This window comes from Sulfitobacter undariae (assembly GCF_014196805.1).
Lineage (GTDB): Bacteria > Pseudomonadota > Alphaproteobacteria > Rhodobacterales > Rhodobacteraceae > Sulfitobacter > Sulfitobacter undariae.
Genome location: NZ_JACIEI010000005.1, coordinates 1 through 57,671 on the forward strand (window position 1 = coordinate 1; position 57,671 = coordinate 57,671).

Sequence of the window (57,671 nt, forward strand, 5' to 3'; positions counted from 1 at the left end):
CGCCACTCAGCACTGGGCTGGAAAAGCCCTGTCGCCTTCGAACGAAAGGTGGCTTAAACGAGCACTTGGGGCGGCACTAAAGCGTGACAGGTCCAGGGGGGGCTTCCGATGTGGTCCGCCCTATCGCAGGCAAATGTCAGCCCAAGCAAACACAGAATGCCAAATTTGAATGATACTCGCATGTGTCAGTTACTCACTTTTATTGTGCCGTTATCTGCAATGACACCGAATAGAGTTGCGCGTGACCCCAAGTTCATCACACGAACGCGGTCGCCAATGGCACCACGCTCTAATGCACGCCCTTCTGTGCTGATACTGATCCCGTTAGTATCGTAGAGAAGGAGGACGATCTGGTTGCGTGAAATCACAGAGGGCGGTGCAAGGTCCGTTAAAAAAATTGGCCTCCCTGCGTAAAGCACTACACGTGCCTCTTGGCCCAAGACCTGGGACAGGTTGGCATACCCCTTGTTAGATTTGCCTGTTGCGATCGTCACATCCTCGTTTGTGATTGTTTGCGCGGGGCGTATTGTACGCACGGGTACAACGGTCTCAGCCAAAACAGGTTGGACAAGCATGAATGTAAGGATCGTTGCAATGAGTTTCATCAGCGCACCTGTGTCGTGGCGCTCATCATCTGGTCGACAGCCGAGATGACTTTGGCATTCATTTCGTAGCCGCGTTGGGCCTCGATCAACTCAGTGATCTCACGCACAGCATCTACAGAGCTATCCTCCAGATACCCTTGGCGAAGTGTACCTAGTCCGTCCTCGCCAGGGGAGGATACAAGTGCCGGACCGGATGCTTCTGTTTCCAAAAACATGTTGCTACCTATTGCCTCCAAGCCCTTGGAGTTGGTGAAACCGGTCAACGTAAACTGTCCTAAAAGCTGGCCGGCTGCAGCCTCGTCAAAATAGGCATACACTTCGCCATCCGCGTTGATCGAAATACTGCGCGCGTCGTCTGGTATCGTTATTTCGGGGCCAACCGCAAACCCGTCAGACGTGACGATCAATCCCTCACCTGTACGCTTCAATCCCCCGTCGCGGGTATAGGCAGTTTGCCCGTTCGGTAGGGTCACCTCTAGATATCCCAAGCCTTCGATGGCGACGTCTAGGTCACCGTTTGTGGCTGACAGCGCCCCTTGTTGGAGATGGATACTCACCGCGGCGGGGCGTACACCTAGGCCCAATTGGACACCTGTAGGTAAGACAGTTCCATCGGATGCGTTAATCGTCCCGGCACGTGCCATTTGTTGATAGTGCAAATCCGCAAACTCGGCACGACGGGCATTATATCCTGTTGTGCTCATATTCGCGAGGTTGTTGGAAATCGTCTCAACCCGCATTTGCTGAGCGCTCATTCCGGTAGCGGCAATCTTGAGGGCACGCATAATTTCTGTCCTTTAATTGGAAACTGTAAGGGTTTTGACGGCAGCCCGAATGCGCTCGTCTTCTGTTTTGAGGAAGCTCTGACCCATCTCATAGGCGCGCTGCACTTCGATCATCCTCGACACTTCGAGAAGCGGATTGACGTTAGAGCTTTCTACGAACCCTTGAATAACCCGCGCGGTCTCAGAGGGCTCGTCGCCTTCATCAGCGCGAAACATGACCCCATCCTCACGGACCATTTTGAGCGGCTCAATCGGCTGAACAATGGCCATTTGTCCAAGAGGGGCACCATTCATACTTAGTGTGCCATCAGAAGAAACTGCCAGTGTTCCCTCGCCAGCGGGTACAAACAACGGCACGCGCCCCGCATCTAAGACAGGGAAACCGTCTGGTGTGACGAGTTGTCCCTCAGCGCTGGGAATGAAAACACCAGCTCGGGTGAGCCTTTCTCCCATCGGGGTTTGCACAACGAAATATCCGTCACCTTCTATAGCGAAATCAAAAGTGCCATTTGTTTGCGTTAACCCGCCTTGTTCGAACGACGTCCTGTTAACATTACCTTGCCCCATAGAGAGAGAGGGGGCGCCTTCCAGAGCCTTGACGTATTCTGAAAAAATCACGCCTTCTGCACGAAACCCCGTGGTCGAAGAGTTGGCAATATTGTTGGCAACCACCTGCATTTCGCGTTGTAGGCCCAACTGGCGCGTTAAAGTGGTGTATCCGGTACTTTCCATCTTTATCCTCCGATGATGAGCGGGATGATCTGGTCGTGGAAGAACGAGACAAGCGTGTTGGTCATGAAGTGCATCGACATCCAGAAAACGACAGCGATCGCGGCCAATTTTGGCACAAATGTTAGCGTCATTTCCTGAACTGATGTCAGCGCTTGAACCAACCCGATGGAAACGCCTGTCACAAGGGCAGCGACAAGGATTGGCAGGGAGATGACAAAGGCAATCCATAACCCCTGTCGCATGGTGTCAAAAAACACCAATTCATCCATCATCAGACAGGCATCCGCAAAATTTCCTGATACGCTTCTACCACTTTGTTTCGCACGCTTACCGCCGTTTCGACAGCCAGTTCTGTTTGTGCCAGAGCCTGGACCAACGCATGTGGGTCTGCATTTCCCATCATCGTTGATTGTGCGATTTGTTCTGATTTTGCCAAAGTAGCGGCAAAATCCTCTCCAATGTTTTTGAGCAGCGAGGGACCGCTGTCTGGTCCTTCGCTTGGCGTGGTTGCAGGCTTGGCTGATGTGTAGTTTTGGATTGCGGAAAGTGATTTCAATTCCATTCTGGAACTCCTTTTGGTTGTGTGGCTTATGGACGGGTTTCAAAATTAGCGGCGTAGCAGCTGCATTAGGCTGCTCGACATATTTCGTGCCTGATCGAACATTTTAAGGTTCGCCTCATAGCTTCTCTGGGCTTCCCGTGCGTCCGCCAACTCGATTAAAAGGTTCACGTTGGAACCTGAGTAGTTTCCTTCTTGATCTGCCATTGGATGCGCGGGGTCGTAAACTTTGGGAAGTTCTGACTGATCCAGACGCACACGTCCTACTTCAACATTTGACACACGATCGCCGTGAGCCAAGGCTGTTTGAAACGAGACCAACTTTCGCCGGTATCCGGGTGTATCTGCATTTGAGATATTTTCAGATAAATGCCGCAAACGCTGTGCTTGTGCTTGCATCCCACTGGCTGAAACGGAACGGGCTGACGAAAAATCAGTCATTTCATATTCTCCTAGTTTGTACGCACTGCCATGCGAATGATATCCAGAGCCGATTTATAGATGGCCAATGCGCGCTCATGATCGCTTTTGGCCTCAGCGGCTTTGAGCAGTTCTGTTTCCAGAGAAACGGTATTTCCGTTTGGGTTATCGTCCCCCCGCTGCTCGGTTACAGGTATTTGTGATCCCTCGATGCTGCCATGCAAGTGTTCGGCACGGGTCGCGCGTTGTGCGCCTGCTGTTCCGGTCGTCGCGTAATGCGATGCGAAAGGGGCAAGTTCCTTGCCCGCATATCCAGGAGTGTCGGCATTGGCGACATTCTGTGAGGCAAGCGCCTGCTGTTGCCCTGCATGACGCGCCATAGCGGCGGAGGTTTGGAACACTTGTAAATTTTCGAACATCGGGAATCTCCCTGCTGCGGTTTCATGAAGGCTTAAGGGTGATTCCTTTAGAAACAATGAGCAGCAGACAAAGGAACGCCATGATTGATGCATTACTTCTCGATGGGCTAACGGCTCACATCGCTGATCTACGCACTGTGCGTGCTGTTGGACGCGTCAGCCGCGCTGATAGCACCGCCCTGCACGTGACCGGGCTGACAAACGACGCTTCAATCGGGGACGGTTTGAAAGTCTATCGTAAACGCGGGGCGCCATTGACGGGGGAGGTGGTCCAGATCATCGGCTCCTCGCTGGTGATGCTCACGGATGCGCCCCCCGAAGGGGTGAGTCTGAATGATCGCGTCACGCTTATGTCGGCTGCTGCAATTGCGCCGTCAAACGAATGGTTGGGCAGGATTATCGACCCCGCTGGTAAACCGTTGGACGGAAAACCGCTTTTGCGTGGCGCGATCGCTCGTCGCCTCTTATGCCCGCCGCCCAAAGCCGCTGATCGGCGGCCGTTTGGTGAACGATTAAATACCGGACTGGCAGTGACAAACACCATGCTACCTTTGGTAAAAGGGCAACGCGTGGGGCTTTTTGCTGGTTCGGGTGTGGGTAAATCCAGCCTTTTGGGGCAGTTTGCACGCGGGATGAGTGCGGATGTTGTTGTCATCGCAATGATTGGCGAACGTGGGCGCGAACTTCGACACTTTGTTGATGAAGTCCTTGGGGCAGAAGGTTTGGCGCGCGCTGTTGTTGTCGCCGCCACCTCAGATCAATCCCCCCTCATGCGGCGCCGTTGTGCATGGTCTGCAATGGCCGTAGCCGAGCATTTTCGTGATGCAGGTCAGTCGGTACTATTTTTGGCCGATTCGATCACGCGCTTTGCCGAAGCGCACCGTGAAATTGCCATTGCCGCAGGAGAGGCACCTGTCCTGCGTGGTTACCCGCCTTCTACCACCCACCTCATCACCTCACTTTGTGAAAGGGCAGGCCCGGGAACCACCACGCAGGGGGACATCACGGCGGTATTTAGTGTGCTGGTCGCAGGATCTGATATGGACGAGCCGATTGCCGATATTTTGCGCGGAGTGCTGGACGGCCACATTGTGCTGGATCGTAGGATCGCGGAGCGGGGGCGATTCCCGGCTATTGATTTACTGCGCTCTGTATCGCGAAGTTTACCTAAAGCCGCGAGTGAGCATGAAAACGCTCTGCTGTCCGTAACGCGTAAAATGCTAGGGTTATACGATGAAAATGCAATGATGATCCGCGCTGGCCTCTATACTCACGGCAATGATCCAGAGGTAGATAAAGCGATCATTTTGTACCCCGAGATTGAGGAATTTCTGGCAAAGGTAGAACCGGGAGATTCTCAACGTAGTTTTAATCAACTTGAACTTATATTGCGGCGCGCTGGGTTGTCCTGAGCAGGAATTTCTGGCGATCGATTCTGAACAAATGTTGCCGCGACCATCACCAGTTACCCAGTATCGGTGATGGTCTCAATGCGCGAACTAGGTCGAGAAAAGGCTATGCCTGCACAGCAGTTGCGCGTCTCAACGGGAAAGTACGATTGTAAACAAGCGTGAAAACATAGGTATATGTGACGCAAAAGTAATCACTACAAAATCGTCCGGCACGGTCAAACGCCCAGTGTATGCCAAATTCAATACCTTTGCCTTTGACGTTAAAATTACCCCAAGGACGCTGATTTTCGAAAACGATACATCAAAATCCCGTCTGCGCCCCAGAGTATCCGCTCGCGGCCTATCCCAACCCCGGCTATATTGCATCGACAGATTGTATTGCGCAGTCGTTATCGCACCCCTGCGGACCAGACCGATGAAATGAAAAGCTCCACGATTTGGAATGCTGAAAACCCTGATTTGATCCTTGCTTTGGTGTTGCGCGGACTTGGCTGGGCCGAACTCCCCATGCTATCGATCCACCACCATATTGCCGATGGCACTTTGTTACGCCTGGCATGTAGCTTTCAGCAAAGTGATGAACTTGAGGGCATAGATGTTGTCTGGACTGAGCAACGCGCACTAGGCCGTGAGGGTCAATGGAGACGCGACCAACTTCTTAACGTGTCGCAAGACGGATAGGGGGCACATGATAGGTATTGCTATTTCGGTTTCTTTTCAGGCCCAATACCGGTGAAAATGCCGCGGGAATATGACATTTTGGAACGCAAAAGCACACCTTTTAATTTTTGCGGACTACCCCGTTTGACGGGCTTTGTTACACAAATCGGGCTGAGGTTGGACTTCCCCTTACCCCAGACGGAATTAGCCTACGGGCACGGTGCGCGGTATGTCGAGAGCTGTGAAGCTGTTTAGGATCGCGGCACGGATTTGGACCTCCGCAACTTGCCGGTCGAAGTCACGTGCCGAGAGGCGCTGACCGAGCAACTTCACACAATGCATCTTTGTTTCGACGCGGCTCCGGCGGTGGTACCCGGTCACCTGTCGCCACAATGCGCGACCCAGATACTTTGAGGATTGGACGGCTTCGTTGCGTGCTCTGGCCCCGGGCGTATCGGGCTTCCACAGTTTGGCATTCTTACGCGGCGGTATGACGCCATGGGCATTTCGCGCTGCAATCGCATCATGGTATTTGCGCGTGTCGTAGGCTCCGTCAGCACTGACGCTCCCGAGGTCTTGATCCGGGGATCTGATTGAGTAGGTCAGGCAGCATTGGAGCATCGCCGACACTGCTGCTTGTTACCTCAATGGCCCGTATCTCCAGCGTTTCCTCATCAATCCCTATATGGATCTTGCGCCATAGGCAGCGTTTGGAACCACCGTGCTTACGGGCATTCCATTCACCTTCGCCTTCCGCCTTGATGTTTGTGCTGTCTATTAGCAGGTGCAGAGGACCTGCTGATCCTTTGTGCGGGATAGCGACTGACAATGTTTTTTGACGGCGACACAATGTGCTGAAGTCCGGCACCGCCCAATCCAGCCCAACCAATTTCAGTAGGCTTTCCACAAACCCGGTCGTTTGCCTCAAGGGCAGGCCGAACACGACTTTGAGGGTCAGACAGGCTTGAATAGCAGCATCGCTGTAGGTTTGCTGACGCCCCCTTCGACCAAACCCGACCACTTCCCACGTCATCCCTGGATCAAACCAGATGGATAGCGATCCTCGTTGTTTGATTGAAAAATTGTACTCGGCCCAGTTCCGGGTCTTGTACTTCGTCGGTATCCAGCTGCTCATGGCAGCCTGCTACTATACTGGATTCATACAGTGAATCCTACAGGACGTGATTTGTGCAACAAAGCCACGTACACCTCTCGGCTAATAGTTTCGGAGGCGCAAAATGTACTTTTTGTTTGCGTATAACTGCTTAAGTATTTTGAATTCAACATCGTGGCCACAGACTACATCTGTCAGGAGTGGCTGAAGTACGACGCCGTGTCAGGCTGAGTAGTACATGGTGTTTATGGTGGGTCATCTAACAAGAAATTCCGCGTGCAATGCGCCTGCTGCTTTGATGCTTTTGAGAATATCGATCATGTCGCGCGGTGATACGCCAAGTGCGTTTAGCCCAGCGATGACTTGGGATAATGATGCGCCAGAAGGGATTTCAGCCAAACCGATACCGGGCTCTTCTTCAATGGCTGCACGGGTACGGGGGACAACTACGGTTTGACCTTGTGCAAAGGGATTGGGCTGAATCACCAATGGCTCCTCTTGAATACGAAGAGTTAAGTTTCCCTGACTCACTGCGACGCGAGAAATACGTACATCTTCGCCCATGACGATTGTTCCAGATCTCTGATCCACAACGACACGCGCCTTGCGTTCTGGTTCAACCTCGATGTTTTCAATTCGGCCCAGAGCATGCGCAACAGAACGCATTTTTGTTGCAGGTATATCCAGAACAACGGTGCCACTGTCTAGCATGATGGCTACATTTCGACCGAAATTTCGGTTGATAGCCTGCTCTATTCTTCCGGCTGTCGTAAAATCGGCTTCGCGTAGCGCTAAACGCAAATCTTGTAACTTACTTAGTTGAAAGTCGATTTCACGCTCTACGCGCCCGCCAGAGGGAATCGTGCCTGATGTTGGGACGCCCTGCGTCACCTTGCCACCATCGCCTGCAGCAGTGGCTCCGCCTGCAATGATTGTCCCCTGAGCCACAACATAAATCTCTCCATCTGCTGCATTTAGCGGGGTCATAATCAGAGTGCCTCCCAAGAGGCTTTTGGCATCTCCAATTGCAGAAACAGTTACGTCTATCTGTCCGCCCGCCCGTGCAAACGGAGGTAAGGCTGCGGTGATGAGAACTGCGGCAACGTTCTTGGGGCGGAATTCCTCTCCGGTAACATTCACTCCGAGCCGCTCGAGTATGTTCGTCATTATGTCTTCTGTGAATGGCGCGTTGCGTAACCCGTCTCCTGAGCCATCAAGCCCGACAACCAGACCATAGCCCACAAGATCATTCCCACGGACACCATCAAAATCGACTAAATCTTTGATCCGTACTGGACTAGCATGCGTGTCACCCGCTGACAGAAACAGGATGGCCAAACATAGGGCTAATTGCACCAAAATATTCATAGGTAATTTACAAGTGAAAGCTGGGACATACGTGATGTTATGGCGTAAAGGCTTTGTAATTGAAATTGGACTTGCTCCAGTTCTGTCGCGGCCTGGTAGGGATCAATTGATAGAAGTTCACTGCGGGCCAACTCTATTGTGGTTCTCTGGGTACTTTGCTGAACACTCAACGCTTCGATTTGGTGTTCGGAGTAACCGACCATTGATTGTAAATCGATTATAGCAGCGTTGGAGTTTAGGGTGTTGACGGCAGTTTTTTGAAAGAGCTCGCCTTGTTGCGCCCGCGTTAGGCCAAGGGCGGGATCATCCGCCAATGCTGCTACAGTGAGGTTGAGCAATGTGTCACGCAACGCCGGATTATCTGCACGTAATTCAAATTGCGCAGCCTCTTCATCAGATAGGGAAACAGGCGCAAGTGACTTATCTGAACCGAGATAACCAAGTGTGGAAAAACCTGCTGGGTCGGCGAACCATGCTTGGGCTGCCGCTAACATGTCGTCGACGCTGCCTGCTCCTGCCATAGCTCCTCTCAGGGCTGATAGAAGCTCTTCGGACGAAGCAACTGGACTCGTGCCCGTCGCGGTGCCTGAAAATATTGTGCGGCCACCAAGGCTGGTGTTCAATGCGCCAATAACTTGGCCGAGTGCAGTCTTAGCTTCTTGGATGATAATGGTGGAAGTATCGCCGTACCCAGTGTTGCTTGCTGTCAGCAGGGTCGCCTGAAAGGAAGAGTTCACGGCACTGATGTGGGTCAATGCGGTTTGCACACCTCCTGCAAATTGCCCGGCTTCAAGTGTTGCAAGGCTGTAGCTTTCCAACTTGCCTAAGCTTCGCTCTAGATCATTCAGGTATTCAGTGTTGCCTGCTGCAATATCTCGAATGTCAGCGATTTGTCCGGTAGATATCTCAAGTGTAAGTCTTTGGAGCTGTTGTTTGAGAGATGTATTTTGCGATTGCATGACGTATGAACGAGCACCATCGCCCATTGAATTGATTTTCATTTCACAACCTCGTCACTGTTTCAAGCATAGCATCGGCTGCCTGTATTACGCGGGCATTTGCTGCATAAGATTGTTCCAGTATCAGCAAATTTTGTAGTTCTTGATCCGTATCCACCCCCTCGGATAATTGTAGTTGTGTGAGTTCAGCCAAGCGGGCGGAGCTAAAGCTGAGATTTTGCTCAGCACCACTGCGGCTAACAGCGAGCAAGCCACTGAAACTTGAAAACAAGTCTGCTGCCGCTAAAGTGCCGGTTCCAAAACTTCCCGAAGCTGGCATGCGGGATTCTTCAAGCGCGCCACGTAAATCGTTCAAAAGTGTTGCATCGCCAACTGCGCCGGGCGTTGTTGCCCCCAAACCATCCCTTAACTTCCAAACGTCTCCTCCAGTTGCGGTGTCAACCGCACTGTTTAGGGTTAAACGTGAACTCAGGCCGACTTCGTTGATTGGGTCAAAACTTGCGTTCGCATCTGTGAAAAGACCCGGATCACCTGCGGCACGTGTTGTATCCAAGGCAGGGTCGGAAAAGCGCTCAATTAAGTCCCTGCTAAGTGCATCAAGCTGCGCTTGTGCTTGTACGCCATAGACATCTCGAACCTCAAAATATCCCCCGAGGCTACCGCCTCCAAGTGCTGTGGAGCGCAATACATCCTGACCATTTAGTGTCAGGCCTGACAGTGTATTTGCCTCCAGCGTTTGGTACGCAGTAACTGTATTCTGTTTCTCAAATCCGATGGTAACAGCGGAAATGTCCAGCAGGCTGGCGCCACCTTCGGTATAAATTGCAACGGCGCCGTTATCGCGTGGCACCACATTGATCGGGACGATGGAGCCGATTTCATCGAGAATGGCTTGTCTTTGATCTAAAGAGGCAAGGCTGCTCCCGCCTTTTGCCTGTGCCGTTGCGATTTGTATGTTAAGTTGTTCGACCTGCTCCAACGCCATGTTAAGATATGAGACTTCCAGTGCGATTTGCGTGTCCGCATTACTGCGCATGCCTTGCACTTGGGCCGAAGCCTGGCTCAAGCTGCTTGCCAATTGCTGGGCGTCCGTTACGACTTGAGCCAATCTTTCCACTGCGTCGGGCCTGCTGGCGGCGGCGATAAGGCTTTCTTCAAATGCGCCAAGGTGCCCACTTAATCCGTCAGCATCGCCCGCGATACCTGTTACGGATTCAAAGTCGCGCAAGAAGTCGACAATGACTTGGCTGTTTTGCTGGGCTGCATTAGCGATCCGGCGATCCGACACAATGCTATCGTTCATTTGCCTGTTTATGCCGTCTATATTCACACCCGAAGCACCGTACCCAAGTGTAGAAAGCTCTAAACTACGCTTCCCGTAACTTGGGGTGAGTGCATTGGAGATATTGGTAGAAACAATTTCTGTACCGCGTGCTGCGGCACGCAATCCGGAAATCGCGGCGTTCATGGCTCCTGTGATCGACATGTGCTTCCCCTTGGATCAAGCTTTTAGGAGGACACTGCCTCCCCTATTATGCACCAAATCAACGTTTGATGTTGGTGGTTTCCTGCAACATCTCATCCACTGTTTGGATGACTTTGGCGTTTGATGAATACGCGCGTTGTGTCTGGATCATCGATGTTAATTCGCTAGCAACATCAGTGGTCGATTCTTCACGTCGATAAGCAAGGACTTCACCTGTTGGCCCGTCACCGGCATCCCACATAAAGAAAGACCCACTGTCGATCGAAGGTCGATAGGTTTGCGAGTCTAGTGCAATCATGCCGTTTGGATTGGGTACATCTACCAATGGGATTTGGTAGATCGTGCGTGTGACACCAGTGTCAAAAGTGGCGTGAACATAGCCATTAGCATCCACGTTGACGCCGGTCATGTTGCCTACAGGTGTTCCGTCTCTCGTGATGGCTACTGGGGCAAATGAATCTGACAGTTGGGTGAGGCCGTCACTTTGGCCTATAACGCCGATTTCAATCTCGATTGGCCCACCATCAACGTTGACAATAAATGTACCTGTCGTGCCGTCATATGCGCCGCCCGACACTGTTGTCACCGATGCCAGTGTACCACCTGCCGTTCGATCGTCTGAAAACGTCAGCACATATTCCCCGATGGTCACGTTTGGATCATTCGAGTCGGTGAGGGTCATCGTCCATTGGTTTGAAGCGCCTGTTGCTGGTACTGTGGGCGTGAACAGGACATTCACATTTTCGGAGGTGCCTAGATTGCCATAGTATTCCACGGTCAGCGGTTGTTCCTCAACGGGGGCACCTGCCACGGTGGCAGTCGCTGGTAGGTTAACACCAAGTGTCATCCGTGTAGTCGGTTGGCCTGTCAGCTGGTTGATTTTGATCTGCACTGGCTCCAGCCCATCGTCCGTATCGCGAGAGGGGGCAGCGAAAGTGCCATCCGCTTGTGCAGGCCAGCCCAGCAAAACCAAACCGGAAGATGTGGTAAGGTACCCTTCCGCATCGGTTGAGAATGATCCTGTCGAAGTGAGCAGCATGTTGGTTTCGCCATTGCCAACATTCAAATCCGATACTTTGGCTACAGGTAACATACCGCGCCCGCGGACTGCCAAATCTGTTGCGTTTGCAGTTGATATCAACGACCCGCCCAAATCAATCTGTCGGCTGGTTTCTGCCCGTACACCGCCTGCTGAATAGGTGCCGCCACTTTGCGAAATCACCATTGACTGAAAATCAGTTTCGACCCGTTTGTAGCCGTAGGTAGATGAGTTTGCGATATTGTCCGAGATTCCGGCCAATCGCGTTGCATTGGACTTTAGCCCTGCTACCCCTGCGTTTAGGGACGATGAAATTGTCATAGACACGCCTTTCTGATCTGCCATTTCTTGTTCTGAAGCAAAGCATATCCGGACAGGTTTAATGCGGCGCTAACAGATAAAATGCGCTCTATTTTCCTGGTTCAGGGACATCGCGTAGCAGAACAATCTCGATTCGGTCGTTGCGCAGTGACATTGGGTTTCTGACCAGAATTTCACGATCAGCATGGCCCGTTACGCGCTGAATGCGCATGGGGTCGATGCTTTGCGCCTCCAATAAAAGACGCATCTGCGTCGCGCGGTTCTGGGATAGGCCCCAAACGGTGTTTTCTTTCAGAGTAATGGGTTGCGCGCGCGTGTGTGCTTCTACTGCGATTTCATTCGTTACAGTTTTACTGACTTGCGCAATCACGCTGATAAGAGCGGTCAACAAGGGCGTCGGCTCACTGCTATTCGTCTCGAAAATAGGTCTCTCAGCTGTGGAAAAGGCTTCGATTACCAAGCCTTCATCCGTAATACGCGTTGTGATGTGTTCCAGCGGGTTTTCCATTACCGATGATTCGCCGCCATGCCCTTTGAGCAGTTCAACAAGAGTTTCGAAGAGTTCGGTTTGTGCGTCTGCTGTATCGGTGGAAGGTGCGCTGTCTATTGCGCCACGCGCCTTGTCTTCACTGGTGGCGCGATTGGCGGAAGCACCAGTGCCCTCCTGCGAAAGGGTCATCTCTGAAAAGATGCTGTCCCCTGAAAATACGCCCTCTCCACCGCCGGATATCCGCGCAATTGGAATGGTTGGCGAAAAGTAATCGGCAAGCCCTTTTCGTTGCTGTTCAGTTGTTGCGTTCAGCAACCACATCAGCATAAAAAATGCCATCATTGCGGTCACAAAGTCCGCATATGCAACTTTCCATGCACCACCATGGTGCCCGCCGCCTTTAATGATCTTTTTACGCTTAATGATAACCGGCGCGAGATTTGCATTCGCACTCATATTCACCCGATCCCATCAATACAGATGCAAGCGTTATTAAAGCCCTAAGAGCGGTATTGGTGGTTAGCAGCGGGTTAAGCTTGCTCTTATGAAGCAATCACGATTAGGTCGTTAAATGGATACTTTGGCCACTGATACCCGCTACTCTTGGACGCGCCTTGTGTTGACGCTTTTGGTCGGGACCGTGATCAACGCTGGGATGTGGGCGATCATTGTGATCATGCCTGCGGTTGAAGCCGAATTTGGCGGCAGTCGCGCGATGGCGTCTTTGCCCTATACGCTGACAATGATCGGGTTTGCGATTGGGAATTACGCGATTGGGCGTGCTGTCGATCGCTTCGGAATAACACTGACTTTGACCGTTGCCGCAATCGCGACCGCAGCGGGTTATGCTCTGGCGACGTTATCTAGCTCTTTGCTCATGCTGTCTCTGGTGCAATTATTGGTTGGCTTTGCTTCGGCGGCAGGGTTCGGGCCGCTGATCGCGGATATCTCACATTGGTTTGTGCGCCGTCGCGGCATTGCCGTTGCGATTGCTGCGTCGGGAAATTACCTATCTGGCGCGATTTGGCCCATTCTGTTGGCTAATGTCTTGCAGGAAAGTGGCTGGCGCTCGGTCTATCTTGTCATGGCGATTGTGACGGTTGTTTTAGTGCCGCCGTTGGCTCTTACCTTGCGCCGCCGCGTGTCCGAAGAAACACAGGCCGCAGCCGAAACAGCTTCGGTGTTGAATGCAAAGTCATCGGGTCTTTCGCCGCGTGCGTTGCAGTATCTACTGGGGTTGGCTGGGATTGGGTGTTGCGTGGCTATGTCCATGCCGCAGGTCCATATCGTGGCGCTTTGTGTGGGGTTGGGATTTGGCCCTGCTGTTGGGGCGCAGATGTTGGCGCTGATGCTGCTGGGGGGCGTTGCTTCGCGTATCGTGTCGGGATTACTTGCTGATCGGCTGGGTGGAGTGCGCACGCTTCTTGTCGGGTCTTTTCTGCAATGCCTCGCATTATTTTTGTATCTGCCTGCAGGGGGCATGGTTTCTCTCTATTTGGTGAGCATGGTCTTCGGCCTGAGCCAAGGGGGTATTGTGCCCAGCTATGCGCTGATTGTACGTGAATACATGCCTGCGAAAGAAGCAGGAGCACGCGTGGGCTTTGTCATGATGGCGACAATTTTGGGCATGGCGCTGGGCGGTTGGATGTCGGGCTGGATTTATGACGTCAGTGGTTCGTACACGCTCGCGTTTGTAAACGGGATCATATGGAACGGCGGGAACATTGCGATCATGCTTTGGTTGTTGTCGCGTAGCCGCCCCCGCACGCCCAAGGGCATACCAGCCTAACCTACCATTTGCGTCGTTTGCTCAGAGCGATTTGCTTTTGACGTTCGCGAAAGCGGTTTTTGTCGTCTTCCGACGTTTCAGTCACGCAGTTGTGGCAACTCACGCCCTCTTCGTATTCGCTCCGTTTGGTGTCTGCGGGCAGGATCGGGCGGCGACACCCAAAGCACAACATATGCGGCCCGGGTTTCAATCCGTGTTCAACGCTGACGCGGTTATCAAAGACAAAACATGACCCGTCCCATGTGCTCTGTTCGGCAGGGACTTCTTCCAGATATTTCAGAATGCCACCTTTGAGGTGAAACACGTCTTCGACGCCTTGACCAAGCAGATAGTTGGTGGATTTTTCGCAACGGATACCGCCCGTGCAGAACATGGCGATTTTCTTGTTATGGAAACGCTGTTTGTTCGCCTCCCACCACGCGGGGAATTCGCCAAAGCTGGCTGTTTGCGGGTCAATCGCGCCTTGAAACGTACCGATGGCCACTTCGTAGTCATTACGCGTATCAATCACGGCGACATCATCGCGGTTGATCAGGTCATTCCAATCCTCCGGCGCCACGTAATGTCCGACGCTGGCGGTTGGGTCCACGTCGGGTTGACCCATGGTGACGATCTCACGCTTGAGACGGACTTTCATCCGGCCAAAGGGCGGCACATCGGATTCTGCATATTTATGCTCAAGATCGGTACAGCCGGGTAGGGCGCGCAGATGGGCAAGCACGGTATTCACCGCCGCCATAGATGGCCCTGCGATCGTGCCATTTACCCCTTCTCGGGCCAGCAACAAGGTGCCTGTTATCTCTTGCTCCAAGCACAGCTTGAGCAGGGCGGGCTTGATTGCTTCGGGGTTTTCGAAGCGGGCGAAATGATAGAGTGCGGCAATGGTATACATGGGAAATCAAATAGGCTGCACAGGGGCTGTTGTGCAAGTGGTACCTAGGCTAAAATGACTGCGACATAAATATCCAAGCAGTGAGGTCTTCCATGCATGCGCTTCTCGTCATCGACGTTCAGAATGATTTTTGCCCCAGTGGTGCGCTGGCAGTTGCAGGGGGAGATGAGATTGTCACAGGCATTAACGCGCTGATGGCGGATTTCGATGCAGTGGTGCTTACGCAAGACTGGCATCCGGCTGGCCACTCCTCATTTGCATCCAGTCATGACGGTAAGGCACCCTATGACATGATGAAAATGCCTTATGGCGACCAAGTGCTTTGGCCCGATCATTGTGTTCAGGGCACGGATGGTGCGGCGTTTCATCCTATGTTAGAGACTGATCGCGCCGATTTGATTATCCGTAAAGGATACAATCCCGCTATCGACAGCTACAGCGCCTTTTTTGAAAATGACCATAAAACCCCGACGGGGTTAGAGGGATATTTACGCACACGTGGCATTACAGAAGTGACAGTGGTGGGGCTCGCACTGGATTTTTGCGTTAACTTTTCCGCCGTCGATGCGGCAAAGCTGGGCTTCAAGGTGGCGGTGCGCCGTGACCTGTGCCGCGCCATTGATCTTAACGGTTCATTGGCCGAGGCGACTGCCGGAATGACAGCCGCAGGCGTCGCGCTAGACTAACCGCTTGCCCCTTTTTACAGCATAGGCCACAAATCAACGGCCTAACGGAGCCTTTATTCATGGTAGATATCGCCACACGCGTCTGGAATCACAAATGGAAGATTGACCCAATCGTGCGGTCTCTCATTGATACAGATTTCTATAAGCTTTTGATGTGCCAGTCTATTTTTAGAAATAAGCCTGATACGCAGGTGACATTCAGCCTGATCAACCGCTCTAAAGATATACCGCTGGCCGATCTGATCGATGAAGGCGAATTACGCGAACAATTGGATCATATCCGCTCGCTCAGCCTCAGCCGTGGGGAATCTACGTGGCTGCGTGGCAATACTTTCTACGGCAAGCGCCAGATGTTCCGCCCTGATTTTATGGAGTGGTTTGAAAACATGACGTTGCCGCCCTATCACCTAGAGCGGAAAGGCGATCAGTATGAGTTGACGTTCGAGGGCAAGTGGCACGAGGTCATGCTGTGGGAAATTCCCGCCCTTGCGGTGTTGATGGAATTGCGTGGCCGTGCCGTTTTGAATGGCATGGAAAAATTCGAGCTTCAGGTTCTTTATGCACGTGCAATGACACGGGTTTGGGAAAAGGTTGAGGCACTGCGCGATGTACCTGACCTGTCCATCGCTGATTTCGGTACGCGCCGCCGCCATAGCTTTTTGTGGCAAGATTGGTGTGTGCAGGCGATGAATGAGGGGCTAGGGACCAAGTTCACTGGCACCTCCAACTGCAAAATTGCGATGAAGCGCGAGCTGGAAGCAATCGGCACCAACGCACATGAGCTGCCAATGGTCTACGCCGCCTTGGCCGAGGACGACGCAGCACTGTTTCAGTCGCCCTATAAGGTGCTTGAGGATTGGCACGAAGAGCACGAAGGCAATCTACGTATCATCCTGCCCGATACATACGGCTCGCAAGGGTTCTTGGATCACGCGCCAGATTGGCTGGCTGGTTGGACAGGGATTCGCATCGACAGCGGTGATCCCGCAACAGCCGCGCAGCAAGCGATTGATTGGTGGAAGTCCCGTGGCGAAGATCCGCGTGATAAACGTGTCATCTTTAGTGATGGTTTGGACGTGGCTAAGATTAAGGAACTGCATGCCCAATTTGCGGGTAAAACGGCAATTTCCTTTGGTTGGGGTACGCTGCTGACCAATGATTTCCGAGGGCTGGTGCCGGATGATGCCCTGTCTCCGTTCAGCCTTGTCTGTAAGGCCGTGAAGGCCAATGGCAAACCGACTGTGAAGCTGTCTGACAACCCGAACAAGGCAATGGGTCCGGCGGATGAGATCGAGCGGTACAAACGTGTATTCGATCTGGGCGACCAGACTGCGCAAAAGGTGATTGTATGACCACCACCCATGAGGCCGATGAAGACGCCCGCAATCAGGACATTCTCATTTATGTGAATGGAGAGCTAAAGCCGCGCGCCGAGGCGACTGTGTCCGTCTATGACAGCGGCTTTTTGCTGGGCGATGGCATGTGGGAGGGAATGCGGCTCTATAACGGCGTTTGGGCGTTTTTTGACGAACACATGGACAGGTTTTTCAACTCCTGCAATGCTGTGTCACTTGATGTCGGGATGGACAAAGCAGGTATTGCCGAGGCGCTGCGCATCACTGCCGAGGCCAACGGTATGACAGATGATGTGCATTGTCGGCTGATGCTGACACGGGGCGTTAAAGTGAAACCGTTCCAACACCCGTCTCTATCCCGCTCTGGTCCCACGCTGGTGATTATTATGGAACATTCCAAGCCGGTGGAAACCTTGCACTCCAGCGGTATCCGTTTGGCCACAGTGCCTCAGGTGCGCGGCCTGCCCATGTCGCAAGATGCGAAATACAATAGCCATTCAAAGCTGAATTGTGTGATCGCCTGCCTTCAGGCAGAACAGGCGGGCGCAGAAGAAGCCCTGATGTTGGACCCGCATGGTTTTGTGAACACCACAAACGCCTGTAACTTTTTCATCGTAAGGCGCGGCGAGGTTTGGACCTCGACGGGCGATTACTGCATGAACGGCGTCACGCGGCAGAAAGTGATTGATCTGTGTCGCGCAGATGGCATCCCTGTCTTTGAGAAGAACTTCTCTCTGTACGAAGCATATGGCGCTGACGAAGCGTTTTTGACGGGCACTTTTGGGGCGCAAACACTTGTCTCACAGATTGATGGCAAGCCTATTGGTAACGGCTCGCATGATGTGACCGAACGGATCAGGCGGCTTTATAAACAAGCGATTGCAGAAGATATCAGCGCGCACCTCTAGGTATTGCGCGCTGATCTGCGGCGGTTCAGTCTATTTGATCGGATAAGGGCAGCGATGAAGATGGCCGTCAGGATCAAGATGATCGTTGGTGCAGGTGCGCTGTCCAGATAGAAGCTGCCATAGATGCCAAGAACGCTGGACAAAATGGTGACCGTCACTGCAATCGGTAACATGCGGGCGAACTCTCGGGTGAGCAGAAATGCGATTGCACCGGGTGCGATCAGCAGGCCGATGGATAGAATAATCCCCACAGCTGAAAGCGTCGCCACAATGGTGAGCGAGATCAGCGCAAGTAAACCGTAGTGCAGCCAACCCAAGTGCAGCCCCACGGCCTGTGCCTGAATAGGGTCAAATGCATGCAGCAAGAAATCCCGCTGCTTGGCGATGATAATGACCGAGACAAACAAAGCGATCAAACCCGCTGTCCATAAATCGGTGCTGCCCACGCCCAGCATGTTGCCGAACAGGATGTGATCCAGATGAACGTTTGTTGAGATTTTAGTGTACATCACGATACCCAGACCAAACATACCAGAGAAAACGATCCCCATGACGGTGTCCTGTTTGACGCGGCTGTTGTCAGATAAAAATCCGGTGGCAAGTGCACAGAACATGCCTGCGATGAAGGCGCCGATGATCAGGGGAATGCCCAGTATATACGCCGCAACCACCCCCGGTAGAACGGCATGGCTGATCGCATCGCCCATTAAGGACCACCCCTTGAGGACAAGATAGCAAGACAGCAGGCTGGTCGGAACCGCAATCATGATCATGATGATAAAGGCGTTCTGCATAAACCCGAATTGGAAAGGCTGGAGCAATGTCTCGATCATGTGCGAAGCGCCTCCCGCGCTTTGCGCCGTGCGGCCAGATAGCCGTGTTTGGGCGCAAGGAAAAAAGCCACAAGGAAGATCAGTGTTTGCAAGACAACAATGATACCACCCGTTGCACCATCCAGAAAAAAGCTGAGATATGCGCCAAAAAACGATGTACCCGCCCCGATGGTAACGCTGACGATCAACAGGCGGGGGAAACGATCGGTGAGCAAATAGGCCGTGGCACCGGGCGTCACAACCATGGCGATCACCAAAAACGCACCCACGGTCTGCAACGCGGCAACGCATGATGCAGACAGCAGCATAAAGAAGATTGCTTTGAGTAGATCAGGCTTTAGCCCAATGGAACGTGCATGATTTTCATCAAAAAACGTCACCATCAAATCTTTCCATTTCGCCAGCAATATTGCCAATGTCACAAACCCGATGATCGCCAGTTGAAGTGTGTCGGAGGGCGTAATGGCAAGGATATTGCCCATGGTAATCGTTTGTACGCTGACCGAAGTGGGAGAGAGCGAGACCATGAACAGCCCAAGCCCGAAGAACGAAGTGAAGATCAGCCCGATGATTGTATCTTCCTTCAATCCCGAACGCTGGTTGAGAAACAACATCGCACCCGCCGCCAAACCCCCAGCAGCAAAAGCGCCCAAAGCAAAGGGCAAGCCCACCATATATGCCCCCGCCACACCCGGCACGATAGAGTGGCTTAATGCGTCGCCAATTAAGGACCACCCTTTGAGCATTAGATAGGCAGACAGGAAGGCGCAAACGCCACCTACCAGCGCACTCACCCACATGGCGTTAAACATATAGCCATAGGAAAACGGGAGCAGGAGCGTTTCCATCACTGCCCTGCCTTTTTGGCGGGCTCTTTGCCGTAAACGACAAATGGTTTTTCATCATCCGTTATAACGCGGACAGAACGCGCATCGTCATCATCGTGCAAATCCGTGCCGCCTAATACAAAGTGCCGCAGCACGCCGCCAAAAGCCAACTCAAGGTTGTCATGGGTAAAGGTTTTATCGGTCGTTCCATACGCGATTACCGTCTCTTTAACCAAAACAGTCCTGTCGCAGAACTCGGGTACAGAGCCAAGGTTGTGGGTCGAGACCAGCATCACGCGCCCCTCGTCGCGCATTTCGCGCAGCAGATCGATGATTTGATCTTCGGTTTGAACGTCCACGCCGGTGAACGGCTCATCCAGCAAGATCACTTTGCCATCCTGCGCCAGCGCGCGGGCTAGAAAAACGCGTTTGCGCTGACCGCCTGACAATTCGCCAATCTGGCGGTGGCGGAAATCGGTCATATTTACCCGCTCTAATGCCTCGGTGACAGCAGCATGATCCGAGCTTTTGGGGCGGCGAAGAAACCCCATATGTCCGTAACGGCCCATCATCACCACGTCTTCCACCAACACAGGAAAGGACCAATCGACCTCTTCGGATTGCGGGACATAGGCAACGATGTTGCGTTTTAGGGCCTCCTTTACTGGCATTCCCAGAACGGTGATGGTGCCTTTGGCCGCAGGTATAAACCCCATAATTGCTTTGAATAGGGTCGATTTACCTGCGCCGTTAACGCCAACCAAGGCTGTGATCGTGCCAGTTGGGATTTCGAATGTGGCATCACGCAAGGCGGTATGACCATTGCGGTAAGTGACCGTTACGTCATGTGCGGCTATACCTGTGGTCACTCTGTCAGACCCTTCACAATGGTTTCGGAAGTGACACGCAATAGATCCAGATAAGTAGGCACGACGCCATCCGCCTCTGTCAAACTATCGACATACAATGTGCCGCCATAGCTTGCACCAGTCTCACGCGCGACCTGTTGAGCAGGCGCCTGACTCACGGTGGATTCGCAAAACACAGCGGGAATGTCCTGTTGTCGGACCGTATCAATCACCTTGCGCACCTGTTGTGGTGTGCCCTGCTGGTCCGCATTCATGGGCCACAAATACAGCTCCTTCATCCCGAAATCACGGATCAGATAGCTGAACGCCCCTTCGCATGTCGCCAGCCATCGCTTTTGCTCGGGGACCGCACGGATGGCATTGCGCAAAGGCGCAATTGTCGCGGTGATCTCGGCCTTGTAGCTGGCTGCGTTATCACGGTAAATTTCCGCGTTGTCAGGATCATGTGTGACAAACGCATCTCGGATATTGTCCACGTAAATCAGGGCGTTGTCCAACCCCATCCAAGCGTGTGGGTTAGGCTTCCCGTCATAGGAACCTTCTGTAATGCTCATCGTTTCAATGCCTTCCGTGAGGGTGGCAGAGGGTACATCGTTGAGGTTTGACAGGAATTGTTCGAACCATAGTTCAAGGTTTAACCCGTTCCATAGAACCAGATCCGCATCCTGTGCGCGGATGATGTCGCGGGGCGTGGGCGAATACCCGTGTATTTCTGCGCCGGGTTTTGTGATGCTTTCGACGATCGCTGCATCTCCGGCCACATTTCGTGCCATATCAGCAAGCACTGTAAAAGTAGTGACCGCTTTAAATTTCTCTTGTGCAAAGGCTGACACGGGGGCGACAGAGAGGACGCCTATGGCCGCAAGTGTTTTAAAAGAATTGGCAAGTGTTGGCATGATGTGATCCTAATCTTGGCATTTCACAAATGGTTATGAGAACCATTCACATCTGTAAACAAGAATGATAATGATTCTCAAAGATAGTAAGTATATGAGAACGAAGGCGTAAATAATGGGCGAAGATATCGAGAAGACAGAAAAGATGACTGCTGCCCTGAAAAAGGCAGGCATACGCGTCACGCGCCAACGGATCGCATTACTGGCGGTTTTGGCTGACGCGGATGATCATCCCGATGCGGAAGAGCTTCACCAGCGGGCCAAGGTGCTAGAACCGTCCGTGTCTTTGGCCACTGTCTATCGAACGCTTTCGGTGCTGGAACATGAAGGTGTGGTGCACCGCCACGCATTTGAGGGCGGGGGCGCACGTTTTGAAACCACGCATGAAGCGCATCATGATCACATTCTTGATGTAGACACAGGCGAGGTGGTCGAGTTTCAATCCGATAAAATCGAGCAGCTACAAGAAGAGATTGCGCGCGAGTTGGGGTATGAGGTGGTCCATCATCGGTTGGAACTTTATTGCCGCAAGAAAACCAAAAAACTATGAGTCAGATGGTGACCGCAAAAGTGTCTCATCCCAACCGGCAAATTCAATGTTAATCTGGGTCAACCTTGCCACGCATGGCTTTAACTTCCCCACGCACTTTCTTGGCTTTCAAACGGCGCTTTTTCGACCCTAATGTGGGCCTTGTCGCAATCCGCCGCTTGGGGGGAGTGATCGCTTTTTCAATCAATTCCTTCAGCCGCTCTCGTATGATATCACGGTTCCGGGCCTGGCTGCGGGTCTCGTCGCACTGCAATACCAACGCACCCTCACTGGTCCAGCGCCGTCCTGCCAGCCGCCGCAAGCGGTTTTTGACCGGCAGCGGCAAGGACGGCGAACTGGCTGCCTCAAACCGCAACTCGACGGCGGATGAAACTTTGTTCACATTTTGCCCGCCCGGACCAGAGGCACGCATGAAGCTTTCGGTCAGCTCCCAATCTTGAAGGGTTATGGTATCGGTGATGTATAACATGGGTCATATCATAGCGCGCATCGCCGCAAGGTGAAGGGCAGAACCGCTAGACACAAAAAAGGGCCACCCTGAAAAGAGCGGCCCAATCGAAGTGTATAGGAAGTGGGGTCGGTTAGAGCATTGTCCACTTTAGAGTTCAGGTTGTCAGGGGCTGCCCTAACAAATGCCCTCCAAAGCTGTTCCGACACGCCGTTCCAGTACCGCTCTTGACACTAGATCACCTCCTTCACATTTGTTGAACCTAAAGACAGCGTCCCATAGGTTTGCCAAATCACAAAGCGTTTTTTGCAGAGATTTTGATCAATGCCTAAAAACTACGTTATTAAGAGGTCCGAAGACGTGCTGTGATGATGCGAAAAGGCACCAGCGCCAGCAGTGCTAGCGTTAGCTTCACAGTCCAATCGGCCACTGCCAAAGATACCCAAAGCGGCGCTTCGGGGCCCACGCCCAACAGCGGCAAGACCTCAGCCGCCCAAGACACATCCGTTGGGGGGTGGATGAAAGACAGGCTGCTGGAGAAGGCGATAGAGAAGAAAATCGCTGTGTCGATGCTACCGCCGATCAAGGTAGAGACAAGAGGCGCTGTCCACCATTTACCATTTCGTAAGACCGTAAAGATGCCAATGTCGAGCATCTGGGCAATCAGGAAAGCAAGACCTGAGCCGATCGCGATGCGAAGGGTCACCAGCGGGCCGAATTCACCCATGATCTGTGTGCCAATCAGCGAGCAGAAGATGCCTACAACAAAGCCCACCAACACAACGCGTCGCGCAGCGGCGGTGCCATAGACGCGGTTCATCACGTCAGTCACAAGGAAGGCCAATGGATAAGTGAAGGCCCCCCAAGTCAGCCAGTTTCCATAGAGGAATTGAACAAGGATATTTGAGGCCACGACGATGGCGGCCATGGCAATAATGCCAGGAAGATAAGTGCGTTTCATAATAATAACCGTTTTTTGCAAGGGTGCGGCGACTTGGCCTGCGGGTATCGCAGACAGGGGCCATCTAGGTGGTTTTACCTATTTGTACAAGCTTATTCCCTAACGCTGAATTCTACAATCTGTGTGCGCAGGATCTGTAAAAAGTTGTCATCCGAGATAAGCGTCACACGAAGTTGCCCTTGGGGGTTTTGCCAAACGCTAAGGCCTTCAAGGTTATCGTATTGCAAAGGTAAAGTGGTCAACAATGTATATTCGCGCGGCGCACGGGGATCGATGACAAACATCCGAATGCGACTGCGAAAGCCCACGGCGGTCACCGCACGCTCCAAAAGCCACAGACGGCCTTTGTGATCGAAATCAGCACCGACTGGCAAAAAAGGACCGCGTTGCGGAATACGTGCTGCAAGACGCCATTGCCCGTCTGAATAGGCCATAAGTGGAAAGGGCGCACCATTCGGCTGCGCTTGCTCAGGTACAGCGTAAAGTGTGCCATCTGGAGAAACGGCTAAGGCTTCGATGCCTGAGTTGCTGCCCAAAATGTTTTGAAAGGATATGCCAATGCGGTTTGTCAGGCGCCCGTTGGCCAGATCGACTTGCATAATCCGGTGGCGATGTTCGAACGAGATAAAGGCTCTGCCATCATCTGCTATAGCTAACCCTTCGGAATCAGTATCTCTTTTTTGTAGCCGACTGCCGTTAGAGTTGCCTAGGGTTACCAACTTTTGGACAGCAATGCCCGTGATGTTCCCGTTAGCACGCTGTAGGGATGCGGTTACCAGTTGTCCGCGATCGCTGATCACGGTCATCTGGCTGCCCTGCGCGCCTATTTCAATCCCTGACCAGCCGCCAAACCACGGCGCGTCAAGCTGCCAGCGTGTTGATCCTTCGGGATGAAGCGTAGGTTGTGCCTGCACACTGCTGCACAGGCACAATAACGCCAGCGCAAAGCGGATCACTTTGCGTCCAGCACTGCTTTGCATTGTGCGGGCAAGTCAGCCAGCACCAATTCGCGGCGCGGTTTTGCGGGTGTCGTGGGCTTTGTGCTTGGCTTGGGTTTAGGTGGGTTGATGATGTTTGCCTGCCATTGACGGGCATCTGCACATCCATCACCAGCTGGCGGCGGGGTCTGGTTTACACAGCCTTGCGCGCCTTTTGGGCAAGCCAGACGCACGTGGAAATGATAGTGGTGGCCGTACCATGGGCGAATTTTACGCAAGTAGCTGCGGTCCCCTTTTTCATCGTCACACATCTGAACCTTGGCACCAGGGAAAACGAAAATACGTTCAACACGTGGGTCTTTGGCGGCTGCTTTAATGATTTCGTGATGTGACCGCGTCCAAGAATCGTTCACATATGCACCTGCCGCACGGCGCATTGAGATGGACGAGATGTTTTCACGCTGTTTGGCTGAAAGGTTCAGTGACGTTGGCGGCAACATCCAGATATCAGCATCCAGCCCCATTTGGTGACTGCGGTGACCCGTCAACATGGGGCCGCCACGCGGCTGGCTCATGTCGCCTACATAAATGCCATTCCAACCGGGTTGCTGAGCTGCAAACCTGCTAAGATTCTGAAGCATATCGATCAGCTCTGGGTGACCCCAGTTGCGATTCCGAGACAGGCGCATCGCCTGCCACGTTGGGCCTGTTTCAGCCAGTTGCTGACCGCCTGCCAAACACCCTTTGGCGTAGCTGCCATATGCGGCAGAACTTTGCGATGTGCCCGAAGACTTGGTGCCAAACAGCTTTTTTGCCTGCACATTGGCCAGTGGTCCCGCTAATTCTCCGATTGTAGGGAGTTCCGCTTGTTTCTCTTTTGATCCGCTGATGTCACGGGCGCCGCCACAACTGGCAACTGTCGCCCCCAATATAGCGACTGTCAGAAGCTTTCTGAAATTCATTTGGAAAAATCCCCTCGTGGTTTCACCCAGATTAGCAGAACCAGCCCTATGATGAATAGCCCCACAACGGGACTAACGCCCAATCTTTGGCTGCCTGTCAGTTGACTGGTCAAAGCGATCAATGCAGGGGCCACGAATGAAGTGGCTTTTCCAGAAAGGGCATACAGACCAAAGGCTTCGGTCATACGTTCAGGGTTTGCCTGCCGCGTCATCATGTTGCGCGATGACGCCTGAAGCGCGCCACCTGCGCCGCCGATAACGGCACCAACAATGAAAAACATGATGTCTGGCATGTTGGAGCCGTCAGCAATCGGGATACCAAGAATCGATGTGGGTGTGATCATCACAACCAGCAGGGCGACAAAGGTTAATGCAATCACGCAAAACACAATCACAGGCATCGGGCCAACCCGGCGGTCAACGCGGCCAGCGACCCAGCAGAAAAATGCACCAGAAATCAAGGCGAGAATGCCGAAAATACCGATCTGCGTGATCGACCATCCCAATACACCAGCGGCATAGACCCCGCCAAAGGCGTACATCCCGTTTAAGGCATCGCGGTAGAACATTGATGATCCCAAATAGGCCAACAACGACGGGTGGCGCGGTAATCCCTTAAGGGTGTTGATTAAGTCACGAATGCTTTGTGTGATCAACAATCGGGGCGCGCCCGTTACGGCACTATCGCGTGTGTACAAAAAGAAGGGGATCATAAAGACCGCAAACCAAATTGCGCCCAAGGGGCCAACAATGCGTGTGTCTGCTTTGGTCGCGGGGTCGAGTCCGAAAAGGGGGCTAAAACCTACCATGGTCAGACCGCTGGCTGTGGCCTGAAACAAGCCCAACATGATCACCAGCGCGACCAACCCGCCGATATATCCGAACGCCCATCCAGACCCAGATATCCGGCCCAATTCATCAGGGTTATCATGTAAATCAGGTAGATATGAGTTGGTAAAGATCGTTGCGAACTCCATCCCGATCAGGCCAGTCCCGAAAAAGAACAGCGCCCAGACTGCCGAAAAATCCTGCGGTGCAGTCCACCACAACGCGCCAGAGCCGATAAAATACATGGCCGAGAACAGCCATATCCATGGCAGTTTACGACCGGAGTTATCGGCAATCGCTCCCAGAATTGGGGCCAGTACAGCTATCAAAACCCCTGCAATCGCCAACCCCCATCCCCAAGACGCCTGCGCTTGCGCCTGTGCTGCCTGCTGGGCCATGCCGTCCGCCATCAGGTTGCTGGCGAGTGTTGTGGTAAAATAGGGACCGAAGATAAATGTCAGCAGCAATGTGTTGTAAGGCTGGGTGGCCCAATCAAAAAAATACCAACCCCAAATCCGCTTACGCTGCGAGATCATCTTCATTACATCGTCCCTTCCCATTTACTCCTTTCATAGAGCAGGGTGAACAGCTTGGTGCAAGAAATCGTTTGGCAATCCGCTGTGAACGTTGGTCAGTCCTGCATCGGTGGCCAGGGCCGCGTGGCTTCGGCGGCGATCCAGTTTGCAATCCAGTCAGGGCAAGGGGGCGAAACCAAATCCTGCCCCAGCGCAGTTTGAATGCGATCAGGATTAACGATACCATTTTTATCGGTAATGGCCGAGCGGTATAAAACATGGCTTGCGCATTCACCGTTACGCTTTTGCATGGACTGTTCAATATAGATAAATTTATCGTCCCAGCAAACAACCCGACTGTGAATCGAAAATCGCTCAAACCCGCGAATACGGCGGCGATACCGCACATGAGAGCCGGCCATCGTCATGCCCCAACCCTCACGCCGCAAAACGGTGATCAGGCCGATGCGCTGGGCTGTGGCCATGCGTCCCAGATCATACAGGGTTAATGAGCGCCCGTTGTTTAGCTCAAGAAACATATCCAGGTCATGGGGCCAGCAGATATGATGCGTGACATGGGTGTCCGTCAGATTTGACAGCTTTGGCTGACGGCTGGCTAGAAAGATTTCTTTGGCAAGGCGAATGAACGGGAACATGAGGGGTCTCCTTTGGAGGCCTTCAATTGACGTCTTGCGCACCCGCGTCAATCTGGAACCTCGCGGCACCCTTGTCCTTTTTGTGTATGACGCTTAACTGACATGCAGAATTGTAGAAAAAGGACCGCCAACTGTGACATCAATTTACATGATCCTGATGCTTTTGCTAAACATCGTATGGTTCTTCATTATCGCGCACGTCGTGATGTCTTGGCTGATCAATTTTCAGGTGCTTAACACACGCCAGCCGCTGGTTGCGCAAATCTGGTACGGGATTAACCGTTTGCTAGAACCACTTTATGCGCCGATCCGCCGTGTGTTGCCTAACATGGGCGGCATTGATCTGGCCCCGCTGGCCGTTCTGATCGCCGTGGCCATAGCGCGGATTGTCCTGACCAATAACGCGGCTTTATTCTATTAAATCCGCTTTTAACGCGGGGCATGGGTCTCACCAGACCTTGCCCCGCGACACATGATATGTGAGTCTCTCAGGGCTGCATTTCCCAATTTCAGGTCCTGTCCATGTCCGGCGCCGCTCCGCTGTTAAAAGATGTATTTGGTTTTGACGGCTTTAGGCCGGGGCAAGAGGAAATCGTCGAGGCGGTGATCGCAGGGGAAAACGTGCTGGCCATCATGCCCACGGGTGGCGGTAAATCCCTGTGTTTCCAACTGCCTGCTTTGATGCGCGACGGCGTGACGGTCGTTATTTCACCTCTGATCGCCCTGATGCGCGATCAGGTGCGCAGCCTGCAAGAAGTGGGTGTGGGCGCGGGTGCGTTGACCTCTGGCAATACCCCCGAGGAAACAGATGCGGTTTGGGAGGGGCTTGAGGCGGGTACGCTCAAACTGCTTTATATGGCACCCGAACGGCTGGCGGCGGGGTCTGTCATCGGCATGCTTAAACGCGTCGGCGTGCGCATGATTGCAGTGGACGAGGCGCATTGCGTCAGCCAATGGGGCCACGATTTCCGCCCCGATTATCTGCGTATAGGTGAGCTAAGGCGCACGCTGGGTGTGCCCTTGGCGGCATTCACGGCAACCGCAGATGCGGAAACGCAGCTCGAAATTGTTGAAAAACTGTTTGATGGAACACCCCCCCGCGCGTTTCTGCGAGGTTTTGACAGGCCCAACATCCATCTTGCCTTTGCGGCCAAAAACTCTCCGCGCACCCAAATCCTGAACTTTGCCGCCGCACGGCGCGGTCAGTCAGGGATTGTTTATTGCGGGACGCGTGCAAAAACCGAAGGCATTGCGCGGGCGTTGAATGAGGCGGGCCAAACCGCCATCCATTATCACGGCGGGATGGAGGCCGAAGACCGCCGCATCGCTGAGCGGCGCTTTCAGCAAGAAGACGGGCTGATCGTTGCTGCCACTGTGGCCTTCGGCATGGGGGTGGATAAGCCGGATATCCGATGGGTTGCCCATGCGGATCTGCCCAAAAGCATCGAGTCCTATTATCAGGAAATTGGTCGTGCGGGCCGTGACGGAGAGCCGGCAGAGACGCTCACATTGTTCGGCCCTGAGGATATTCGCCTGCGCCGGACCCAAATCGACGAAGGTCTTGCACCTCCCGAACGCCGCAGCGCAGACCACGCCCGCCTGAATGCGTTATTGGGACTGGCCGAAGCGCTGGAGTGTCGCCGTAAAACACTGTTGGGGTATTTCGACGAAAGCGAAGTTACCTGTGGCCATTGTGATTTATGTGATACGCCTGTTGATACGTTTGATGGCACCACGGCCGTGCGCAAAGCACTATCTGCGATGCTGCGTACAGAGGAGTGGTTTGGCGCCGGGCATCTGATTGATATCCTGCTCGGAAACGAGACAGATAAGGTCAAACAGCGCGGCCACCAATCGTTGCCAACGTACGGAGTTGGAAAAGAATATTCCAAATATGAATGGCAGGCGGTGTTTCGTCAGATGATGGGCCGCGATTTGGTGCGCCCTGATCCGACGCGTCATGGTGCCCTGCGTATGACGGATGCGGCGTTACCCATTTTGCGCGATGAGGCCAAGATCACGCTGCGACGGGATAGCATCAAGGCGGCAGGGTCAGCAGCGCGGCGTCCTGCGGTCAAAGAGATGGTGAGCGAGGAAGACGCGCCGTTGCTGTCAGCCCTCAAGGCAAAGCGCCGCGGTCTTGCCGAAGCTGCCAGAGTCCCAGCCTATATTATTTTTACCGACCGCACCTTGATCGAAATGGCCGAAACGCGGCCCGTTAATCTGGATCAGATGGCTGGGATCAGCGGCATTGGTGCTAAAAAGCTAGAAAGTTACGGCGCGGCGTTTCTTGAGGTGATCAATGGCGAAGCTGAGATGATGCATCCGCAACGTCGCAAGCTAGCAGGGAGGGGGGCAGGTAATGTGTATGACCAACTGCTGGAAGTGCAGGCCCAACTGTCACGCGGTACGCTGGGAACAGAAAAACCGCTGAGCTGTTCTGCGTCATTGCTGGCCAAGGTTGCGCAAATGCACAACGCCAACCAAGATGGATTGATCCGAATTCTGGGTGATAAACGCGCCGAGAGATTTGGCGCTGCGTTCCTCGAGGTTCTACAGGGCGATAATTAGAGACTGATTTTGAAGAAAGTGGAGCAGATATGCTTGTTGTGATTTCCCCGGCGAAACGGCTGGATTGGGCGACGCGTGATGTGGCGACAACGGCGCCTGATTTTCAAGAAGACGCAATGCGTCTGGTGAAAACCGCACGTAATCTGAGCTTGGCTGATTTGAAATCCCTCATGTCGCTGAGCGATGATCTGGCCAAGTTGAACCGTGATCGTTTCCAAGCCTTTGAGGAAGCCCCCGAAGCGGATGTAACCCGTCCCGCCGCGCTGGCCTTTGCGGGGGATACCTATCAGGGGTTGGAAGCTAGCAGCCTTGATGCGGATGAAATGACCTTTGCGCAGGACCATCTGCGTATCCTTTCCGGCCTATATGGTTTGCTACGCCCGCTTGATGCGATGCAAGCATATCGTTTGGAAATGGGCAGCAGGCTCAAGACGCGGCGCGGCAAAAACCTGTATGAGTATTGGGGAAGCACGATTTCTGAAGGGCTGAATGCACAAGCCGAGTCGACTGGCAGCGACATACTAATCAATTGTGCCAGTCAGGAATATTTTGGTGCAGTGGATATCAAGGCACTCAAGATGCAAGTGATCACGCCGCAATTCATGGAAGACAAAGGCGATGGCAAAGGGCCCAAGATTGTCAGCTTTTTCGCCAAAAAGGCGCGCGGTGCAATGGCGCGGTTTGTGGTGCAAAAGCGGATTGATACCGCGGATGGTATCCTGGATTTCGATAGTGGGGGTTATGCCTATACGCCAGAGCTGTCCAAACCCGAAGCACCTGTTTTCTTGCGGCCTTACCCCACCTCTTAGGAGGGAGGGAGTTTCAGGGGCTGAGTGCCTTTCGGATGGGCGCGTAAAATATGATCCTCTAACGCAGCGCGGCGCAATGGTTTGGTCAGGTAGTGATCCCAACCTGCTTGGGTAATAGATTGGTCATCTTCGGGTTTTGCGTGGGCGGTCATAGCAACAATTTCTACATGCCTGCCCTTGCTTGCCTGAATTTGGCGGATGTTTTGCGTTGCTTGTTTCCCGTCCATGCGGGGCATGGAAATATCCATGAACACAAGATCGGGTTCAAACCGATCATATAGCTGCACGGCCTCTTCGCCATTGGCGGCAAACCTAAGGTCAATGTTGAGAGATTTTACCATCTTTTCAAACACCAACTGATTGGTTTTGTTGTCTTCTGCTGCCAGTATGCGCATTTTTCGGTATCCGACAGCGGGGGGGATTTGTACCGGCGGTAAGGCCGCGCTTTTCAGTGGATTTGGCGGAGGGGTGTTCCGCTGTAGGGCCGTGAACAGGGCATGGCGTGACAGCGGCTTTTGTAGCATTTCTGCAAAACCTACAGAGCGCGGATCATTGCGAATTCCGCCCATGTTCGAACTTTTCAAAACAACCGGCACGTTATGACCGCGTTCGTTCAGCAATGCACAAAGCGCCAAGGCATCCACTTGCGGCGGTTTGTGATCTGTAATGATCATATCGATATTGCCATCTAACGCGGCAAGCGCGTCAGCATTCGAAGCAACCCCAACCACGCTGAGTTGTAGTTGTTCTAGCTGGCGCTCCATTATTGTGCGGTTTGTCACCATGTTATCAACAATCATGACCTGCTTAATATCCGTTCTCAGGGACGGGTATTTTAGGTCAATCGCACCATCGGATAACATTTCAATCCGGAAGCCAAAGCAGGCGCCGCTGCCTTCTTCGGAAGTGACCCAAATCTCACCTTTCATGAGTTCGACCAATCTCTTGGTGATCGTAAGGCCAAGTCCTGTGCCATCAAACTGGCGGTTGCGTTCGTTTTCGACCTGATTAAATTCACCAAAAATATGTGCGACCATGTTCTTTGGTATGCCGATGCCAGTGTCTTGTACTGCGATATGAACAGAGACGCTGTTTTGTTCAGCATCCGCCACGCCGGTCACACGCACCAGTACATGCCCTTCACTGGTGAATTTGACAGCATTTCCAATCAGGTTGGTTAACACTTGCCGCAGGCGTCCTGCATCCCCGATCAGCCTTGTAGGCAGGAATAAATCGTAATCCAGCACCAATTCCAGCCCTTTGGAACGGGCAATGGGCTGCAACAACATGATCACTTCTTGGCAAGCCCGCTCCAGATCGAAAGGGGCTGTATAAAGCACCAATTTATTGGCTTCGATTTTAGAATAATCGAGCACGTCATTGATGATCACCAACAAAGCCTCGCCCGAGTTCTTTATCGTTTGTACGTAAAGGCGCTGTTCTTCGCTCAATATCGTGTCGTTCAGCAGTTCGGCCATGCCGATGACGCCATTCATCGGGGTGCGGATTTCATGGCTCATGTTTGCAAGAAAAGCAGATTTGGCGCGGTTGGCGGCTTCTGCCAACTCGCGCGCTTCTTTCAGCTCTCTTTCGGTTTCGACGCTTGCCGTGATGTTTAGCCCAATCGAGACAACATCCCCATTTGGGCCGCGTTGATCCACCATTTTGAAATAGCTGCCATTCCATAGGCGGATCACCTCAGGTTCGGGCATGGGCGCTTGAAATCTTGCCAGCATGCGGTGACGCCACGCGGTTGGCTCTTCGCCGTTCAGGTCAACGATCCCTTCATCTGTCAGGGCCTGTAAAATAGTAACGAAATTGACGCCGGGTTTGATTTCTTCTTGCCCTTCAAACACGGCCATATAGGCTTCATTAGCCATGATTAGGCGGTTTTCGCAGTCAAAAAATGCGAACCCGTCTTTGATCGTGTCCATGGTGTGCCAAAGCCGTCGCTCAACAAGAGCGATCTGTTCCTGCGCGGCGTTCAAATCGGATTTAACCTTTCTATTCTCCTCTCCCATGCTCTCCATCAGGGCGCGGGTATCAACGATTTCGTCGGTCAATTCGCGTGCGTGGCGGCCCAGCTTGCGGTTTGCGGCGAAAAGCACGGCTTTTTTGAGCTCTAACATCCGTTCTGCCGCCAAACGACTGCGCCGTTCTTCGGTGAATTTTTGCTCTAAGCTCATCCATTCCTCGTCAACCGCTGGGTAGAAACATGAATGTGCGCTGTGTTGGGTAAATATCTGCTTAAGTTCATCGGCCTTGCTGGAACAGGCTGTGGCGTGGCATACTGTCCCTATTGTCAAAAGGGATTCTGTTATGCGTATTTTGCAGTGTTTTGCGGGAGCATTGATGTGGTCGATTGTCAGCATATCCGCTGCTCTGGCCCAAACCGCCTTGCCTGAGCACCGCTATGTTTATGCGCCTGATACGGATTTCTACGGAGCAGATCTGGGGCAACTTTTCTATACGACTCAAAAATCATGTATGCGGGCCTGTAGCGCGCAGACGGATTGCATCGGCTTTACCTATAACACCAAGTCCAAAGCATGTTTTCCTAAATCCGAAGTATCGCGGACCGAGTATTTTGACGGCGCGCAATCTGCCCGTAAAATACAAACATCCAAGGTCGCACAAACGCTTGGGGCGCAACGGCAGGCAGAACTGGTGTTTTTGAAAGCGGGCGATTTTGCCGCTGCCCGTGCGTTGGTGCAAGAGAATGCGGATCGGTTTCCCGACAATGGCTTCGGATTGGACGATGTATCCGCCTCTATTCAGTCGGCCATCGCACGCAGTGATACTTTCACCGCTGCGCGTATGATCGGCACTGCGCTTGCAATGACAGATCGCGGGGAGCTTTGGACACAGTTTGCGTGGTTGGCGCAGCGCCCCAAGTCTGACATCCCTCGTGATCTTGCCAATCGTTTAAAGCGAGAAGCAGTGCCAGCGGCGATCAACGGATACGTTCGGGCGCGGAGTGCGGAACAGCAGGTGACGGCATTGGAGCTGATGGCACGTGCACTAGAAGACAATCGACGCGGACGTGACATGATAGGTGCCTTGCGCCTCGCCAATCAACTAGAGCCGCGTGCGGAGCTTCAAGCCGCCCTTGATGCGGCCATTGCCAAATATGGTTTCCGGATCACTGGCACGCGCGTTGATAACAACAGCGCCCGCCCGCGTATTTGTGCCGAATTCTCCGAGTCTTTGGTGAAGGCGGGAACAGATTATGCACCTTTTGTGCGTCTGCAAGACCCGACGCTGGTGGTCGAAGCGGATGACCGCACACTGTGTATCGAAGGTGTCACCCATGGCACACGGTATACGGCAACTTTCCGAAGCGGCCTGCCCTCGGCAAGTGGTGAAGTTTTGCATAAGGATGTGCCCATCACGCTTTATGTGCGTGACCGCGATCCATCTGTCCGTTTTACCAGCCGTGCCTATGTCCTGCCGCGCAGCCCAGAGGCGGCATTGCCGATTGAAACCGTGAACACCGACACAGTCGAGATGAAGCTGCGCCGCGTGAGTGACCGGAATTTGCTACGGGCGATGCAAGACAGCTATTTCGGCAAGCCGTTGAACAAATACGAAGAAGACCGTTTCTCAAGTGAGATCGGGCAGGATGTTTGGGCCGGTACAGGTGTGGTGCAAAACACACTTAATGCGGCGATGACCACGCGTTTGCCCCTTACAGAGGCGCTCAAGGATCAACCGGCAGGGATTTATGCGTTAACTGCTGGCATCAAAGGAGCTGACCCCTATGACAACCCCGCCGCAACGCAGTGGTTTATTCTGACGGATCTGGGCCTGAGCACCATGTCTGGCACAGATGGTTTGCACGCCTCGGTGCGCAATCTGGGGGATGCAACTGCGCGCGAAGGTGTGACGCTGACCTTGATTTCGCGTGCCAATGCGGTGCTGGGCGAAGCGGTGACCGATGCTGAGGGCCGTGCACATTTTCCTGCAGGTCTGACGCGTGGCAGTGGTGCCGCGGCACCTGCCTTGCTGACCGCTATGGATGACGGGGGCGATGCCGCGTTTCTGTCTCTCACTGATCCTGCCTTTGATCTGTCTGATCGCGGCGTAGAAGGCCGCCCTCCCGCGCCGCCGATTGATACTTTCCTGACCACGGATCGCGGTGCCTACCGTGTAGGTGAAACCATTTTTGCCACTGTTCTCACGCGTGATACTTTGGGCCGCGCCGTTAATGGCTTGCCGTTGGTTGCCGTGCTCAGCCGTCCTGACGGGGCAGAATACAGCCGCACGCTGACGTCTAATGCAGTGTCTGGCGGGCATGTCTTTGCCTTGCCAGTTGGTGCGCAAGCACCACGCGGTGCATGGCGTCTGGATGTGGTTGCCGATCCGGCGGATGGTCCATTGGCCTCTCAAACTGTGCTGGTAGAGGACTTTCTGCCAGACCGTATCGAATTTGACATTGCCTTGGCGGACACGCCCATCGCCTTGGGGGATATGCCTACGGCGCGGGTTGATGCACGCTATCTCTTTGGCGCTCCTGCCGCCGATCTGGAGGTAGAGGGAGAGTTGCGCCTGCGTGCGACCCGCCGTCTTGAGGCACATAAGGGCTATCTGTTTGGCCGTTACGACGAAGGCTTTAACACGCGCACGACCTATCTTGATCCAGCGCGCAGTGATGCGCAGGGCATTGCCCGTCTGGCCCTGAAAATGCCAGAGCTAAGCGAAACGCCCAGTCAGCCGCTCGAACTTGCCCTGACCACACGTATGAGCGAAGGCTCAGGCCGTCCAGTTGAACGGCAGTTGCAACGCGCCTTGACGCCGCAAACCCCGTTGATTGGTGTGAAATCCAATTTTGACGGGGTTTTGTCCGAAGGGGCTGACGCAAAATTTGATCTGATTGTGACCAAAGGCGAGATGCCTGTGCAATGGACCTTCAACAAAGTTGAGACCCGCTATCAGTGGTATCAAAGCGGGGGCGGTTGGGAGTGGGAGCCGATCACGCGCCGTATTCGTGTGGACAGTGGCGAAATGACTTTGGGCACAATGCCCAAGCCGCTCGCGCTGCCAACACAATGGGGGCAGTATGAACTGCTGGTTGAACAAACTGCCGCGCCTTTTGCGGTGACGTCTGTGTCGCTTGCTTCGGGCTGGTACGGCGGTGATGACGCCTCAGCCACGCCAGATTTCCTTGCTGTGTCGCTGGACCGTGAAGCCTATGCTGTGGGTGATACCGCCACGTTACGCATTGTTGCGCCAGAGGCGGGCGTTGCGATGATATCGGTTCTGTCGAACCGTGTGATCGAACAGCAAAGCCTTGATGTAAAAGCCGGTGAAACCACTGTGTCGCTGACCGTAACAGAGGATTGGGGCAATAGCGCCTATGTCTCGGCTGCCGTGATCCGTCCGATGGATGTACAAGCGGCGATGAGCCCTGCACGCAGTTTGGGGCTGGCCCACGCCACAATCGAACCAGATGAAAAGCAGTTGGTTGTCAGGCTGGACGCCGCTGCCGAAGTGGACGGGCAGGCGGGTATTCTGCAAGTGCCGGTTAAGATTGAGGGCATCAAAGCGGGCGAGACTGCCTATGTCACGCTGGCGGCGGTTGATGTCGGCATCTTGAACCTCACGGACTTCAAAGCACCTGATCCCTCGGATCACTATTTCGGCCAACGCCGTTTGGGTGTGGAAATGCGCGATGTCTATGGGCGTTTGATTGATGGGCTAAGCGGGGCAATGGGCTCTGTCCGGTCGGGCGGCGATGCCGTGGCCTCGGCGCAGTTGCAATCGCCACCGCCCACCGAAGAGCTGATGGCATTTTTCAGCGGTCCGGTGACTGTTGGCGCAGATGGAAGTGCCATGGTCGAGGTCACGCGCCCAGCCTTCAACGGCACCATTCGCCTGATGGCTGTGGCGTGGTCTGAAACGGCTGTTGGCAATGCCACACAAGATGTTATCGCCCGCGATCCGGTTGTGATCACCGCCAGCCTGCCGCGCCTTCTGGCTCCTCAGGATCAAAGCCATCTTTTGCTTGAGCTGATCCACACCAGCGGCCCAAGTGGCGTTATGAAACTTGAGGTTTTTGCCGATGCAGGCATTGCTATGGGCGCTGTCCCGTCAGAGGTGAACATCAGTGAGAGCGGCACATTACGTCTGCCGCTGGATATCTCGGCGCGGGAAATCGGCGATCACGATATTACTGTGCAATTGACCACACCCCAAGGTGTGGCGTTGCGCCGTGTGTTGCGGATGCCAGTGCGAAATAATGATCCAGAAACAGCTACAACTCGTCGTTTCACCCTCAATCCGGGTGAGGAATTCACTTTTGATAACGCTGCTTTGACGGGTCTTCGAGCCGGCACTGCAAACGCGACGCTGGCGGCTGGCCCAATGGCGCGGTTTGACGTACCGGGTTTGTTGCGCCAGCTTGACCGTTACCCCTACGGGTGCACCGAACAAGTCACCTCTGCCGCCCTGCCGTTGCTCTATTTAAGCAGCTTGGCGCAGGACGCGGGTCTTGGCACGCCTGAGGACATCAATGCCAAAATTGCGGATGGTATCAGCCGCGTGATGGCGCGGCAGGCGTCGAACGGGGGCTTTGGCCTCTGGCGGGCTGAATCCGGTGCCTTCTGGCTGGACGCCTACGTGAGCGATTTCTTATGGCGCGCACAGGCGCAAGGCCATGCAGTACCGCCACGCGCATTAGCCACAGCGCTGGACAACCTGCGCAACAGGGTCAATTTCGCCCCCGACTTTGACGAGGGGGGCGAAGCTATCGCCTATGCGTTACTGGTGCTAGCGCGTGCTGGCGCCGCCCAAATGGGTGATTTGCGCTATTATGCGGATACCAAAGCAGCGGCATTCACAACGCCAATGGCAGCGGCGCAACTGGGTGCAGCACTTGCCGCTTACGGTGACCCAACCCGCGCTGATCGAATGTTTGCCCGCGCTGGGACGTTGCTGTTGCAAGCGACAGATCGCTCTGCATGGCGCGATGATTTCGGTAGCAATCTACGTGACAAGGCGGCTGTTCTGACCCTTGCCGCAGAAGCAGGCAGCAATGCCTTGGCGTTGGGGCCTTTATCACAGTCTCTACGTGCCGATGGTCGCAACCTGTCTACGCAAGAAGCAGCCCAAGTGGTTATGGCGGCTCACGCGTTGGGCACATCCGTGACCAACAGCGGCATCGAGGTAGACGGCAAACTGGTGACAGGACCAGTCGTCAAACGGCTCAGCGATGCAGATTCTACAGCGGTGTTGGTCAAGAATACGTCTGACGCAGCGACAGATATCACCCTCACCAGCTACGGTGTGCCAGAGGTTGCTCCTCCGGCCGGCGGTTATGGATACACGCTGAACCGCCGCTACTTCACGTTGGAAGGTGTGGCCGTTGAGGGCCCAGTTGCCGCTGGCACGCGGATCGTTGCTGTCCTCAGCGTGCAACCGTTTGAAAAAATCGGCGCGCGCTTGCTGATCGATGATCCGCTGCCTGGCGGGTTTGAGATCGACAATCCAAATCTGTTGGCAAGTGGTGCTGTGGATGCATTGGATTGGTTGAAAACCGTCGATCCGCAAAACGTCGAATTCCGCGCTGATCGCTTCATTGCAGCGGTGGATTATACAGGAACAGATGCATTCCAACTGGCCTATGTTGTACGGGCCATCACACCGGGTGAATACCACCACCCAGCTGCGTTGGTCACGGATATGTACCGCCCAGAGTACCGCGCTGTTACTGATACCACCCGCCTGACCGTCACTCCGTGAGCCGCAGTGCCGGCCTTTTGGTGGCGCTTGTCGTCACATTGGGGCTGGCCGCGCATGGGCGTGACAGGCTGGACGCTTGGGTGGATAGCACCGTCTTACCGCCCGTCCTGTCCGAAGTTGGCGTGGAGGTACGGGGGCGGGATGGCACGCTGCTGAGGGCCTTTCCGGTGGAGGATGGGCGCGTGCGGTTGGCCACCCGTCTGGATCAGGTCGATCCACGGTTCATTGCCATGTTGATCGCCTATGAGGACAAACGCTTCTACCGCCACGGTGGCGTTGATCTGCGCGCCACGTTGCGGGCTTCTGTTCAGGCGGTGCGATATGGGCGGGTTGTGTCTGGTGGATCAACGCTCAGCATGCAGGTGGCGCGGCTGCTGGAGAATTCTGGCACGGGAAATGTATCGGGTAAACTGCGCCAGATGCGCCTTGCCATGGCGCTGGAACGGCGGCTAAGCAAAGATGAAATCCTGACGCTATATTTGCACCATGCGCCTTATGGTGGTGCTATTGAGGGGCTGCGTGCGGCCAGCCTGATGTGGTTTGGCAAAGAACCCAAACGCCTAACGCAGGCAGAAGCCGCACTGCTGATTGCTTTGCCACAATCTCCTGAATCTCGCAGGCCGGATCGCCATCCCGATGCCGCACGCAAGGCGCGTGCGCGCGTGCTTGCACGGTTGGATTTAGCACCGGATCTACGCCAGCCCGACGTCCCATTGAAAATGCGCAACATGCCCCAAGACGCGCCCCATCTGGCGGCGACCCTGCGGCGGGACGCGCCTTTGGTTCTGCGCCACGGTACAACAATTGACCCCCAGTTGCAGCGCCAGATGCAGGCCCTCGCAGGCCGTGCCGTTGCGGGGCAGGCGGCGGGTGTTTCTGCGGCCATTCTAGTAGCGGATCATCAAAGCGGTGATGTTCTGGCCTATGTGGGTTCCCCTGCCTTCAACGCTGAAAATGGCGCGTTAGGCTTTGTGGATATGACCACAGCCAGCCGTTCACCGGGATCGACGCTTAAGCCGCTGATCTACGCACTGGCCTTTGATGAAGGTCTGGTGCATCCGGATACGCTGATCAACGATGCGCCCGTGGCTTTTGGCCGCTATGCGCCACAGAATTTCGACGGGCAGTTTCGTGGTATGTTGACTGTGCGTGACGCCCTGACGCTCTCTTTGAACATCCCGCCTGTTTTGCTGACCAATGAGTTGGGGCCCGCGCGCCTTATGGCGGGCCTGAGACGCGCTGGGACGCAGCCGCAACTGCCTGCGGGGCAGGCGGGGTTGGCCGTGGCTTTGGGCGGTGTCGGGATGAGCTTGCGTGATCTGGTTCAGCTTTATGCGGGTATCGCACAGGGGGGGCAATCGTTGCCGCTGCGCACCGACCCGAACAGGGCCGAGGCCGCGTTACAGCGGTTTGTGTCGCCCGTCGCGGCGTGGCAAGTTGCCCATATTCTGGCGGGTATCGCACCGCCTAAAGGTGCTGCTGCCCGTGCAGGCGAAATCGCGTATAAAACCGGCACCTCTTATGGGTATCGCGATGCGTGGTCTGTGGGGTTTGACGGACGTCATGTGGTGGGCGTTTGGCTGGGCCGCCCTGATGGCACCCCTGTGCCGGGGGCGTTTGGCGGGGCATTGGCCGCGCCCGTCTTGTTTGAAGCGTTTGACCGCATCAGCACCCGCCGCACACCTTTGCCGCGCCCGCCCAATGATGCGTTGATCCTTGGCACCGCCAATCTGCCCGAACCATTGCGCGAATTTCGCAGCCGTGATGCGGTGTTCGCCGCTGCGCCCGACAGCCCTGTGGTGACATTTCCCCCTGATGGTGCAGTCCTCAGGCGTAGCGGTTTTGGTGTGCCGTTGAAATTGCGTGCAGGGACATTGCCGCTGACGGTTCTGGTGAACGGTGCGCCGATGATTACACAATTAAATGCGCGTGACGCTGTGCTTCCGTTAGAAGACGCTGGATTTACGCGCATCTCGGTTGTGGATGCGCAGGGGCGCAGCACCAGTGTGGAAATCCGTCTGGACTAATCGCGGTGACGGTGCCAAAGCACTGGCATGTCACTTGCCCTTTCAGTTCTGCCGTTGCTGTTGATCATCGCCATTGGCTATGGTCTGGCCAAATCCGCAATCATTCCCCGTGGCAGTTGGGCTGCGATTGAAACGCTGTCATTTCGCGGGCTGATCCCTGCGACTTTGGTCCTTGCCATCGGGCAATCAGATCTGTCGCTGGACCGTGTCGGGGGCTTTGGCTTGGCGCTGGTGGTGACGATTGTTATTTTGACGGGCTTTGCGCTGGCCTTGCGGCTTCTTGCGCAGAAAACGTTGAATAATCCCTCCTTCACCTCATTGTTTCAGGGGATCATCCGCTGGAACGCCTTTGTTGCGCTGGCTGCGGCTGAGCAGTTTTTGGACGATGGGGTTGCGGTGCTGGCCGTTGCGATTGCGGTATTGATCCCTGTGATCAACGTGATTTGCATTGTTGTGCTGGCCGCCTATGGTCCGTCCAAGGCGAGCGTGGGCAAAGTGCTGCGCACTTTGTCTCGCAATCCACTGGTCCAAGCGTGCATTGTGGGATTGTTGATCAACATGAGCGGTCTGACCCTTCCTGAACCCGTGAGCGACACGTTAGAAATGATCGGGCGTGGCGCATTGGGCGTTGGCCTGCTGGCTGTTGGCGCAGGGATCAGCCTGCGGCGGTTGGCGCGGGTTGATTGGCGGGTCTGTTTGGGGGCGTTCATGCGGCCTTTTGTGGCGTCCAGCCTGTTTGTGGGTGTGGGGATGTTGTTGGGCCTGCCCTCGGCGCAGCTTTTTGCAGGGGTGCTGGTTTTCGCAGCCCCTGCGGCGGCCAATGGCTATATCGTCGCCAAACAGATGGGCGGCGATGCCGAGCTTTATGTGGATATCATGACATGGCAGGTCGTTTTGTCCCTGCTTGTGTTGCCTTTCTGGGCGTATATCCTGCTTTAACGGCGTCCTTCGCGTAGCCATGCGGCAGTGATAAAGCCCGCAGCCAACAGCAAAACCAACCATGTAGGCAGGATCGGTGTTTGGCGTACATCGCGGGTTTCATAGGCCTCACGCGGGGTGAAGCCGATCCAGCCACGGCCCGCAGCAGGGCGGCCTGCACGTACGTTACGGATGCGGGGCAGGCCATCTTCTATACGAACAATGCCACCACGCATGGCATCAATAACAGGCTCTAACACAGCGGCATTTGCGATGGTTTCCACAAACTCACGGGGGGCCGCAGGGCCAAGGCCGATGACGCTGATCTGGTCACCGTTCTCAAGGCGATAGAGACCAATCTCGGGGCCGGTGAATTTTGTCACAAAACGGCCATGGCTGGTGGGCGCAAGCGGCAATTCGGTCACGGTCCCATCAGGTCCGGTTATGGTGAGTGGTGGCACGGTTTCACTAAGCGTGCGGCGTTCAATCCGCATGGTCTGGCCTTCTGCTGTTGCGGTTAGCGCTTCTTCCTCTAACTCGGGCTCGCCCATCATCCAGTGGGCAAGGCGGCGCAGCAGCTCCAGTTGCGGACCGCCACCTTCATAACCACGGTTCCACAACCACGCTTGGTCAGAGGCCAGCAGCGCCACGCGCCCCTCGTCAACGCGGTCAAGGATTAACAGCGGGCGGTCGTCAATTCCTGTCATCACAACGTTGCCTGAGGTGGCGGTCACATCAATCTGGCGCAGCCAGCGGCCCCACTCCCCGTTTTGGGGCAGATCGGTTGTGACGGGGTGACGGTTGCCCAGATCGGACACAACGGGCAGATAAGGTTCCTCCAACACCCGTGCCGAGGGGGTTGCGGGCAGAACGCTGCCCAAAGGGGTGCGGAACAGGCTGTCGGCGCTGGCAAAATCAGGCCCCGCCGAGACCAGAACCGCGCCACCCTTGCGTACATAATTGGCGATGTTTTCAAGATAAAGAGACGGCAGAATGCCGCGCCGTTTGTAGCGGTCAAAGATGATAAGATCGAAATCGTCGATCTTTTCCATAAACAATTCACGAGTCGGGAAGGCGATCAACGACAATTCGGACACAGGCACGCCGTCTTGCTTTTCTGGGGGGCGCAGGATTGTGAAATGAACCAGATCAACCGAACTGTCCGACTTGAGCAGGTTACGCCATGTGCGCCCGCCTGCGTGCGGTTCACCACTCACCAGAAGCACGCGCAAGCGGTCGCGCACGCCGTTCATCTGGATCAGGGCGGAATTGTTGCGATCCGTCAACTCGCCCTCGGCGGTGGGAAGGGCAAAGCGGATCACGTTGCGGCCCCCATGGGGCAGAGTCACAGGCAGCTCTAAGTCTTGGCCAATCGGGACTCGAAACCGCTGTGGTTCTTCTGCGTCGATCGAGATGTCAATTTCCGTAAAACCGTCGCTGGCAGGGGCGGCACCTAGATCATCAACCCGTAGGGTCAAGACCACAGGCTCTCCGATGATCGCAAAGGCTGGTGCGCCGATGACACTCAGGCGGCGGTCCCAATCGGATTCCTCGCCGCTTAGCAGGACGTGAAACGGGGCAGGTAGATCAACGGGCAGGTCTGCATCATGCACACGTCCGTCGGTTAGCGCGACAATGCCAGCCACCCGCGCACGGGGTTCCTCGGCCAGTGCATCCGACAGGGCGCTCATCATTTGTGTGCCTGCGTCGCCTTCGCCATCAGGCACTGTAATGCGGCGCAATTCAGTGTTGGGGCGGGCTTTGATCTGTGCGGCCAATGTGTTTGCTGCATCGGTGGTTTGGGTGGCGCGGTCGCCCAGACGTTGGCTGGCGCTTTCGTCCTCCAGCATCAGCACAATATCGGTCAGGGGCGCACGGTCTTCTTGTTGAAAGGACGGGCCTGATAGCGCAGCCAGCACAACCAGCCCCGCCAGCCCCCGCAGTGCCCATCCGTGCAAGCCGCGCACAATCGCCAGCAAGATGCCAAGCGCGGCAATAACTGCGACCATGGTAAACATGGCCCAAGGAATAAGCGGGTCAAATACGAGTGTGGAAGTCATTGGCCCAACCTGTCCAGAAGCGCAGGCACATGGACCTGATCCGATTTGTAATTGCCCGTCAGCACATGCATCACCAGATTGACGCCAAAGCGGTAGGCGATTTCACGTTGACGGTCGCCGCTATAGCCGCGCCCGATAGGGAGCATGGGGCCACCGCTTGCGTTCACAGCCCATGCCGCCGCCCAGTCGTTGCCACCAATCACCACAGGCGTCACGCCGTCATTCAGATCCCGAAAGGGCATGCCCTCAACCTGTTCAGCATTCGGCGGAGCGGCTTCAACCCAGACATCGCGGCTGTTATAACGGCCGGGGAAGTCTTGGAGCAAATAGAAGGTCCGCGTGATGACGTGGTCTTCTGGAATAGGCTCTAATGCGGGGATATCCAGCGGTGCGGCCAGTTCTTGCAGTTTACGGCCATTCGGGCTGGAGGCACCAAAACTGGCGGTGTCCGCATCGCGGGTATCAAACAGGATCATGCCGCCAGAGCGCAGATAGTGGTTCAGCTTGGCATAGGCGCCTGCCGATGGGGTCGGCTGCTCGGGGGTGATCGGCCAGTACAACATCGGGAAAAACGCCAACTCATCTGTTTCCAGATTCACGCTCATTGGTTGTGAGGGTTCAACGGAGGTGCGAAAGAACAAGGTGTCGCCCAATCCCCTTAACCCCGCCAGCGCGATATCGTCTACTTGCGCGTTGCCCGTGACAACATGGGCCAGCGTCAGTTCCGAGGTGGCGGCAAGGGCAAAATCATCTGCGGCGGTCTGCGCGTCGGCGGGCGCCCCCAACAACAGCAGCACCCCAAGCACAGCCGCTGCGGCATTGCTACGGCCAAGCAAGCGACCAGAGAGCGCCAGTGTCACAACCACATCCGCCAGCAGCAGCAGGATCGAGAGGCTTAGCAACCAACCCGCCACAGGCTGTTCAGGTGCCACAGCCAATCCGCGTACCGTGACATCCGAAGGCCAAGTGGCGCGGGTGATCGTGGCATCTTGGGTCAGTACATTGCGCGCCATCGTGCGGTCTCCTGATGTATAAAGACCGGGCGGCAGCATCGGACCTGTTGGTTCCTCAATCAACGCTGGGCCATGAACGCCGGGTAAACTGCCTGCATCTGATAGTGTGCCGAAACCATCCAATACACGGCGCGGACTCCACGTCGTGCCTTCCAGCGCAGCAATCGTGCTGCCAGCGGTAGAGGAGGAGACAGCCAGCCGTTCCAACATCTCAACAAACAATCCTGACAGCGGTAGGGTGGACCATTCCGCCGTGGCGGTGACATGGAACAGCACAATTTGCCCCTGACCTAAGGTCTTGCGCGTGACCAGCGGCGTGCCGTCGCTCAGCGATGCAATCACCCGTTCGGCCAATGTAGGGTCTGGTTGCGCCATAACTTGTGCGCTGACAGTCACATCAGCGGGGACGTTCAACCCAAAAAACGGCGAACCGTTGGTAAAGGGCGACAGCGCCTTGGGCTCGCCCCAGCTCATCGCGCCGCCAACACTACGGCCACCCGAACGCAGGCGCACAGGCATCAGCGGGTCTTCGTCGACACGGGAAATGTCACTGGCGGCGACACGCGGTCCTGCAAAACGGACCAACATGCCCCCGCCCTCAATCCAGTCGGTCAGCGGGCGGGCCTCGGCATCCGTCAGGGTCGCTACATCGGCCAATACAATCACATCGGGATTGGCAGGTAGCGTATCGGCAAGGGACCCCTCAATTAGGTCGGCGGTGGGGGACAGTGCTTGTTCGATGTAATGGAAGGGCGATAGGAGTTCCAAACCTTCGCGGTTTTCACGGGCCGAGATCAGCGCAACTTCGCGGCGGCGCAGCCCGTCATCGCTCAGCGTGGATGCTCCGGCTGAACGTTGGCCTGCGATGTTAAACCGTGTGATACGCGCCCGCAGCTCTGACGGTAGCACCAGCGCGGTTTGCGCATCGGTGGCGCCTTCGGCGAATGTGGCGGTGGCTACGCCAAGGATACGCGCATTGCCAGCAGGGTCACGGCCCTGCGCCTGAATGGTCACGTCGCGTTCTTCTCCTGCGGCGGCACGGATCACGCGCAGTTGCACGGCGCCGTCCTCATAAGTAGCGGGCAAGATGGCCAGCACGTTAGTGGCGGTTTGATAAGCCTCAACGGTGCCGCGTTGTTGCAAGGTTTCTAACAGATCGTTGCGGCCCGCATAGTCAAGCGTATCGCTGAACCAAAGCGTGTCAAAATCACCGACACCAGACAGCGCGTCTTTGGCAGCGTCAATCATCGCCGTGCTAGGCTGCCAAGGGGCGGGCGCGATGCCCGCAAGTCTGCTTTTCCAAGCATCGGCAGATTGAAAAACGGGCGGATTCGGTTGTGTTAGGGTCAAAAAGCCAACAGTGCGGCCAAGACGGCTGGCGCGGGTCAATTGCGCATCAATCGCTTCTTGTTGCTGGGGCCAGCGGCTGGCACCTGCCCATGATCCATCAATGACAAACAGCAGCGGCCCGTCGCCTTCGGCCTGTTCGGTTTCGGGGTTCAACACGGGGCCAGCAAGGCCCAAGATAATCGCTGCAACGGCAAGCATGCGCAGCAGGAGCAACCACCACGGCGTGCGGTCTGATACGCTTTCGTCATCTTTCAGACCCAGCAGCAGCGCTACACCTGGGAAGCGACGTTTGACAGGGGCAGGCGGCACGGCCCGCAACAGCAGCCATAAGATCGGCAATGCAGCCAGCGCCAGTAATACCCACGGAGCGGTAAACCCAATGCTACCCAAAACCATCATGCTGCCACCGCCTTGGCGTCTAGCGCCGCATAGAGCCACAAAAGCCCCGCCTGTGGCGTGCTGCTGGTGTGGTGAACACCGTAGTGCCAGCCCGTCAGCGCACAAAGCGATTGCAGTTCGTCTTTCCGTTCTGCCAACCGTGCCAGATAGCGGGTTTTTAGGTCACTGGCCTTCAGGGTCTCATGGCTCATCGAGCCGCCCATGGATTGGAAAACCGTGCGCCCGGTAAAGGGAAATGCTTCTTCTGAGGGGTCCAGAACATGGCACAAGACACCGCGCACACCGCGATCGGCGGCTTTGGTCAGGGCGGTGCGAACGCTGTCGATATCGCCCATAAAATCCGAAATAAACACAGCGCGGGCATGCGGGATCATGCCGCGATGTTCGGGCGGCGCATAATCAGCCATATCATCACGGCAGAACATTTCCGCCATTGCCATGATTTGCGGACGCCCCGCACGGGGCGGCAAGGCGGTTCCCGTCAGGCCCACACGTTCACCGCCACGGTTCAGTAGGATCGTTACAGCAAGCGCCAGCACACGCGCGCGGTCAATTTTCTGCGGGATCGCATCATCTGACGAAAACCGCATCGATGCGCCTTGGTCGACCCAGAGCATCACAGATTGCGCAATCTGCCATTCGCGTTCGCGGACAAATTCAGTATCGCCCATGGCCGAGCGACGGTGATCAATCGCACGGCGGCTGTCACCGATTTGTGAGGGGCGGTATTGCCAAAAATCATCCCCCGCACCTGCACGCCTACGGCCATGTGCGCCCAACAGGACAGCACCAGCCAGATGCTCGGCCCGCGCGAGTAGGGCAGGCAAAGCGGCGGCTTCGGCCTCGGATAAGGCGCGCAGAGCAAGGGGATCACTCATGCAACGGCGGCTTTCGGCGCGGCAATCGCAGCGGCGGTTTCGTCGATCAGCGCGGTCAGGCTATCGCCCCGCGCCCGTGCTGCAAAGTTCAGGGCCATACGGTGCGTTAGCACAGGCCTCGCCATATCAATCACGTCTTCGGCTGAGGGGGCCAAGCGCCCTTGCAGCAATGCACGCGCCCGAACGGCCAGCATCAGAGCCTGCGCTGCACGTGGGCCTGGCCCCCATGCAACGGAGTCTTGAACACGTTTGCTTACGCCGTCTTCATTGGGACGGAAAGCGCGGACCAGATCAAGGATCATTTCCACCACTGAATCGCCCACAGGCATCCGACGCAGCAGACGTTGGGCATCCAGCAACTCGTCCGTGGTAAAGACAGCAACGGATTGTGCCTCTTGCTCACCTGTGGTGGCGATCAGGATGTCACGCTCGGTGGCGCGGTCGGGGTATTCGATGTCGATTTGCACCAAGAAGCGGTCCAGCTGCGCTTCGGGCAGCGGATAGGTGCCTTCTTGTTCAATCGGGTTTTGGGTGGCCAGCACATGAAACGGTTTCCCTAAAGGTCGGTTCTGCCCGGCTACGGTGACTTCTTTTTCCTGCATCGCTTGCAGCAGCGCAGATTGCGTGCGCGGCGAGGCACGGTTGATTTCATCTGCCATCAGCAATTGGCAAAATATTGGCCCCTCGATAAAGCGGAAATTGCGGGTGCCGTTTGCATCGGTCTCCAACACTTCTGACCCTAAAATATCGGCAGGCATTAGATCGGGCGTAAATTGCACCCGCTTGCCATCCAGCCCCATCACGGTGCTAAGGGTTTCAACCAGACGCGTTTTGCCAAGGCCCGGCAGACCGACCAACAGGCCGTGGCCGCCACACAGCAATGCGGTCAGGGTCAGCTCTACCACGCGCTCTTGTCCGATGAAGCGCGCTGTGATGGATTTACGCGCCTCGCCCAGCTTCTCGCCCAAGGTTTCGATCTGTTCGATCATATCTGTTGCCGCTTCTTGTTCCGCTTGGGTCATGACTTCTCCGCTGTGCAGGTTATATTGCATACATGTAAGTGTATCTCGAACTGATGGAATGGCAAAAGCAATGAGCGGACAAAAAACTGTTACACCGTCGGCAGAAAGCCTCGCTGCGACGATAAAAGCAACGAAATCGCGCGGTTTACCGCCTGTTGAGCAGTGGAACCCACCGTTTTGCGGTGACATTGATATGGAAATCCGCCGAGACGGGACGTGGTTTTATGAAGGCACGCCCATCGGCAGGCAGGGTTTGGTCAAACTTTTTGCCTCCATTCTGATCCGCGAAGACGAAAATTATTTTCTGGTGACACCCGTTGAAAAGGTCGGCATTCGCGTGAATGACGCGCCTTTTGTTGCCGTGGATTTTGAAGTGACAGGTGAGGGCGAGGCGCAAATGTTGACCTTTACCACCAATCTTGAGGATGTCTCTGTCGCAGGGCCAGAAGCGCCAATGCGGTTTGTACGGGATGAAAAAACAGGTGAACCCTCCCCCTATGTCCGCGTGCGGCGTAACCTTGAGGCACTGATCGATCGCAAAAGTTTCTACAGACTTGTCGATCTGGGTGTGCATCATGAGGGATGGTTCGGAGTTTGGTCTGGCGGCGCCTTCTTTGGCATCATCCCGTCAGAAGATTTACCGCAGGAATGAGCATGAAACCTATCCGTAAGATGTTGGCCGTGCTGTTCGCAGCATTGGGCCTGACGCCTCAGCCTGCTGTTGCACATGGCACGCCGCTGGAGGCGTTTTTTGAGCTGGTCGCCGTTGGCACGTTGACTGGCGTGAAAGACGCGTTGGAGCATGAACCAGACTTAGCTGTGCGGGCCGATAAATACGGTTTTACGGCAATCCATGTTCTGGATTATCTGGGTTTCGCTGAAAAGCTGGCTCTGCTTCAGAGGTTTGGTGCGGATGTTAATGCGCAAAACGACGAAGGGCATGCGCTGCTGCATGTGATCATTGATCCGTCGCTGATTGATGTTGCGGTGTCCGCAGGGGCAGACGTAAACTTAACCGACCACCAAGGGCGTACGCCCATCATGATTCACTTGCTAGAGCCGGACGGAACGGATTTTGTACCCGCGCTGTTGGCTGCGGGGGCCAATGTAAATGTGCGCGATGCCAAAGGTGTCTCCGTCTTGAGTTATGCGGCAGAGTTTGATGATCCGCAGATGATGGCGATGTTGATAGATGCAGGAGCCAAGCCATGAAACCAGCCGCCAATTTAAGCCACCTGTGGCCAGAGCTTCCTTACCTTGAGCGCTTTGAAGCCGCTTCGGCAGCGGGGTTTAAGGGCGTGGAAGTGCTGTTTCCTTATGAAACCCCCGCGCAGGAAACCAGACATGCCCTCATACGGGCTGGCTTGCAGATGGTGCTTATCAACGCGCCGCCGCCTAATTATACGGGCGGCGCACGTGGTTTCGCTGCGGTAGCAGGAAGTGAGGCGCGGTTTGCCTCTGATATGCTGCGCACGTACCGCTATGCGCAGGCGCTGCGGGTGCCGATGATCCATGTGATGTCTGGTTATACGCAAGGCGAGATTGCAAAAGACACGATGATTGCCAATCTGAAAGAGGCCGCCAAAACAGCGCCTAAAGGCATAACCCTATTGTTAGAGCCGCTTTGCCCCGAATCCCAGCCTGATTACTTTTTGAACGATTACGCGCTGGCAGCAGACATTATCACGGCAGTAAATGCCCCGAATGTGCGTTTGCAATTCGACAGCTATCACGCCCAGATGATCCATGGTGACGCCGTAGAGGTGTTTAATACATATTGCGATTTGATAACGCATGTGCAGCTCGGTGATACGCCATCACGCGGTGCTCCCTACAGCGGTGGGGTGGATTTTCCGGCTCTGTTTACCGCAATGCGTGCAGCGAGCTATCAGGGTTGGGTCAGTGGTGAATACACACCCAATGGCCACACAGAAGGTACTTTGGGTTGGATGGAAGCACTATGATCCCTGCCCGACAGTGTCGTTTGTCGCACCCTCTACATGGCGCGTTGTGGCGCGGCTGATTGTATCAGAATAGCTGCGGGTCATCGCCCACATGCCACTGCGGGTATTTATGCATGACGGCGGAAAATTCATCCGAGTCTAAAAACCGCGACAGCCAGAGGTGTAGGGCAGGCCAAGGTTGTGCATCGAACCATGATTTGTCGATGAAAGCGAATTGGCGAACGAAGGGCAGAATTGCGTAATCAGCCAGCGTGGGGCGGTCACCGAACAGCCATATGCCAAGCTGTGCATCAAGATCATTTAGAAACTCACACGCCTGCATACGGTGGTGGTTTGCATCCTCATCAGGATAACGCGTTGCATATTTTGTGCGGTCCAGCGCGTGTTTGAACGGCCCGTCGGCGCGTGCGATCAGATCACGCCCCGCCGCTGGCATATTAAGCCAACCTTGCGGGTCATTGCGTTCCAACGCCCAAATCATGATGTCCAAACTCTCATCCAGAACCGTGTCGCCTGCGACCATGCAGGGCACCGTGCCAGAAGGCGATGTGTCCAGAAACGCGGCGGGTTTGTCGCGCAGGACAATTTCGCGCAATTCGACCTGTTGGGCCGAAACCAGCAAAGCAAGGCGTGCACGCATCGCATAAGGGCAGCGGCGAAAGGAATAGAGGGTGGGCAGGTTCAATGTGCTTCTGCCCAATTCGCCCCCATGCCTGCATCGACGCTCAGCTTTACGTCTAGTTTCACCACAGGATCAGAGGCGTTTTCCATCACGTCGCGGGCAGCAGCGATCAGCGCGTCTTCGGCTCCTTTATCCACCTCGAACAGCAATTCATCGTGGACCTGCAACAGCATCTTGGCAGGCATTCCCTCAATCGCAGTAGGCATGCGGATCATGGCGCGGCGGATCACATCGGCGGCGGTGCCTTGGATCGGCGCGTTGATCGCGGCGCGGGCGGCAAACCCTGCCCGTGGGCCTTTGGAGGCGATCTCAGGCGTGTGGATTTTACGGCCAAACAGCGTCTGCACGTAGCCATGCTCTTTGGCAAAGGCTTTGGTGTCATCCATATAGGTGCGGATGCCGGGGAAACGTTCAAAGTAACGGTCAATGAACCCCTGCGCCTCGGCGCGGGGGATGCGCAGATTACGGGCAAGGCCAAAGCCCGAAATGCCATAGATGACACCAAAGTTGATAGCCTTGGCTTGGCGGCGGATGTCGGGTGTCATGTCTTCCATCGGGACATTGAACATCTCGCTGGCCGTCATGGCGTGAATGTCCAAACCGTCTGCAAAGGCTTGTTTCAACGCAGGCAGGTTGGCGATATGGGCCAACAGGCGCAATTCAATTTGGGAATAGTCCAGCGCGACAAGCGTCTTGCCCTCTTCCGCGACAAAGGCCTCACGAATGCGGCGGCCTTCCTCAGAACGGATCGGGATGTTTTGCAGGTTCGGGTCGGTAGAGGATAAGCGCCCCGTGGACGCGCCTGTGATGGAATAGGACGTGTGAACGCGGCCCGTGTCGGCGTTGATATGGGTTTGCAGCGCATCGGTATACGTCGATTTCAGCTTGGACAGCTGCCGCCAGTCCAGCACCCGCGCAGGCATCTCATGTTCTGTCGCGAGGTCCTCAAGCACATCAACACCTGTAGCATAGGCACCAGTTTTACCCTTTTTGCCGCCTTCCAAACCCATTTCGTCAAACAGGATTTCACCCAACTGTTTGGGGGAGCCGACATTGAAAGGGCGGCCCGCCATTTCGTGAATTTCGGCCTCTAGGCCCGCCATTTTCTGTGCAAAAGCGTTGGACATACGGCTGAGTGTATCACGGTCAACCTTAACGCCATATCGCTCCATCTGCGCCAAAACCGGCACCAAGGGGCGCTCCATCGTTTCATAAACGCGGGTGGTGCCGACGCGGTGCAAGGCGGGTTTGAACTGTTGCCACAGGCGCAGGGTGATATCTGCGTCCTCAGCTGCATAAGGCACGGCCTGTTCTAACGGCACCTTGTCAAAGGTCACGGCAGATTTACCAGAGCCAAGCAGCGGTTTGATCGGGATGGGTGTATGGTTGAGATAACGTTCGGACAGCGTGTCCATGCCGTGCCCGTGCAGGCCCGCGTGCATCGCATAGCTCATCAGCATTGTGTCATCAAAAGGCGCAACGGTGATGCCAAGCTGTGCAAAAATCTTGGCGTCATACTTCATGTTTTGCCCGATTTTGAGGATTGAAGGATCCTCCAGCATCGGGGTCAGCATCTGTAATGCGTCTTCCAGCTTCATCTGCCCTTCGGCTAGATCATCAGAACCAAAAAGGTCATCCGCGCGGCTGGCTTTGTGGATCAGCGGAATATAGCAGGCCTCGCCCGCCTCAACGCACAGGCTGATGCCAACCAGATCGACGACCATTTCATCAAGGCCGGTTGTCTCGGTATCCACAGCCACATAGCCGCGCGCATAAATCCGGTCGATCCACGTTTGCAGCGCGTCTTTGTCGCCGACCATAGTGTAGGTGGCCTGATCAAACGGCACGGCGTCAATCACAGGGGCTTCGGCGCTGGGCACGGGTTCTGGGATGGTCGGCGCCTCGACTTTGAGCGTATCCGCGATGCGTTTGGTAAGGGTGCGGAACTCCATTTCCGTGAGGAATTTCAGCAGCTTTTCGGGATCAGGGTCGCGGACTTCCAGATCATCCAGCGTAAAGCCCAGCGGTGTATTTTCATCCAGTTGTACCAGACGTTTGGACAGGCGGATTTGGTCTGCGTTGTCGATCAAGGTTTGGCGGCGTTTGGGTTGCTTGATCTCTTCGGCACGCGACAGAAGTGTTTCCAGATCGCCGTATTCGTTGATCAGCAAAGCAGCCGTTTTGATCCCGATGCCGGGGGCACCCGGTACGTTATCCACGCTGTCGCCTGCCAATGCTTGCACATCTACCACGCGTTCAGGGAATACGCCGAATTTGGCATGCACGCCGTCGCGGTCGATGGTGTTGTTTTTCATGGCATCGAACATCTCAACGCCACCGCCGACCAGTTGCATCAGGTCTTTATCGGAGCTGATGATGGTACAGCGCCCGCCCGCCGCACGTGCCTGAACGGCCAGCGTGGCGATGATATCGTCGGCCTCATAGCCTTCGATTTCTTCACAGGCGATGTTAAAGGCAATTGTGGCTTCACGGGTCAGGGGCATTTGCGGGCGCAGGTCTTCGGGCATCGCTTCGCGGTTGGCTTTGTACAGGTCGTACATATCGTTGCGGAATGTATGTGACCCTTTGTCAAAGATCACAGCAACATGCGTAACATCCCCGCCTGCGTTCCCTTCGACATAACGTTGCAGCATGTTGCAAAACCCTGCCACAGCGCCAATGGGCAGCCCGTCTGATTTGCGCGTCAGGGGGGGCAGCGCGTGGTAGGCGCGGAAAATAAACGCCGAGCCGTCGATCAGATGAAGGTGGTGCCCTTTGCCGAATGCCATGTGCCGATGCTCCTTATGTGCAGTGACCTTCCTTTTGCCATGGGCACGCCAAATCTGCCAGTAGATAGCGCGGTCTATGTAGGGTGATATAACCTATGTGACAGAGTGACCGACAATGGCAGTGGCGTCCACATCCCGAACTGCACTCCCGCGCTGCGTAAGACCTCACCAATCCAGACATTGCAGGTGTTCAGGATATTGAATTCTTTTTTGGCAGGGAAAAACGCGTCAGTTGATGTGAATCCGATGTTCGGGAGGGCGTCGACCCCTTCAAAACTGGTGACAAGGGCGTTTAAAAAACGCCGATATTGGGCATCGGTGAGCGATATTTTGCGTAGTGTGTGATCCGTGCGTAGCGGGCCGGATACATCCATACGGATTACGCCGTTGTCGCCGAAGATGCCGCGCCAAATGGCACTGCCGCTGATATCACGGTAACTTCCTGTGGTGGTATAAAAGGCCTCCGCCCCCCAGCCGATTATCAGCGTTTGAGCATCGGTTTGGGTCAGTGGCGGATAGTTTACGCCGCTAAAGGCAGCACGGGTCTGCGCATCAATTGGGAGGACAAAGTCGTAATGTATCGGGCCTTTGGCCAGAAAAATGACGTTTGTTTGCTGTCCGATATCTGGGTTCAGACGATTTGTGAGAACAGCGCCTAGCGTCGCTGCTCCCAAATAGCTGAGTGGGAGCAAGCAGAGAAAGAGGAATAGCCGTTTCAGACTTTGCCTTCAAAATCTTCGTGGATGAATTTGCAATCGCAATAGCCGCACTCAACCCAGCCCTTATCGGCGGGGATTTGTAGCCAGACGCGCGGGTGGCCCAATGCGCCTTCGCTGCCGTCACAAGATACGCGGAATGTGGTGACGATGCGGGTTTCGGGTGCGTTCATTGTCATATCAGGCCTTTAAGCGTGAGAAATATCGTTTGCATCGTTATGACCAATGCAGGCGGCGCGGGCAAGGGGGGGGCCGCTTGTGGCGTGTTTTCGCAGGGCCGACTGTGGCAGTATTTCGGGGAATATCGCTCTGCGTGTCGTAGCATAGGGATAAAGTGGTTCACGTCTGCCTCTGTCCTAGGTACAAGACGCGCAAATGTTTACCTGCGATGGAGCTATCTCGCCCATGTCATCTCCGAAACCTGTTGTATTATGTATCCTCGACGGCTGGGGCATTGGCACCAGCGAGCAGGGCAATGCGCCGCTGCTGGCAAAGACACCAAATATGGACCGTCTGATGGCGCAAGGCCCGTCAGCGACACTGACCACCTTTGGTCCCGATGTGGGGTTGCCGCGCGGCCAGATGGGGAATTCCGAGGTGGGGCATACCAACATTGGCGCAGGCCGTGTGGTGGCAATGGATTTGGGGCAGATTGATTTGGCGGTTGAAGAGGGCAGCTTTGCCGTGCATCCGCCAATGTTGGAATTTATCGCGGCGATGAAGGCATCTGGTGGCACGGCTCACTTGATGGGATTGGTATCGCAGGGCGGTGTGCACGGACATATCGAACACATGATTGCTGCGGTGCGGGCGCTAACGGATGCAGGTATTCCCGTTGCTATCCATGCGCTGACAGACGGGCGCGATGTGGCACCGCAATCTGCGCTGGCTGATCTGGCACATCTGGAGAAAACGCTGCCTGAAAATGCCCGTATTGTGACCCTAACAGGGCGCTATTACGCGATGGACCGCGATAACCGATGGGAGCGCGTGTCGCAGGCCCATGCGGCTATTGCACAGGGTCGCGGTGTAGCAACGGACAGCGCAGCAGCGGCTGTAGAAGCGTCTTACGCGGTGGATGTCGTCGATGAATTCATCAAACCCTGTGTGATAGGCGACTATGCAGGGGCAAAGGACGGGGATGGGTTCTTCTGCCTCAATTTCCGCGCTGACCGTGCGCGTGAGATTATGTCAGCCCTTGCCGCGCCAGAATTCAACGGCTTTGACCGTGGCACAGCTATCGCATGGGCGGCTGTCTTGGGGATGGCGGAGTATTCGTCCGCCCATAGTATTTACATGACCACAATGTATCCGAAACCGCAGATCGTGAACACGCTGGGCGCATGGGTGGCCGCCAAAGGTCTACGCCAGTTCCGCTTGGCCGAGACCGAGAAATATCCGCATGTGACGTTCTTCCTTAACGGTGGCGCAGAAGAGCCGGAAACCGGCGAAGACCGCTTTATGCCGCTGTCACCCAAAGTGGCGACCTATGATCTGCAACCCGAGATGTCGAGCATGCAGGTGACCGATCAATTCGTGAAGGCGATTGAAGCGCAGTATGATTTGATTGTCGTGAATTATGCTAATCCTGATATGGTTGGCCATACAGGCGATCTGTCTGCTGCTATCGCAGCTTGTGAGGCCGTGGATGCGGGGCTGGGTCGCGTCATGGCAGCACTGGAAAAGGTCGGGGGGGCAATGATTGTCACCGCGGACCATGGGAACTGCGAAATGATGATAGACCCCGAAACAGGTGGGCCACACACGGCGCATACGCTCAACCCTGTTCCAGTGGTTGTTGTGGGCGGCCCTGCGAGGGCTGGACTGCGCAAAGGGCGTTTGGCCGACTTGGCGCCGACGGTGTTGGCGTTGATGGGGTTGGACCAACCTGCCGAGATGACCGGAGAGAATTTACTCGTATGATCCTGCGCGCCGCCTTTGTTTGGATTGTCGTTGCTACCAGTGCTTTTGCGCAGGGGGATGCTGCGTCTCAGGCGCGTGCGGCGGTTGTGATGCTGGAAGATGCTGCAATGCAACTGGATGCGGCCGATAAGGCGCGGGATCGCGTGCGCGCCCTGACAGCAACGATTCAGGCGTTTGAGACAGGGCTGGCAGCAATGCGCACAGGCCTGCGGCAGGCGGCCATTCGCGAGGCACAGTTAAGCGCACGTCTGACTGCCCGCGATGGCGAGGTGGGGCAATTGCTGGCGGTGTTGCAAAGCATCGGGACGGATAACCCTACCGCGTTTTTGCATCCTGATGGACCCGTCGGAACCGCCCGTGCTGGCCTGCTGCTGGCCGAGTTAACACCTGCGTTGAACCAGCGCGCGGAGCAGTTGCGCCGTGATCTGGAAGATGTGCAGACCCTGCGCACCCTGCAAACCGATGCCGAAGCACGATTGCGCACCAGTCTTACCGCTGTTCAGGACGCTCGCACCGCGCTGAACCAAGCAATGGCCGAGCGGACCGAACTGCCTAAACGCTTTACTGAAGACCCTGTTTCAACTGCGATCCTTATCGCTTCAACTGAAACACTTGACGGTTTTGCCTCTGGCCTGTCGTTGATTGTATCAAACGAAGATGTCAGCGTGGAAACGCCCGTGACCATCGATGCGCGTATTGGGGACCTCCCCTTGCCTGTGCAAAGCATCGTCTTGCGCGGGATGAACGAACCAGATGCGGCAGGCGTTATCCGCCCCGGCCTGCTGATGGCAGCCCGCCCGCGAGCCATTGTCACATCGCCGACGGCGGCAACCATCCGGTATCAGGGGCCTTTGCTGGATTTTGGCAATGTAATGATTCTTGAACCCCGTGCAGATACATTGTTTGTACTGGCTGGATTAGAAACGGTTTATGGCGAAATTGGTCAGGTGATTGCCGCGGGAACCCCTATCGGATTGATGGGGGGGCCTGAAATAGGCGGGGAATTGTCAACAGTTGGTGATGGGGCTGGTGCAGTACGGTCAGAAACGCTCTATATAGAAGTCAGACAGAATAACGTCCCGCAGGATCCCGCATCCTGGTTTAGGACCGACAAGGATGGATAAAAAATGAAGAAGTTTTTGATGGCGGCCGCCGGCGGCACGATCGCGGGCATTATCGCCACGACGCAAATTGCTGGCCCATTGCTGGCGCAAGAAGCGGCAAAAAACAGCAGCGTTTATGAGCAGTTGGACCTTTTTGGCGATATTTTTGAACGAATTCGTGCACAATACGTAGAAGAAGTTGATAGCGGCGAGTTGATCGAAGCGGCGATCAACGGGATGCTAACCTCGCTTGATCCGCACTCCAGCTATCTGTCCCCGAAAGCTGCCGAAGATATGCGTGAACAAACACGCGGCGAATTTGGCGGACTTGGTATTCAGGTGACGATGGAAGAAGGCTTTGTAAAAGTCATTTCCCCGATAGATGGCACGCCTGCAGACGAAGCCGGGATCGAATCGGGTGATTT

General features: G+C 55.1%; 51 protein-coding genes and 1 pseudogene (1 of these 52 running past the window's edge). 19 read left to right on the forward strand and 33 right to left on the reverse strand.

The annotated features are described in order from the left end of the window. Positions 1-185: 185 nt before the first annotated feature. The 7 genes from flgA to GGR95_RS09210 are packed head-to-tail and all read right to left on the reverse strand — an operon-like array spanning position 186 to position 3,520. Positions 186-605, reverse strand: coding sequence for a flagellar basal body P-ring formation chaperone FlgA (gene flgA / locus GGR95_RS09180; protein ID WP_184565076.1), 420 nt, complete (start codon positions 603-605; stop codon positions 186-188). Then, positions 605-1,390 carry a flagellar basal-body rod protein FlgG gene (flgG, locus tag GGR95_RS09185; protein ID WP_184565077.1) on the reverse strand — a complete coding sequence of 262 codons (786 nt, stop codon included), beginning with the start codon at positions 1,388-1,390 and terminating at the stop codon, positions 605-607. Before flgG ends, flgA begins: the two co-directional genes overlap by 1 nt. A gap of 12 nt (positions 1,391-1,402) precedes the next feature. Next, complete coding sequence (locus tag GGR95_RS09190) at positions 1,403-2,122, reverse strand: flagellar hook-basal body complex protein (RefSeq protein ID WP_184565079.1); 720 nt, start codon at positions 2,120-2,122, stop codon at positions 1,403-1,405. 2 nt (positions 2,123-2,124) lie between these two features. Next, on the reverse strand, positions 2,125-2,394 hold the full coding sequence (locus tag GGR95_RS09195) for a flagellar biosynthetic protein FliQ (RefSeq protein ID WP_184565081.1): 270 nt from the start codon (positions 2,392-2,394) through the stop codon (positions 2,125-2,127). Beyond that, entirely contained in the window at positions 2,394-2,684 is a 291-nt protein-coding gene (fliE, locus tag GGR95_RS09200) for a flagellar hook-basal body complex protein FliE (RefSeq protein ID WP_184565083.1), read from the reverse strand. The genes GGR95_RS09195 and fliE overlap by 1 nt, the downstream gene beginning before the upstream one ends. Before the next feature lie 45 nt (positions 2,685-2,729). Next, on the reverse strand, positions 2,730-3,122 hold the full coding sequence (gene flgC, locus GGR95_RS09205) for a flagellar basal body rod protein FlgC (protein WP_184565085.1): 393 nt from the start codon (positions 3,120-3,122) through the stop codon (positions 2,730-2,732). 11 nt (positions 3,123-3,133) lie between these two features. Next, positions 3,134-3,520, reverse strand: coding sequence for a FlgB family protein (locus tag GGR95_RS09210; protein WP_184565087.1), 387 nt, complete (start codon positions 3,518-3,520; stop codon positions 3,134-3,136). Between the two features lie 80 nt (positions 3,521-3,600). Between GGR95_RS09210 and GGR95_RS09215 the strand changes: the two genes are divergently transcribed. Together GGR95_RS09215 and GGR95_RS09220 are read left to right on the forward strand one after the other, a co-directional pair. Continuing rightward, positions 3,601-4,932, forward strand: coding sequence for a FliI/YscN family ATPase (locus GGR95_RS09215; RefSeq protein ID WP_184565089.1), 1,332 nt, complete (start codon positions 3,601-3,603; stop codon positions 4,930-4,932). 378 nt (positions 4,933-5,310) lie between these two features. After that, entirely contained in the window at positions 5,311-5,613 is a 303-nt protein-coding gene (locus GGR95_RS09220) for a type 2 periplasmic-binding domain-containing protein (RefSeq protein ID WP_184565090.1), read from the forward strand. 183 nt (positions 5,614-5,796) lie between these two features. On the opposite strand, the pseudogene GGR95_RS09225 reads toward GGR95_RS09220, so the two are convergent. From GGR95_RS09225 to GGR95_RS09250, 6 genes and pseudogenes are all read right to left on the reverse strand, one after another. Further along, positions 5,797-6,727, reverse strand: a pseudogene (locus GGR95_RS09225) (IS5 family transposase). A gap of 234 nt (positions 6,728-6,961) precedes the next feature. Continuing rightward, positions 6,962-8,074, reverse strand: a complete 1,113-nt coding sequence (locus GGR95_RS09230) for a flagellar basal body P-ring protein FlgI (RefSeq protein ID WP_184565092.1) — start codon at positions 8,072-8,074, stop codon at positions 6,962-6,964. Next, the gene (locus GGR95_RS09235; RefSeq protein WP_184565094.1) at positions 8,071-9,075 is read right to left on the reverse strand and encodes a flagellin; all 1,005 of its coding nucleotides are present in this window, start codon (positions 9,073-9,075) and stop codon (positions 8,071-8,073) included. Before GGR95_RS09235 ends, GGR95_RS09230 begins: the two co-directional genes overlap by 4 nt. 1 nt (position 9,076) lies before the next feature. Beyond that, entirely contained in the window at positions 9,077-10,519 is a 1,443-nt protein-coding gene (gene flgK, locus GGR95_RS09240; protein ID WP_184565096.1) for a flagellar hook-associated protein FlgK, read from the reverse strand. Between the two features lie 58 nt (positions 10,520-10,577). Next, complete coding sequence (locus GGR95_RS09245) at positions 10,578-11,903, reverse strand: flagellar hook protein FlgE (RefSeq protein WP_246423344.1); 1,326 nt, start codon at positions 11,901-11,903, stop codon at positions 10,578-10,580. 64 nt (positions 11,904-11,967) lie between these two features. Next, the gene (locus tag GGR95_RS09250) at positions 11,968-12,825 is read right to left on the reverse strand and encodes a flagellar motor protein MotB (protein WP_184565100.1); all 858 of its coding nucleotides are present in this window, start codon (positions 12,823-12,825) and stop codon (positions 11,968-11,970) included. 115 nt (positions 12,826-12,940) lie between these two features. Between GGR95_RS09250 and GGR95_RS09255 the strand changes: the two genes are divergently transcribed. Then, positions 12,941-14,158: an MFS transporter gene (locus tag GGR95_RS09255; protein ID WP_184565102.1), complete on the forward strand. Its 1,218-nt coding sequence runs from the start codon at positions 12,941-12,943 to the stop codon at positions 14,156-14,158. 1 nt (position 14,159) lies between these two features. Here GGR95_RS09255 and trhO read toward each other — a convergent pair whose 3' ends face one another. Beyond that, the gene (gene trhO / locus GGR95_RS09260) at positions 14,160-15,050 is read right to left on the reverse strand and encodes an oxygen-dependent tRNA uridine(34) hydroxylase TrhO (RefSeq protein WP_184565104.1); all 891 of its coding nucleotides are present in this window, start codon (positions 15,048-15,050) and stop codon (positions 14,160-14,162) included. A gap of 92 nt (positions 15,051-15,142) precedes the next feature. On the opposite strand from trhO, the gene pncA reads away from it, so the two are divergent. Genes pncA through GGR95_RS09275 form a run of 3 tightly spaced genes read left to right on the forward strand, consistent with a single transcriptional unit; the run spans position 15,143 to position 17,999 of the window. Then, positions 15,143-15,736, forward strand: a complete 594-nt coding sequence (gene pncA / locus GGR95_RS09265; RefSeq protein WP_184565106.1) for a bifunctional nicotinamidase/pyrazinamidase — start codon at positions 15,143-15,145, stop codon at positions 15,734-15,736. Between the two features lie 59 nt (positions 15,737-15,795). Continuing rightward, positions 15,796-17,088 (forward strand): nicotinate phosphoribosyltransferase, encoded by a 1,293-nt coding sequence (gene pncB, locus GGR95_RS09270; protein ID WP_184565108.1) that lies wholly within the window; start codon positions 15,796-15,798, stop codon positions 17,086-17,088. Next, complete coding sequence (locus tag GGR95_RS09275; protein WP_184565110.1) at positions 17,085-17,999, forward strand: aminotransferase class IV; 915 nt, start codon at positions 17,085-17,087, stop codon at positions 17,997-17,999. The genes pncB and GGR95_RS09275 overlap by 4 nt, the downstream gene beginning before the upstream one ends. Here the strand turns inward: GGR95_RS09275 and GGR95_RS09280 are convergent. The 4 genes from GGR95_RS09280 to GGR95_RS09295 are packed head-to-tail and all read right to left on the reverse strand — an operon-like array spanning position 17,996 to position 21,424. Further along, entirely contained in the window at positions 17,996-18,832 is an 837-nt protein-coding gene (locus tag GGR95_RS09280) for a metal ABC transporter permease (RefSeq protein WP_184565112.1), read from the reverse strand. The two genes, GGR95_RS09275 and GGR95_RS09280, sit on opposite strands and share 4 nt — an antisense overlap. Next, positions 18,829-19,680: a metal ABC transporter permease gene (locus GGR95_RS09285; protein WP_184565114.1), complete on the reverse strand. Its 852-nt coding sequence runs from the start codon at positions 19,678-19,680 to the stop codon at positions 18,829-18,831. The genes GGR95_RS09280 and GGR95_RS09285 overlap by 4 nt, the downstream gene beginning before the upstream one ends. Beyond that, complete coding sequence (locus GGR95_RS09290; RefSeq protein WP_184565116.1) at positions 19,680-20,528, reverse strand: manganese/iron ABC transporter ATP-binding protein; 849 nt, start codon at positions 20,526-20,528, stop codon at positions 19,680-19,682. Before GGR95_RS09290 ends, GGR95_RS09285 begins: the two co-directional genes overlap by 1 nt. Beyond that, the gene (locus tag GGR95_RS09295; RefSeq protein ID WP_184565118.1) at positions 20,525-21,424 is read right to left on the reverse strand and encodes a metal ABC transporter substrate-binding protein; all 900 of its coding nucleotides are present in this window, start codon (positions 21,422-21,424) and stop codon (positions 20,525-20,527) included. The genes GGR95_RS09290 and GGR95_RS09295 overlap by 4 nt, the downstream gene beginning before the upstream one ends. 115 nt (positions 21,425-21,539) lie before the next feature. Between GGR95_RS09295 and GGR95_RS09300 the strand changes: the two genes are divergently transcribed. Then, positions 21,540-21,974, forward strand: coding sequence for a Fur family transcriptional regulator (locus GGR95_RS09300; protein ID WP_184565120.1), 435 nt, complete (start codon positions 21,540-21,542; stop codon positions 21,972-21,974). A 49-nt stretch (positions 21,975-22,023) separates the two neighbouring features. On the opposite strand, the gene arfB is transcribed toward GGR95_RS09300, so the two are convergent. The 6 genes from arfB to GGR95_RS09330 form a co-directional block, all read right to left on the reverse strand. Beyond that, positions 22,024-22,443, reverse strand: coding sequence for an alternative ribosome rescue aminoacyl-tRNA hydrolase ArfB (gene arfB, locus GGR95_RS09305; protein ID WP_184565122.1), 420 nt, complete (start codon positions 22,441-22,443; stop codon positions 22,024-22,026). A 322-nt stretch (positions 22,444-22,765) separates the two neighbouring features. Further along, the gene (locus GGR95_RS09310) at positions 22,766-23,383 is read right to left on the reverse strand and encodes a queuosine precursor transporter (RefSeq protein WP_184565124.1); all 618 of its coding nucleotides are present in this window, start codon (positions 23,381-23,383) and stop codon (positions 22,766-22,768) included. A gap of 92 nt (positions 23,384-23,475) precedes the next feature. Continuing rightward, positions 23,476-24,363, reverse strand: a complete 888-nt coding sequence (locus tag GGR95_RS09315) for an esterase-like activity of phytase family protein (protein ID WP_184565126.1) — start codon at positions 24,361-24,363, stop codon at positions 23,476-23,478. Further along, positions 24,336-25,283: a penicillin-insensitive murein endopeptidase gene (mepA, locus tag GGR95_RS09320; RefSeq protein WP_184565128.1), complete on the reverse strand. Its 948-nt coding sequence runs from the start codon at positions 25,281-25,283 to the stop codon at positions 24,336-24,338. Before mepA ends, GGR95_RS09315 begins: the two co-directional genes overlap by 28 nt. Next, a complete protein-coding gene (locus GGR95_RS09325; protein ID WP_246423345.1) occupies positions 25,280-26,653 on the reverse strand; it encodes an MFS transporter in 1,374 nt (457 codons plus the stop codon). The genes mepA and GGR95_RS09325 overlap by 4 nt, the downstream gene beginning before the upstream one ends. Before the next feature lie 89 nt (positions 26,654-26,742). Beyond that, the gene (locus tag GGR95_RS09330) at positions 26,743-27,282 is read right to left on the reverse strand and encodes an acyl-CoA thioesterase (RefSeq protein ID WP_184565130.1); all 540 of its coding nucleotides are present in this window, start codon (positions 27,280-27,282) and stop codon (positions 26,743-26,745) included. 133 nt (positions 27,283-27,415) lie between these two features. On the opposite strand from GGR95_RS09330, the gene GGR95_RS09335 reads away from it, so the two are divergent. From GGR95_RS09335 to yaaA, 3 genes are all read left to right on the forward strand, one after another. Further along, positions 27,416-27,703, forward strand: coding sequence for a YggT family protein (locus GGR95_RS09335; RefSeq protein ID WP_184565132.1), 288 nt, complete (start codon positions 27,416-27,418; stop codon positions 27,701-27,703). Between the two features lie 101 nt (positions 27,704-27,804). Then, on the forward strand, positions 27,805-29,853 hold the full coding sequence (gene recQ / locus GGR95_RS09340) for a DNA helicase RecQ (protein WP_184565134.1): 2,049 nt from the start codon (positions 27,805-27,807) through the stop codon (positions 29,851-29,853). A gap of 29 nt (positions 29,854-29,882) precedes the next feature. Continuing rightward, a complete protein-coding gene (gene yaaA, locus GGR95_RS09345; RefSeq protein WP_184565136.1) occupies positions 29,883-30,662 on the forward strand; it encodes a peroxide stress protein YaaA in 780 nt (259 codons plus the stop codon). Here the strand turns inward: yaaA and GGR95_RS09350 are convergent. Continuing rightward, positions 30,659-32,848, reverse strand: a complete 2,190-nt coding sequence (locus tag GGR95_RS09350; protein WP_184565138.1) for a response regulator — start codon at positions 32,846-32,848, stop codon at positions 30,659-30,661. The two genes, yaaA and GGR95_RS09350, sit on opposite strands and share 4 nt — an antisense overlap. Before the next feature lie 133 nt (positions 32,849-32,981). On the opposite strand from GGR95_RS09350, the gene GGR95_RS09355 reads away from it, so the two are divergent. Genes GGR95_RS09355 through GGR95_RS09365 form a run of 3 tightly spaced genes read left to right on the forward strand, consistent with a single transcriptional unit; the run spans position 32,982 to position 41,368 of the window. Next, positions 32,982-38,402, forward strand: coding sequence for an alpha-2-macroglobulin family protein (locus tag GGR95_RS09355; protein ID WP_184565140.1), 5,421 nt, complete (start codon positions 32,982-32,984; stop codon positions 38,400-38,402). Next, positions 38,399-40,429, forward strand: coding sequence for a penicillin-binding protein 1C (pbpC, locus tag GGR95_RS09360; RefSeq protein ID WP_184565142.1), 2,031 nt, complete (start codon positions 38,399-38,401; stop codon positions 40,427-40,429). The genes GGR95_RS09355 and pbpC overlap by 4 nt, the downstream gene beginning before the upstream one ends. A gap of 27 nt (positions 40,430-40,456) precedes the next feature. Then, complete coding sequence (locus GGR95_RS09365) at positions 40,457-41,368, forward strand: AEC family transporter (protein WP_184565144.1); 912 nt, start codon at positions 40,457-40,459, stop codon at positions 41,366-41,368. On the opposite strand, the gene GGR95_RS09370 is transcribed toward GGR95_RS09365, so the two are convergent. From GGR95_RS09370 to GGR95_RS09385, 4 genes are read right to left on the reverse strand one after another with little or no spacing between them, the layout of a single operon-like run. After that, on the reverse strand, positions 41,365-43,407 hold the full coding sequence (locus GGR95_RS09370; protein WP_184565146.1) for a hypothetical protein: 2,043 nt from the start codon (positions 43,405-43,407) through the stop codon (positions 41,365-41,367). The two genes, GGR95_RS09365 and GGR95_RS09370, sit on opposite strands and share 4 nt — an antisense overlap. Further along, positions 43,404-46,169: a DUF4159 domain-containing protein gene (locus GGR95_RS09375; RefSeq protein ID WP_184565148.1), complete on the reverse strand. Its 2,766-nt coding sequence runs from the start codon at positions 46,167-46,169 to the stop codon at positions 43,404-43,406. The genes GGR95_RS09370 and GGR95_RS09375 overlap by 4 nt, the downstream gene beginning before the upstream one ends. Next, positions 46,166-47,047 carry a DUF58 domain-containing protein gene (locus tag GGR95_RS09380; RefSeq protein WP_184565150.1) on the reverse strand — a complete coding sequence of 294 codons (882 nt, stop codon included), beginning with the start codon at positions 47,045-47,047 and terminating at the stop codon, positions 46,166-46,168. The genes GGR95_RS09375 and GGR95_RS09380 overlap by 4 nt, the downstream gene beginning before the upstream one ends. Next, complete coding sequence (locus GGR95_RS09385; protein ID WP_184565450.1) at positions 47,044-48,069, reverse strand: AAA family ATPase; 1,026 nt, start codon at positions 48,067-48,069, stop codon at positions 47,044-47,046. The genes GGR95_RS09380 and GGR95_RS09385 overlap by 4 nt, the downstream gene beginning before the upstream one ends. A gap of 70 nt (positions 48,070-48,139) precedes the next feature. Between GGR95_RS09385 and GGR95_RS09390 the strand changes: the two genes are divergently transcribed. From GGR95_RS09390 to GGR95_RS09400, 3 genes are read left to right on the forward strand one after another with little or no spacing between them, the layout of a single operon-like run. Next, positions 48,140-48,721 (forward strand): DUF1285 domain-containing protein, encoded by a 582-nt coding sequence (locus tag GGR95_RS09390; RefSeq protein WP_184565153.1) that lies wholly within the window; start codon positions 48,140-48,142, stop codon positions 48,719-48,721. Continuing rightward, positions 48,718-49,281, forward strand: a complete 564-nt coding sequence (locus tag GGR95_RS09395) for an ankyrin repeat domain-containing protein (RefSeq protein ID WP_221384812.1) — start codon at positions 48,718-48,720, stop codon at positions 49,279-49,281. Before GGR95_RS09390 ends, GGR95_RS09395 begins: the two co-directional genes overlap by 4 nt. Further along, positions 49,278-50,033 carry a hydroxypyruvate isomerase family protein gene (locus GGR95_RS09400; protein ID WP_184565156.1) on the forward strand — a complete coding sequence of 252 codons (756 nt, stop codon included), beginning with the start codon at positions 49,278-49,280 and terminating at the stop codon, positions 50,031-50,033. Before GGR95_RS09395 ends, GGR95_RS09400 begins: the two co-directional genes overlap by 4 nt. A gap of 64 nt (positions 50,034-50,097) precedes the next feature. Here the strand turns inward: GGR95_RS09400 and GGR95_RS09405 are convergent, their stop codons facing one another. From GGR95_RS09405 to GGR95_RS09420, 4 genes are all read right to left on the reverse strand, one after another. Beyond that, positions 50,098-50,718: a glutathione S-transferase gene (locus GGR95_RS09405; protein ID WP_281395942.1), complete on the reverse strand. Its 621-nt coding sequence runs from the start codon at positions 50,716-50,718 to the stop codon at positions 50,098-50,100. Continuing rightward, a complete protein-coding gene (polA, locus tag GGR95_RS09410; RefSeq protein WP_184565159.1) occupies positions 50,715-53,504 on the reverse strand; it encodes a DNA polymerase I in 2,790 nt (929 codons plus the stop codon). Before polA ends, GGR95_RS09405 begins: the two co-directional genes overlap by 4 nt. Positions 53,505-53,578: 74 nt before the next feature. Further along, entirely contained in the window at positions 53,579-54,196 is a 618-nt protein-coding gene (locus GGR95_RS09415) for a DUF2459 domain-containing protein (RefSeq protein WP_184565161.1), read from the reverse strand. Positions 54,197-54,219: 23 nt separating this feature from the next. After that, positions 54,220-54,399, reverse strand: coding sequence for a zinc-finger domain-containing protein (locus GGR95_RS09420; RefSeq protein ID WP_184565163.1), 180 nt, complete (start codon positions 54,397-54,399; stop codon positions 54,220-54,222). 226 nt (positions 54,400-54,625) lie between these two features. Between GGR95_RS09420 and gpmI the strand changes: the two genes are divergently transcribed. The 3 genes in view from gpmI to GGR95_RS09435 are tightly spaced (at most 3 nt apart) and all read left to right on the forward strand, a layout consistent with a single transcriptional unit that may run on beyond the window. Continuing rightward, on the forward strand, positions 54,626-56,143 hold the full coding sequence (gene gpmI / locus GGR95_RS09425; protein ID WP_184565165.1) for a 2,3-bisphosphoglycerate-independent phosphoglycerate mutase: 1,518 nt from the start codon (positions 54,626-54,628) through the stop codon (positions 56,141-56,143). Then, entirely contained in the window at positions 56,140-57,267 is a 1,128-nt protein-coding gene (locus tag GGR95_RS09430) for a murein hydrolase activator EnvC family protein (protein WP_184565168.1), read from the forward strand. The genes gpmI and GGR95_RS09430 overlap by 4 nt, the downstream gene beginning before the upstream one ends. 3 nt (positions 57,268-57,270) lie before the next feature. Beyond that, positions 57,271-57,671: the beginning of a S41 family peptidase gene (locus GGR95_RS09435; protein ID WP_184565169.1), read on the forward strand. Its footprint extends 937 nt past the window's final position; the window shows 401 of its 1,338 coding nt (coding positions 1-401); the start codon lies at positions 57,271-57,273; its stop codon lies beyond the right edge, outside the window.

What these genes read in the sequence shown, in the direction of transcription:
- GGR95_RS09300 (WP_184565120.1), top strand. Translation starts at nt 21,540, where the DNA reads ATGGGCGAAGATATCGAGAAGACAGAAAAGATGACTGCTGCCCTGAAA.
- GGR95_RS09355 (WP_184565140.1), top strand. Translation starts at nt 32,982, where the DNA reads ATGCGTATTTTGCAGTGTTTTGCGGGAGCATTGATGTGGTCGATTGTC.
- GGR95_RS09295 (WP_184565118.1), bottom strand. Translation starts at nt 21,424, where the DNA reads ATGCCAACACTTGCCAATTCTTTTAAAACACTTGCGGCCATAGGCGTC.
- recQ (WP_184565134.1), top strand. Translation starts at nt 27,805, where the DNA reads ATGTCCGGCGCCGCTCCGCTGTTAAAAGATGTATTTGGTTTTGACGGC.
- GGR95_RS09420 (WP_184565163.1), bottom strand. Translation starts at nt 54,399, where the DNA reads ATGACAATGAACGCACCCGAAACCCGCATCGTCACCACATTCCGCGTA.
- gpmI (WP_184565165.1), top strand. Translation starts at nt 54,626, where the DNA reads ATGTCATCTCCGAAACCTGTTGTATTATGTATCCTCGACGGCTGGGGC.
- GGR95_RS09325 (WP_246423345.1), bottom strand. Translation starts at nt 26,653, where the DNA reads ATGAAGATGATCTCGCAGCGTAAGCGGATTTGGGGTTGGTATTTTTTT.
- flgG (WP_184565077.1), bottom strand. Translation starts at nt 1,390, where the DNA reads ATGCGTGCCCTCAAGATTGCCGCTACCGGAATGAGCGCTCAGCAAATG.
- GGR95_RS09210 (WP_184565087.1), bottom strand. Translation starts at nt 3,520, where the DNA reads ATGTTCGAAAATTTACAAGTGTTCCAAACCTCCGCCGCTATGGCGCGT.
- flgK (WP_184565096.1), bottom strand. Translation starts at nt 10,519, where the DNA reads ATGTCGATCACAGGAGCCATGAACGCCGCGATTTCCGGATTGCGTGCC.
- GGR95_RS09390 (WP_184565153.1), top strand. Translation starts at nt 48,140, where the DNA reads ATGAGCGGACAAAAAACTGTTACACCGTCGGCAGAAAGCCTCGCTGCG.
- arfB (WP_184565122.1), bottom strand. Translation starts at nt 22,443, where the DNA reads ATGTTATACATCACCGATACCATAACCCTTCAAGATTGGGAGCTGACC.
- GGR95_RS09380 (WP_184565150.1), bottom strand. Translation starts at nt 47,047, where the DNA reads ATGAGTGATCCCCTTGCTCTGCGCGCCTTATCCGAGGCCGAAGCCGCC.
- flgA (WP_184565076.1), bottom strand. Translation starts at nt 605, where the DNA reads ATGAAACTCATTGCAACGATCCTTACATTCATGCTTGTCCAACCTGTT.
- GGR95_RS09255 (WP_184565102.1), top strand. Translation starts at nt 12,941, where the DNA reads ATGGATACTTTGGCCACTGATACCCGCTACTCTTGGACGCGCCTTGTG.
- GGR95_RS09430 (WP_184565168.1), top strand. Translation starts at nt 56,140, where the DNA reads ATGATCCTGCGCGCCGCCTTTGTTTGGATTGTCGTTGCTACCAGTGCT.
- GGR95_RS09310 (WP_184565124.1), bottom strand. Translation starts at nt 23,383, where the DNA reads ATGAAACGCACTTATCTTCCTGGCATTATTGCCATGGCCGCCATCGTC.
- GGR95_RS09285 (WP_184565114.1), bottom strand. Translation starts at nt 19,680, where the DNA reads ATGGAAACGCTCCTGCTCCCGTTTTCCTATGGCTATATGTTTAACGCC.
- GGR95_RS09330 (WP_184565130.1), bottom strand. Translation starts at nt 27,282, where the DNA reads ATGTTCCCGTTCATTCGCCTTGCCAAAGAAATCTTTCTAGCCAGCCGT.
- GGR95_RS09400 (WP_184565156.1), top strand. Translation starts at nt 49,278, where the DNA reads ATGAAACCAGCCGCCAATTTAAGCCACCTGTGGCCAGAGCTTCCTTAC.
- fliE (WP_184565083.1), bottom strand. Translation starts at nt 2,684, where the DNA reads ATGGAATTGAAATCACTTTCCGCAATCCAAAACTACACATCAGCCAAG.
- GGR95_RS09385 (WP_184565450.1), bottom strand. Translation starts at nt 48,069, where the DNA reads ATGACCCAAGCGGAACAAGAAGCGGCAACAGATATGATCGAACAGATC.
- GGR95_RS09195 (WP_184565081.1), bottom strand. Translation starts at nt 2,394, where the DNA reads ATGATGGATGAATTGGTGTTTTTTGACACCATGCGACAGGGGTTATGG.
- GGR95_RS09375 (WP_184565148.1), bottom strand. Translation starts at nt 46,169, where the DNA reads ATGATGGTTTTGGGTAGCATTGGGTTTACCGCTCCGTGGGTATTACTG.
- GGR95_RS09350 (WP_184565138.1), bottom strand. Translation starts at nt 32,848, where the DNA reads ATGAGCTTAGAGCAAAAATTCACCGAAGAACGGCGCAGTCGTTTGGCG.
- GGR95_RS09280 (WP_184565112.1), bottom strand. Translation starts at nt 18,832, where the DNA reads ATGATCGAGACATTGCTCCAGCCTTTCCAATTCGGGTTTATGCAGAAC.
- GGR95_RS09370 (WP_184565146.1), bottom strand. Translation starts at nt 43,407, where the DNA reads ATGACTTCCACACTCGTATTTGACCCGCTTATTCCTTGGGCCATGTTT.
- GGR95_RS09230 (WP_184565092.1), bottom strand. Translation starts at nt 8,074, where the DNA reads ATGAATATTTTGGTGCAATTAGCCCTATGTTTGGCCATCCTGTTTCTG.
- GGR95_RS09190 (WP_184565079.1), bottom strand. Translation starts at nt 2,122, where the DNA reads ATGGAAAGTACCGGATACACCACTTTAACGCGCCAGTTGGGCCTACAA.
- GGR95_RS09245 (WP_246423344.1), bottom strand. Translation starts at nt 11,903, where the DNA reads ATGGCAGATCAGAAAGGCGTGTCTATGACAATTTCATCGTCCCTAAAC.
- yaaA (WP_184565136.1), top strand. Translation starts at nt 29,883, where the DNA reads ATGCTTGTTGTGATTTCCCCGGCGAAACGGCTGGATTGGGCGACGCGT.
- pncB (WP_184565108.1), top strand. Translation starts at nt 15,796, where the DNA reads ATGGTAGATATCGCCACACGCGTCTGGAATCACAAATGGAAGATTGAC.
- trhO (WP_184565104.1), bottom strand. Translation starts at nt 15,050, where the DNA reads ATGTATACCATTGCCGCACTCTATCATTTCGCCCGCTTCGAAAACCCC.
- GGR95_RS09235 (WP_184565094.1), bottom strand. Translation starts at nt 9,075, where the DNA reads ATGAAAATCAATTCAATGGGCGATGGTGCTCGTTCATACGTCATGCAA.
- GGR95_RS09315 (WP_184565126.1), bottom strand. Translation starts at nt 24,363, where the DNA reads ATGCAAAGCAGTGCTGGACGCAAAGTGATCCGCTTTGCGCTGGCGTTA.
- GGR95_RS09250 (WP_184565100.1), bottom strand. Translation starts at nt 12,825, where the DNA reads ATGAGTGCGAATGCAAATCTCGCGCCGGTTATCATTAAGCGTAAAAAG.
- flgC (WP_184565085.1), bottom strand. Translation starts at nt 3,122, where the DNA reads ATGACTGATTTTTCGTCAGCCCGTTCCGTTTCAGCCAGTGGGATGCAA.
- GGR95_RS09365 (WP_184565144.1), top strand. Translation starts at nt 40,457, where the DNA reads ATGTCACTTGCCCTTTCAGTTCTGCCGTTGCTGTTGATCATCGCCATT.
- mepA (WP_184565128.1), bottom strand. Translation starts at nt 25,283, where the DNA reads ATGAATTTCAGAAAGCTTCTGACAGTCGCTATATTGGGGGCGACAGTT.
- GGR95_RS09395 (WP_221384812.1), top strand. Translation starts at nt 48,718, where the DNA reads ATGAGCATGAAACCTATCCGTAAGATGTTGGCCGTGCTGTTCGCAGCA.
- polA (WP_184565159.1), bottom strand. Translation starts at nt 53,504, where the DNA reads ATGGCATTCGGCAAAGGGCACCACCTTCATCTGATCGACGGCTCGGCG.
- GGR95_RS09275 (WP_184565110.1), top strand. Translation starts at nt 17,085, where the DNA reads ATGACCACCACCCATGAGGCCGATGAAGACGCCCGCAATCAGGACATT.
- pncA (WP_184565106.1), top strand. Translation starts at nt 15,143, where the DNA reads ATGCATGCGCTTCTCGTCATCGACGTTCAGAATGATTTTTGCCCCAGT.
- GGR95_RS09215 (WP_184565089.1), top strand. Translation starts at nt 3,601, where the DNA reads ATGATTGATGCATTACTTCTCGATGGGCTAACGGCTCACATCGCTGAT.